This window comes from Tunturiibacter empetritectus (assembly GCF_014201375.1).
Taxonomy (GTDB): Bacteria; Acidobacteriota; Terriglobia; order Terriglobales; family Acidobacteriaceae; genus Edaphobacter; species Edaphobacter lichenicola_D.
The window spans coordinates 1-57,671 of record NZ_JACHDZ010000006.1; the positions used below are offsets into that span (position 1 = coordinate 1).

General features: G+C 60.5%; 51 protein-coding genes and 4 tRNA genes (1 of these 55 running past the window's edge). 32 read left to right on the plus strand and 23 right to left on the minus strand.

What is annotated here, in order from left to right; all coding sequences use genetic code 11:
* The 6 genes from HDF10_RS16180 to HDF10_RS16205 all read right to left on the minus strand — a co-directional run.
* On the minus strand, positions 1-91 hold a 91-nt coding region (locus tag HDF10_RS16180), incomplete at its 3' end, for a GTP-binding protein (protein WP_183769003.1).
* Between the two features lie 101 nt (positions 92-192).
* The gene (locus HDF10_RS16185; RefSeq protein ID WP_311732790.1) at positions 193-513 is read right to left on the minus strand and encodes a hypothetical protein; all 321 of its coding nucleotides are present in this window, start codon (positions 511-513) and stop codon (positions 193-195) included.
* A gap of 43 nt (positions 514-556) precedes the next feature.
* Positions 557-631: transfer RNA gene (locus tag HDF10_RS16190), tRNA-Gly, on the minus strand.
* Positions 632-667: 36 nt separating this feature from the next.
* Positions 668-742: transfer RNA gene (locus HDF10_RS16195), tRNA-Thr, on the minus strand.
* Between the two features lie 271 nt (positions 743-1,013).
* Positions 1,014-1,100 (minus strand) — tRNA-Tyr (locus tag HDF10_RS16200).
* Between the two features lie 176 nt (positions 1,101-1,276).
* Positions 1,277-1,352: transfer RNA gene (locus HDF10_RS16205), tRNA-Thr, on the minus strand.
* Between the two features lie 242 nt (positions 1,353-1,594).
* On the opposite strand from HDF10_RS16205, the gene HDF10_RS16210 reads away from it, so the two are divergent.
* The 4 genes from HDF10_RS16210 to HDF10_RS16225 all read left to right on the plus strand — a co-directional run bounded on the left by HDF10_RS16210 (position 1,595) and on the right by HDF10_RS16225 (position 5,602).
* Positions 1,595-2,425, plus strand: coding sequence for a hypothetical protein (locus HDF10_RS16210; protein ID WP_183815213.1), 831 nt, complete (start codon positions 1,595-1,597; stop codon positions 2,423-2,425).
* Between the two features lie 168 nt (positions 2,426-2,593).
* Entirely contained in the window at positions 2,594-3,595 is a 1,002-nt protein-coding gene (locus tag HDF10_RS16215) for a hypothetical protein (RefSeq protein ID WP_183815215.1), read from the plus strand.
* An 8-nt stretch (positions 3,596-3,603) separates the two neighbouring features.
* Entirely contained in the window at positions 3,604-4,290 is a 687-nt protein-coding gene (locus HDF10_RS16220; RefSeq protein WP_183815217.1) for a histidine phosphatase family protein, read from the plus strand.
* Entirely contained in the window at positions 4,283-5,602 is a 1,320-nt protein-coding gene (locus HDF10_RS16225; RefSeq protein WP_183815219.1) for a PQQ-dependent sugar dehydrogenase, read from the plus strand. Before HDF10_RS16220 ends, HDF10_RS16225 begins: the two co-directional genes overlap by 8 nt.
* 86 nt (positions 5,603-5,688) lie before the next feature.
* Here the strand turns inward: HDF10_RS16225 and HDF10_RS16230 are convergent, their stop codons facing one another.
* Both HDF10_RS16230 and HDF10_RS16235 read right to left on the minus strand, forming a co-directional pair.
* Complete coding sequence (locus HDF10_RS16230; RefSeq protein WP_183815221.1) at positions 5,689-7,185, minus strand: HD-GYP domain-containing protein; 1,497 nt, start codon at positions 7,183-7,185, stop codon at positions 5,689-5,691.
* Between the two features lie 280 nt (positions 7,186-7,465).
* Complete coding sequence (locus HDF10_RS16235) at positions 7,466-8,485, minus strand: M23 family metallopeptidase (RefSeq protein WP_260177974.1); 1,020 nt, start codon at positions 8,483-8,485, stop codon at positions 7,466-7,468.
* A 223-nt stretch (positions 8,486-8,708) separates the two neighbouring features.
* Here HDF10_RS16235 and thiL point away from each other — a divergent pair, with 223 nt between their 5' ends.
* From thiL to HDF10_RS16250, 3 genes are all read left to right on the plus strand, one after another.
* Complete coding sequence (thiL, locus tag HDF10_RS16240) at positions 8,709-9,794, plus strand: thiamine-phosphate kinase (protein WP_311732792.1); 1,086 nt, start codon at positions 8,709-8,711, stop codon at positions 9,792-9,794.
* 48 nt (positions 9,795-9,842) lie between these two features.
* Positions 9,843-10,979, plus strand: a complete 1,137-nt coding sequence (locus HDF10_RS16245) for a cystathionine gamma-lyase (protein ID WP_183815223.1) — start codon at positions 9,843-9,845, stop codon at positions 10,977-10,979.
* A gap of 202 nt (positions 10,980-11,181) precedes the next feature.
* Positions 11,182-11,781, plus strand: coding sequence for a hypothetical protein (locus HDF10_RS16250; protein ID WP_183815754.1), 600 nt, complete (start codon positions 11,182-11,184; stop codon positions 11,779-11,781).
* On the opposite strand, the gene rsmD is transcribed toward HDF10_RS16250, so the two are convergent.
* Positions 11,723-12,322: a 16S rRNA (guanine(966)-N(2))-methyltransferase RsmD gene (gene rsmD, locus HDF10_RS16255; protein ID WP_260177954.1), complete on the minus strand. Its 600-nt coding sequence runs from the start codon at positions 12,320-12,322 to the stop codon at positions 11,723-11,725. The two genes, HDF10_RS16250 and rsmD, sit on opposite strands and share 59 nt — an antisense overlap.
* Positions 12,323-12,382: 60 nt before the next feature.
* On the opposite strand from rsmD, the gene HDF10_RS16260 reads away from it, so the two are divergent.
* Together HDF10_RS16260 and rsmI are read left to right on the plus strand one after the other, a co-directional pair.
* The gene (locus HDF10_RS16260; RefSeq protein WP_183815232.1) at positions 12,383-13,489 is read left to right on the plus strand and encodes a CBS domain-containing protein; all 1,107 of its coding nucleotides are present in this window, start codon (positions 12,383-12,385) and stop codon (positions 13,487-13,489) included.
* Complete coding sequence (gene rsmI, locus HDF10_RS16265; RefSeq protein ID WP_183815233.1) at positions 13,489-14,379, plus strand: 16S rRNA (cytidine(1402)-2'-O)-methyltransferase; 891 nt, start codon at positions 13,489-13,491, stop codon at positions 14,377-14,379. Before HDF10_RS16260 ends, rsmI begins: the two co-directional genes overlap by 1 nt.
* Before the next feature lie 25 nt (positions 14,380-14,404).
* Here rsmI and HDF10_RS16270 read toward each other — a convergent pair whose 3' ends face one another.
* Positions 14,405-14,818: a hypothetical protein gene (locus HDF10_RS16270; protein ID WP_183815235.1), complete on the minus strand. Its 414-nt coding sequence runs from the start codon at positions 14,816-14,818 to the stop codon at positions 14,405-14,407.
* Between the two features lie 113 nt (positions 14,819-14,931).
* On the opposite strand from HDF10_RS16270, the gene HDF10_RS16275 reads away from it, so the two are divergent.
* The 4 genes from HDF10_RS16275 to moeB all read left to right on the plus strand — a co-directional run bounded on the left by HDF10_RS16275 (position 14,932) and on the right by moeB (position 17,972).
* Positions 14,932-15,867, plus strand: coding sequence for a PLP-dependent cysteine synthase family protein (locus HDF10_RS16275; RefSeq protein ID WP_183815237.1), 936 nt, complete (start codon positions 14,932-14,934; stop codon positions 15,865-15,867).
* A 5-nt stretch (positions 15,868-15,872) separates the two neighbouring features.
* Complete coding sequence (locus HDF10_RS16280; protein ID WP_183815239.1) at positions 15,873-16,373, plus strand: M67 family metallopeptidase; 501 nt, start codon at positions 15,873-15,875, stop codon at positions 16,371-16,373.
* Positions 16,370-16,657 carry a MoaD/ThiS family protein gene (locus tag HDF10_RS16285; protein ID WP_183815241.1) on the plus strand — a complete coding sequence of 96 codons (288 nt, stop codon included), beginning with the start codon at positions 16,370-16,372 and terminating at the stop codon, positions 16,655-16,657. The genes HDF10_RS16280 and HDF10_RS16285 overlap by 4 nt, the downstream gene beginning before the upstream one ends.
* 91 nt (positions 16,658-16,748) lie before the next feature.
* The gene (gene moeB, locus HDF10_RS16290) at positions 16,749-17,972 is read left to right on the plus strand and encodes a molybdopterin-synthase adenylyltransferase MoeB (RefSeq protein WP_183815243.1); all 1,224 of its coding nucleotides are present in this window, start codon (positions 16,749-16,751) and stop codon (positions 17,970-17,972) included.
* Positions 17,973-18,022: 50 nt separating this feature from the next.
* On the opposite strand, the gene HDF10_RS16295 is transcribed toward moeB, so the two are convergent.
* Positions 18,023-19,324 (minus strand): homoserine dehydrogenase, encoded by a 1,302-nt coding sequence (locus HDF10_RS16295; RefSeq protein WP_183815245.1) that lies wholly within the window; start codon positions 19,322-19,324, stop codon positions 18,023-18,025.
* A gap of 3 nt (positions 19,325-19,327) precedes the next feature.
* Positions 19,328-19,801: a nucleoside deaminase gene (locus HDF10_RS16300; RefSeq protein WP_183815246.1), complete on the minus strand. Its 474-nt coding sequence runs from the start codon at positions 19,799-19,801 to the stop codon at positions 19,328-19,330.
* A 59-nt stretch (positions 19,802-19,860) separates the two neighbouring features.
* Here HDF10_RS16300 and allB point away from each other — a divergent pair, with 59 nt between their 5' ends.
* The 10 genes from allB (at position 19,861) to hmgA (ending at position 29,401) form a co-directional block, all read left to right on the plus strand.
* Entirely contained in the window at positions 19,861-21,207 is a 1,347-nt protein-coding gene (gene allB, locus HDF10_RS16305) for an allantoinase AllB (protein ID WP_183815248.1), read from the plus strand.
* Positions 21,208-21,220: 13 nt separating this feature from the next.
* Positions 21,221-21,736 carry a 2-oxo-4-hydroxy-4-carboxy-5-ureidoimidazoline decarboxylase gene (gene uraD / locus HDF10_RS16310; protein WP_183815250.1) on the plus strand — a complete coding sequence of 172 codons (516 nt, stop codon included), beginning with the start codon at positions 21,221-21,223 and terminating at the stop codon, positions 21,734-21,736.
* A 2-nt stretch (positions 21,737-21,738) separates the two neighbouring features.
* Complete coding sequence (gene uraH / locus HDF10_RS16315) at positions 21,739-22,077, plus strand: hydroxyisourate hydrolase (protein ID WP_183815258.1); 339 nt, start codon at positions 21,739-21,741, stop codon at positions 22,075-22,077.
* Between the two features lie 4 nt (positions 22,078-22,081).
* Positions 22,082-22,930, plus strand: a complete 849-nt coding sequence (pucL, locus tag HDF10_RS16320) for a factor-independent urate hydroxylase (RefSeq protein ID WP_183815260.1) — start codon at positions 22,082-22,084, stop codon at positions 22,928-22,930.
* 17 nt (positions 22,931-22,947) lie between these two features.
* A complete protein-coding gene (locus HDF10_RS16325; RefSeq protein WP_183815262.1) occupies positions 22,948-24,210 on the plus strand; it encodes an allantoate amidohydrolase in 1,263 nt (420 codons plus the stop codon).
* Positions 24,203-24,937, plus strand: a complete 735-nt coding sequence (gene allE / locus HDF10_RS16330; protein WP_183815264.1) for a (S)-ureidoglycine aminohydrolase — start codon at positions 24,203-24,205, stop codon at positions 24,935-24,937. Before HDF10_RS16325 ends, allE begins: the two co-directional genes overlap by 8 nt.
* 51 nt (positions 24,938-24,988) lie before the next feature.
* Positions 24,989-25,252 carry a hypothetical protein gene (locus HDF10_RS16335; protein WP_183815267.1) on the plus strand — a complete coding sequence of 88 codons (264 nt, stop codon included), beginning with the start codon at positions 24,989-24,991 and terminating at the stop codon, positions 25,250-25,252.
* Positions 25,253-25,261: 9 nt separating this feature from the next.
* Positions 25,262-26,530, plus strand: a complete 1,269-nt coding sequence (locus HDF10_RS16340; RefSeq protein WP_183815756.1) for a M20 family metallo-hydrolase — start codon at positions 25,262-25,264, stop codon at positions 26,528-26,530.
* A 13-nt stretch (positions 26,531-26,543) separates the two neighbouring features.
* Positions 26,544-27,980: an NAD-dependent succinate-semialdehyde dehydrogenase gene (locus HDF10_RS16345; protein ID WP_183815269.1), complete on the plus strand. Its 1,437-nt coding sequence runs from the start codon at positions 26,544-26,546 to the stop codon at positions 27,978-27,980.
* A gap of 122 nt (positions 27,981-28,102) precedes the next feature.
* A complete protein-coding gene (hmgA, locus tag HDF10_RS16350; protein ID WP_183815271.1) occupies positions 28,103-29,401 on the plus strand; it encodes a homogentisate 1,2-dioxygenase in 1,299 nt (432 codons plus the stop codon).
* Between the two features lie 124 nt (positions 29,402-29,525).
* On the opposite strand, the gene HDF10_RS16355 is transcribed toward hmgA, so the two are convergent.
* The 5 genes from HDF10_RS16355 to HDF10_RS16375 all read right to left on the minus strand — a co-directional run bounded on the left by HDF10_RS16355 (position 29,526) and on the right by HDF10_RS16375 (position 40,620).
* Entirely contained in the window at positions 29,526-32,489 is a 2,964-nt protein-coding gene (locus HDF10_RS16355; RefSeq protein ID WP_260177955.1) for a TonB-dependent receptor, read from the minus strand.
* A gap of 43 nt (positions 32,490-32,532) precedes the next feature.
* Positions 32,533-33,714: a DUF5666 domain-containing protein gene (locus HDF10_RS16360; RefSeq protein WP_221271815.1), complete on the minus strand. Its 1,182-nt coding sequence runs from the start codon at positions 33,712-33,714 to the stop codon at positions 32,533-32,535.
* A 260-nt stretch (positions 33,715-33,974) separates the two neighbouring features.
* Complete coding sequence (treZ, locus tag HDF10_RS16365; RefSeq protein WP_183815275.1) at positions 33,975-35,726, minus strand: malto-oligosyltrehalose trehalohydrolase; 1,752 nt, start codon at positions 35,724-35,726, stop codon at positions 33,975-33,977.
* A complete protein-coding gene (treY, locus tag HDF10_RS16370; protein ID WP_311732794.1) occupies positions 35,726-38,419 on the minus strand; it encodes a malto-oligosyltrehalose synthase in 2,694 nt (897 codons plus the stop codon). The genes treZ and treY overlap by 1 nt, the downstream gene beginning before the upstream one ends.
* 194 nt (positions 38,420-38,613) lie before the next feature.
* Positions 38,614-40,620 (minus strand): glycoside hydrolase family 15 protein, encoded by a 2,007-nt coding sequence (locus HDF10_RS16375; protein WP_221271817.1) that lies wholly within the window; start codon positions 40,618-40,620, stop codon positions 38,614-38,616.
* Positions 40,621-40,891: 271 nt separating this feature from the next.
* On the opposite strand from HDF10_RS16375, the gene HDF10_RS16380 reads away from it, so the two are divergent.
* Complete coding sequence (locus HDF10_RS16380; RefSeq protein ID WP_183815277.1) at positions 40,892-42,124, plus strand: hypothetical protein; 1,233 nt, start codon at positions 40,892-40,894, stop codon at positions 42,122-42,124.
* Between the two features lie 77 nt (positions 42,125-42,201).
* Complete coding sequence (locus HDF10_RS16385) at positions 42,202-42,948, plus strand: hypothetical protein (protein ID WP_183815279.1); 747 nt, start codon at positions 42,202-42,204, stop codon at positions 42,946-42,948.
* Here the strand turns inward: HDF10_RS16385 and HDF10_RS16390 are convergent.
* A complete protein-coding gene (locus HDF10_RS16390) occupies positions 42,945-43,082 on the minus strand; it encodes a hypothetical protein (protein ID WP_183815281.1) in 138 nt (45 codons plus the stop codon). The two genes, HDF10_RS16385 and HDF10_RS16390, sit on opposite strands and share 4 nt — an antisense overlap.
* 88 nt (positions 43,083-43,170) lie before the next feature.
* Between HDF10_RS16390 and HDF10_RS16395 the strand changes: the two genes are divergently transcribed.
* Positions 43,171-44,964: a S53 family peptidase gene (locus HDF10_RS16395; RefSeq protein WP_183815283.1), complete on the plus strand. Its 1,794-nt coding sequence runs from the start codon at positions 43,171-43,173 to the stop codon at positions 44,962-44,964.
* 192 nt (positions 44,965-45,156) lie between these two features.
* Here the strand turns inward: HDF10_RS16395 and HDF10_RS16400 are convergent, their stop codons facing one another.
* Both HDF10_RS16400 and HDF10_RS16405 read right to left on the minus strand, forming a co-directional pair.
* Entirely contained in the window at positions 45,157-45,543 is a 387-nt protein-coding gene (locus HDF10_RS16400) for a nuclear transport factor 2 family protein (RefSeq protein ID WP_221271820.1), read from the minus strand.
* Positions 45,544-45,744: 201 nt separating this feature from the next.
* Complete coding sequence (locus tag HDF10_RS16405; protein WP_183815285.1) at positions 45,745-46,860, minus strand: hypothetical protein; 1,116 nt, start codon at positions 46,858-46,860, stop codon at positions 45,745-45,747.
* 529 nt (positions 46,861-47,389) lie between these two features.
* Between HDF10_RS16405 and HDF10_RS16410 the strand changes: the two genes are divergently transcribed.
* A complete protein-coding gene (locus HDF10_RS16410; protein ID WP_183815287.1) occupies positions 47,390-48,277 on the plus strand; it encodes a hypothetical protein in 888 nt (295 codons plus the stop codon).
* A gap of 273 nt (positions 48,278-48,550) precedes the next feature.
* On the opposite strand, the gene HDF10_RS16415 is transcribed toward HDF10_RS16410, so the two are convergent.
* On the minus strand, positions 48,551-48,865 hold the full coding sequence (locus HDF10_RS16415) for a carboxymuconolactone decarboxylase family protein (protein WP_183815289.1): 315 nt from the start codon (positions 48,863-48,865) through the stop codon (positions 48,551-48,553).
* 473 nt (positions 48,866-49,338) lie between these two features.
* On the opposite strand from HDF10_RS16415, the gene HDF10_RS16420 reads away from it, so the two are divergent.
* From HDF10_RS16420 to HDF10_RS16435, 4 genes are read left to right on the plus strand one after another with little or no spacing between them, the layout of a single operon-like run.
* On the plus strand, positions 49,339-51,690 hold the full coding sequence (locus tag HDF10_RS16420; protein ID WP_183815291.1) for a xanthine dehydrogenase family protein molybdopterin-binding subunit: 2,352 nt from the start codon (positions 49,339-49,341) through the stop codon (positions 51,688-51,690).
* A complete protein-coding gene (locus HDF10_RS16425; protein WP_183815293.1) occupies positions 51,687-51,917 on the plus strand; it encodes a hypothetical protein in 231 nt (76 codons plus the stop codon). The genes HDF10_RS16420 and HDF10_RS16425 overlap by 4 nt, the downstream gene beginning before the upstream one ends.
* Positions 51,914-52,384 carry a (2Fe-2S)-binding protein gene (locus HDF10_RS16430; RefSeq protein WP_183815295.1) on the plus strand — a complete coding sequence of 157 codons (471 nt, stop codon included), beginning with the start codon at positions 51,914-51,916 and terminating at the stop codon, positions 52,382-52,384. The genes HDF10_RS16425 and HDF10_RS16430 overlap by 4 nt, the downstream gene beginning before the upstream one ends.
* Positions 52,384-53,241: an FAD binding domain-containing protein gene (locus HDF10_RS16435; RefSeq protein ID WP_183815297.1), complete on the plus strand. Its 858-nt coding sequence runs from the start codon at positions 52,384-52,386 to the stop codon at positions 53,239-53,241. Before HDF10_RS16430 ends, HDF10_RS16435 begins: the two co-directional genes overlap by 1 nt.
* 18 nt (positions 53,242-53,259) lie before the next feature.
* Here the strand turns inward: HDF10_RS16435 and HDF10_RS16440 are convergent, their stop codons facing one another.
* Both HDF10_RS16440 and HDF10_RS16445 read right to left on the minus strand, forming a co-directional pair.
* Complete coding sequence (locus HDF10_RS16440) at positions 53,260-53,817, minus strand: nucleotidyltransferase family protein (RefSeq protein WP_183815299.1); 558 nt, start codon at positions 53,815-53,817, stop codon at positions 53,260-53,262.
* Positions 53,814-54,938, minus strand: a complete 1,125-nt coding sequence (locus tag HDF10_RS16445) for an XdhC family protein (RefSeq protein ID WP_183815301.1) — start codon at positions 54,936-54,938, stop codon at positions 53,814-53,816. The genes HDF10_RS16440 and HDF10_RS16445 overlap by 4 nt, the downstream gene beginning before the upstream one ends.
* 428 nt (positions 54,939-55,366) lie before the next feature.
* Here HDF10_RS16445 and HDF10_RS16450 point away from each other — a divergent pair, with 428 nt between their 5' ends.
* A protein-coding gene (locus HDF10_RS16450) for an MBG domain-containing protein (RefSeq protein ID WP_183815303.1) crosses the window boundary here: on the plus strand, positions 55,367-57,671 show its start. Its footprint extends 2,933 nt past the window's final position; 2,305 of the gene's 5,238 nt are visible here — the first part of the coding sequence; the start codon lies at positions 55,367-55,369; the stop codon falls past the right edge of the window.

A 57,671-nucleotide genomic window follows, 5' to 3' on the forward strand; every position in this document is an offset into this window, starting at 1 on the left:
CCGCCGTCAGCGTCGTCTTGCCATGATCGATGTGCCCGATCGTCCCGATGTTTACGTGCGGCTTTGACCGGTCAAACTTTTCCTTGCCCATGACTGCTCGTCTCCTCGTGTTAGCCGGCGCGTGCACCGGGGTTCAGGTGAATACTTCAAACGAAAGCGAAAAACTAAACTTGAGAACCGGGCGGGTTTGTCTCAGTAGTACGCGTACAACTTGAAGAACTTCTCTCGCAGCTCCGGGGCGACTTGCTCCAGGCTGGCGAGATACAGTTCGCGAATCTGGCCCTGGTCGGAGTTGCCCAGCTTGTTGTACTCGGCCTGCGTGGCCGCTCCCAGGTTTCCCTTGCCCAGAATCGTCTCGAAGTCGCGTATGCGCAGCTTCGACCGCTCCAGTGACTTCAGGAAGTCCGCGACGCGACCGGAAGAGAAGGAGGCTTCCACTGCTGCCTTCACTGCGTTGAAGGTCTCCGGATCGGAGACGGTTAGTACGGGTTGCTGATACAGACTGCTCAACACACTCTCCTGCGATCCCTGTTGCCTGACCGCGTCTATCAATCTTTGGAGCGGGAGACGGGAATCGGACCCGCGACCAACAGCTTGGAAGGCTGTGACTCTACCACTGAGTTACTCCCGCTTGCCTGCAGGGACCGAACCCTTTACTTCAAAAATCTGGAGCTGACGGAGAGGCTTGAACTCTCGACCTCTCCCTTACCAAGGGAGTGCTCTACCACTGAGCTACGCCAGCGTTGTACAAAACACGCAAAACAATCTGCTAAAACTCTTTACCAAACAATCTTACCGCGAACGCAGCCGTCCGAGTATGACACGAAAGGCAAAAAAACCTAACAGGATCCAGGTCAGCTGTTGATACTTGCCCGGCTCCATTGTCTGCCAGACCGCTATCGCCAACAACCCCAGCACAGCCAGCGCAATCCACATTCTTCCGCTGCTTGCCGGACTCAGATCCACAACACTCACCAGTTACAGCAACCTTCCACAACCGCAGTACAAAATTATGGTGCACAGGGGAGGATTCGAACCTCCGTAACTCGAAGAGTGGCAGATTTACAGTCTGCTGCCATTAACCACTCGGCCACCTGTGCACATCCTGCTTTGAACTCCAGCGCGCAGCCCTCATCTCAATCTCTCAAGTTCGCACCTCGATTCTAAACCGCGAATCGGGCGCGTACTCACCCTTGAAGAATGAAGAGGAGGCCTGCAAAGCCAGAACGGCAAGCAGTACAACCAAATCCGTCTTTCTTTTCCCGCTGCTTGAAACTGGAGCTGGCGAAGGGACTTGAACCCCCGACCCTCTGATTACAAATCAGATGCTCTACCAGCTGAGCTACGCCAGCCCAAACAGCAATTTGCCCTCTGTAAGCTCAGCCGCCCAACGCGCAGCAGTGCCCGCGCAGAGTGCGCCGCAGACCTAACTTTAGCATAGCGGACACATGGGAGCAATGGGTTACAGCCTGCGGATCTCCTCCGCTTACCGAGCCGTCGCCGAATGCGTCCAAAGTTCGCCTCCGTGCTAGGCTAGGCCAGCATTTTCAGTTTCAGCCTGTTGGAAATTCCGGAACCCAGGTCGATCAAATTCATGCGCTTTCTGCTTCTTCTCTCTCTTCTGTTCAGCACGTTGCCGGTAGTGGCGCAGAGCACAGGCGATGCCCCCCAATTGATCGAGGGTCCCCAAACAGCCTCCCAGACAACCTCGCCAAAGTCCGCCGTCATGAACAACGATTCGGTGGTCAAAATGGTCAAGGCCGGCCTAGGAGACGAGCTGATCGTTCAAACCATCAACACTCAGCCCGGAAAGTACAACACAGACGCTGACTCCCTCGTGACCCTCAAAACAGCAGGGCTCTCGGACCGCGTCATCGCCGCCATGATGAACAAGAGTCGCCGGCAACTCACCAACGTGCCGGAGACGGAACGACCCATCGTCCTCTCCGACGTCAACGAGATCGGCGTCTACTACAAGGATCGCTCAGGAAAGTGGACCGCGATCGACCCTGAGATCGTCCACATCAAGTCAGGCGGATTCATCAAATCAACCGTGACCAACGGCATCATCAAGCAGGATCGCAACGGCCGCGTCAATGGCCGCGAATCCGCACTCGCGCTCAAGCGCCCGATCGAAGTTCTGCTCTACACGCCAGAGGGAGTCTCAGCCAGCGAGTACACCTTCGTTCGCTTTCGCCTCAACTCCAGCAACCGTGAGTTCCGCATCCTCACCGGCGGAGTCTTCCACTCAAGCGGCGGGGCAGATCGCGACGAGGTACCCTTCAAGCCGGTGCGAACCGCTCCGCGCACCTACGAGTTCACCGTGGGAGACAGCGTCGCAGGCGGCGAGTTCGGCATTCTGCCACCCGGCACAGGCAACGTCACCAACGGCGGAAAGATCTACACCTTCGCCATCGTGGAATAAACGTGGAATAACTTTTCAATAACCTCACAACTCCTCTTCAATCCCACGCGGCAAGGAGCCACCACCGAAGCCCACGCCCCAAGATGGGCTATGCTTATTGCTTGAGGCGCTGCAGTTCGTGAATCGTACTGACCATGCTGACACTTTGCCCAACCGGCCATGTCCCTGATGCATAAGCGCACACGCTACTCTCTGTTGCTGATGCTGTCGTTGATGGCTGCGCTGGTCGTAGCCCTGGTGCTGCGAAAGGCCGCTCCGCCAGAGGTCGCGCGCCTGCTTCCTGAGTCCGACGCGATCGTCTATGCCAACCTGAAGCCGCTGCGGGCTGCGACCCACTTCGATCGCTCGCCGGTAAATCGCACCCCTGAGTATCAGCAGTTCATCGACGCCACAGGCATCGTCCCCGAGCGCGATCTCGACTCAGTAGCCTTCGCCCTGCACCGTATGGATGACCCCAACGGCCCGAACGGCCCGGTCGGATACTCCGAGGTCTTCGAAGGCCGTTTTGATGGAGAGCGCCTGGCACACTATCTCGCCTCGATCGCTACGGCGAAGGAGACCTACGCCGACCACGACATCTTCACCATCCGCGTAGGCGACGAGAGCAACACGCGACCTTTGCGCATCACGCAGCTTGGTTACGACACCATCGCCGCTTCCAACATGCCGACGGCCGAGCAGATTCACTCCATCCTCGATCGCCATCGCGCCGCTGCGTCGCCGTTTTCAGGCTCGTCGCTCTTGTCGGCACGCTACCGCGACGTGCCCGCATTTTCAAGCGCGTGGGGCATCGGCCACATCGGCCTCCCCTTCTCCGAGCGCGGCACAATTAGCATCTTCGGCCTGCAACTACCCATGTCGGAGGACACGACCTTCGTCGCCAGCCTGCGCTATCTCGGAACCCTGCATCTGCGCATCGAGCAGATTGCTCCGAACGACGCCGACGCGGCCCGTGCCACCGAGACTCTCACCTCGCTGCTCTCGCTCATGAAGACCGTGCAGCAGGCACAGGCGCAGATGCAGCCTCACCCCGCCACCGATGCGGCATTTCGCGAGCTGACCGACTCCACGAAGATCGAACAACACAAAGATCGCGCTGTCTTGACGGCGAACATCTCGCTTGAACTCGTCAAACAACTCGCAGCGCCCAACCCCGATCTTCAGCCATAACGACCAAGATGACAGAGACGACTGACGTGCAGCAGCCAACCACGATTCTGCTCATTCGCCACGGCCAGAGCGTCGCGAATGCAGGCGGCATCCCACCCGACCACATCACCAATCCCCTGACGGAGCTCGGCCAGGCCCAGGCAAAGGCCTTCGCCGACAGCTTCCCCTGCGAACCGACACTGTTTCTCCTCTCACCCTATCTCCGCGCCCAGCAGACCTCGGTTCCGCTTCGACAGCGCTACCCCGAGGTGACGTCTGAAGAGTGGCCGATTCAGGAGTTCCATTATCTAAACCCTGCGCGACGCAACCGTACCAGCGAAGAGCAGCAGATGCCGCACATTCTGGAGTTCTGGGAGCGAGACGACCCCTCCTACTCCGATGGCCCCGGAGCCGAGTCGTTCAGTGGCTTCCTCAGCCGCGCCCGCGACGCCCTCAAACGGCTCGCCCAATTGAAATCAGAGGGATGCATCGCCGTCTTCACTCACGGCCTCTTCATGCAGGCCATCCGCCTTCTCTTACTCTTCCCCCATGCAACCGATCGGCAGCTGATGTCAAACTTTCGGCGCTTCCACTTCGGCAACTTCATCGAGAACCTCGAGGTAGTCGAGCTCGAAGTGGCCAACGGTCAACTCCGAATGGTCGGGCAGCAGCATCTAACCGCTTTCACGCTCCAAGGAGAAACGTCTCATGAATAGCTCTACTCCTTCCGTCCTTCGAGTCCTGGCTCTGGCGTCCCTGGTCTCTGCGCTGCCGGCTTCTGTGTTCGCACAGTCCGGCACCGTCATCACCGGGCCGTCCGCCTTCACCGACTACACGCAGGAGCACCCCGGCGTCCGCCGCAAGATCACACTGGCCGACCTGCCCGAGCCCAAGCCGGACGAGTCCGTCGACAACGGCCCCAGCGTCGTCCCCCGGCCCGAGGGTGCATGGCCCATCGCGCCCGCCGGCTTCAAGGTGGAGATGTACGCGCAGGGATTTAAAGAGCCTCGGCTGATGCGAACCGCTCCCAACGGCGATATCTTCCTCGCCGACTCCCACGACGACAAGATCATGGTCCTGCGCGGCGTGGGCCCTGACGGCAAGGCAGCGACCGTCTCCACCTTCGCCTCCGGCCTCGATCTTCCTTTCGGCATCGCCTTCTATCCCAGCGGCCCCAACCCCAAGTGGGTCTACGTCGGCAACACCAAGACGGTGGTCCGCTTCCCCTACAAGTCCGGCGACCTGGTTGCAACCGGAAAGCCTGAGACCATCGTCGCCCAGCTCCCCGGCTTCGCCCAGCTCCGGGGCGGCGGACACTGGACCCGCGACATCGTCTTCTCTCCCGACGGCACCAAGATGCTCGTCTCGGTTGGCTCCGCCTCCAACGCGGACGATCCTGACACTCATCCCAATGAGTTTCATCGCGCCGACGTACTTGAGTTCACCCCGGAAGGAAAGTTCATCAAGGTCTATGCCAGCGGTCTTCGCAACTGCGTCGGCGAGGCTATTAACCCAACCACCGGCCAGCTCTGGTGCTCCACCAACGAGCGGGACCGCCTCGGCGACAACCTCGTTCCCGACTACATCACCAGCGTCAAGGAAGACGGCTTCTACGGGTGGCCCTGGTACTACATGGGCGGCCATCAGGACCCGCGCCTCGTGGGCACGCACCCGGAGCTGAAGGACAAGGTCATCACGCCCGACGTCATCCTGCAGCCGCACTTCGCCTCTCTCGAGATGGTCTTCTACACCGGCAAGCAGTTTCCCTCCGCCTATGACGGCGACGGCTTCGCAGCCGAGCACGGCTCCTGGAACCGCGCCCACCGCTCCGGCTACGAGGTCATCCGCATCCCCATGCACGACGGCCACGCGACCGGAGAGTACGAAGACTTCCTGACCGGATTCGTCACCTCGGATGGCAAGGTCTGGGGCCGGCCCGTCGGGGTCACCGAGGCGAAGGACGGTTCCCTCTTCGTAACCGACGATGGCTCGAAGACCATCTGGCACGTCAGCTACACCGGCAAATAAAACCGTCTCGACATAGAGCCGCAAAATAAAAGAACGGCCGAGATCTTCGGCCGTTCTTGTTTTGTAGGCATCTCTGAGCTGTTGTGTCAGAGAGCACTTTCAAAAGCTGCATTTTTGAAGCCCCTGTTTTTGAAGGGATAACCCAGCGTCGCGTTCGCAACCTGGGGCGACTGGACAGAAGCAATTTCCCGCCTGCTCGAAACCACCGAAACCAGCGCTTCGAAGCAGTCTGCATCGAGCTGAACAGGAATGAGCTTCGACATGATCGACAGTGTCTCGTCGAGCTCGATACCCGCTCGATAGGGACGATCCTCCGAGAGCGCCGCGTACACGTCGGCAACAGCAACGATGCGAGACTCAACCGAGAGATCCGGCCCTTTCAGATGATCGGGATAGCCCGAGCCGTCGAGCTTTTCATGATGCTCACCTGCAATGACCGCCATCTCGCAGAAGGGTGCAACCCGCTCCAGAATCCGTCGTGTAATTCGCGGATGCTCGTACACTGCCTTCCATTCTTCGGCGCTTAGCTGGCTCTTTTTGTCGAGAATCGCATTGGCGACGCCCAGTTTGCCGATGTCATGCAGTAAAGCCGCCCTGCGAACCAATTGTGCGCGGTCTGCAGCAAGTCCCATCGCCTGCGCAATGCCGAACGCAGCGTCCGCAACTCCCTGAGAGTGGCGAAAGGTGAAGTGGGACTTCGCATCCACCACATCCGCAAACGCCTCGCAGATGCGATCGATCTGGCTGGACTCCAACTGGTGCCGCCTGCCCGAGTCGAGGTCGAGAACGGCCTGCCGCGTATCCTGCTCTGCATCCGCGGGGGAGCAGTTATTCCAGAGCGCCCCGCGGCGATGCAGCGATCGTGCGATGCGGACCAGCTGCGGATCGAACCAGGTGCCGCTACGCTCATCCAGGGTATCGATCGCACTCTGTGTCCCGGCTGCGGCAGAGACAAGATCCAAATGCTGCGCAATAGCGCAGATGCGAGCCAACAGGGGAATCTGCTCTCCCTTCAGGCTGTCCGGATAGCCGCTTCCGTCCCATCGTTCGTCCACACTGCGGACAGCCTCGGCAGCAATAGGACCCATGCCGAGTTCGTTCAAGATGCTGGCTCCCCGGTCGTAGCGAGGTGACAGTTTCTCGAGACTCTGGTAACGCGTGATTCCGTTCTTGAAGGATCTGGCGGCCCGGACAACGCGACCCGCGTCGGGAAGAACCTGACTCCAAAGAAGCTTCAGGGTCGATAGACTCGGCTTGTGCGGTCTGCTCCAGTCTTCAAGATTCACCGCGGCCCTCGCCGCGCGATCGTCTCCGGCAAGAATCTGGCTCATGCGGCTGGCGCTGCGGCTGCAACCGATATCTTTCAGAAGCAGTGCAAAGTAGAGGCTGCTGGTCTGGTCCGAGGGAAGCTTTACCTCTTCGGCGATGCGCATGCCCAGCAGGCAGCTGCGAAGCGCATGGCCATGTACCGCGCCCTCGGTCAGGTCAAGCGCATAGGAGAGCGCCGAAATAATATCCGACAGGGAGATGGATCCGTCAAAGCCCTGCACATTACGTCGAAAAGCCGCTGAGGTCTGCGCCATGTATGTCTCGTTCTCTCGTGAAGCCAGAATGGAATTAAGATCTTTTTCCAGGGCTGACAGACGCGATCTATTGCAGGACTTCAATGTTCATGGTGAATATATCGGCGGCAAACCAGGGTGGGTATTACCCAAATGGTGCACAACAGGATTGAACCCAGGCGTTCTCCCGTTAAGGGAATGGACCTTTGAATGCCCATTCATCTCGTCCGTTTCAGAAGCGCAAAAAAAGGCAGAGCCGACAACCTGCATCAGCTCTGCCGTTCCTTGAAATCGCTCGAAACTACTGGCCCTTCGCTATCTCCGTACCCAGGTCCGCCAGCGTCGTCCGCAGATATTTGTGCGGATTCACCGGCGTACTCCTGATGCGAACCTCGTAGTGCAGATGCGAGCCGGTCGTGCGTCCGCTGTGGCCGACGTAGCCAATTACCTGGCCGCGCACCACCGTCTGCCCCGCGATGCAGGCGAAGCCCGACATATGCCCATAGACCGTCTCCACCCCATGCCCATGGTCGATCACGACCTCGCGCCCGTAGCCGTTGGACATCTCTGCCTGCATGACGATGCCGTCTCCGGTCGCACGGATCGGTATACCATTCGGGGCGCCGATGTCGATACCCGTATGGAACTCGCCTTCGCCGTTCCCCAGCACCGGGTCCTCGCGCTGGCCAAAGCTGCTGGTGATCGGCCCCATGATCGGCCAGAGCGTCGGGACATACGACGCAACCTCAAGACTGCCGACTCCCAGCAGATCGGTAGAGACGTATCCCGGACCATTGAGACTCGAGATGGCCCGGGTCGCCGTGCCGCTCATCGCCGAGCTACGAAGCGAATAAAACGCATCGATCGACTTGTAGTAAGCCTGCTCCGAGTTATCCGAAGAATCCGTGCCATCGGTCAATGGCATCTTGGCAATTGCCTCCGCCACTCCCGACGACTTGCCGTGAGGCTTGCTGGTGAGCTTGCCCATGGGCGATGCCAGCTTGCTCGCCGTCAGACCGTACAGAACCGAAACCTCGCTCGCCAGAGAGCCCAACGAAGCCGCCTGAATATCTTTTTCATGCGCTGCCTTCTCGAGGTGCGCATAGTCCTTCTGGAGCGAGTTGTGGTCCTGCCGCAGCTGGTTGAACCGGGCAGTCTTGATCAGCATCCGGGAGTAGGACCCAGCCAATCCGGTGATCGTAAACATGCCGATGATCGCTGCGGCCACAAAGATATACGCGTAGTGCAGAGGAACCGGCACCTTACTTAGGTTGCCCTCTTCATCGCGGCTGACCAGCATGATGTAGTGACGTTTTTTCAGCTTCAATCGGAATCCCTGGCCCAGATTTGACCGCGAAGCGAAACCGCGGCTCGAAGAAATTACAATCAAAAAATCACACCAGGCAAATCGAATTCATCAATCGCCATTCCTGATTGCAGATCTCTCTTGAGCGTCCTCTAAGAGGGTACCAAAGCAGTTACCCGCCGTGCAAACGAGCATAGACCAGATCTTCCCCCTGTAACTACCACAAAAGAGTCACATTGTGCTTTCCGTTTATGCTGCCATCAGCATGAAAAAACCATCCACACCTCTCGGAGAGCTGGACCTGATCGAGCAGATCCGCCACGACTTCGCCACCAGTAACAGCGCGGTCAAGCTCGGCATCGGCGACGATTGCGCGATCCTGCGCCCTCCCCCCGGATGCGAAGTACTGGTGACCACGGACTTTACCCTCGAGGGCCGACACTTCCGCCGCGACTCCCATCCGCCGGAGTCGATAGGCCATCGATGCCTCGCTCGCGGACTGAGCGATCTCGCCGCTATGGGCGCGACCCCACTCGCGGCCTTCCTCTCCCTCGCGCTTCCCTCCACCATGCTCACCAAATCCGCCGGCCGCGCTTGGACCAAGGGCTTCTTCAACGGTCTGCGTGCGCTCGCCGAGCTGCACAGCGTTCCCCTCGCAGGAGGGGACACCTCAGAGTCCCCCGGCGGCAGAAGTGCCCTGATCCTCGCCGACATCGTTCTGATCGGCTCTGCGCCAAAGGGCAAGGCGCTGCGCCGTTCTGGAGCCTCACCCGGAGACGCACTCTACGTAACGGGCCAACTCGGCGGCGCCGCTGCAGAGTTGGCCATCATGCTGAAGCGAAGACGACGGCCCCCCACCAATAAGACCACCGAAGATCATCCCCACATGTTTCCCGAGCCACGTCTGGACGTAGGCGAAGCCCTCCAGCGTCGTGGACTCGCCACAGCCTGCCTCGATATCAGCGACGGGCTCTCGACCGACCTGGCTCACCTCTGCCGCGCCTCAGGAGTGAATGCAGAGATCGAACAGGAAGCACTCCCGATCCATCCCCTCGCCGGAAAGCTGGATGCCCCGGCTGCCCTGCACACAGCGCTGCACGGGGGCGAAGACTACGAGCTACTATTCGGCGCGCCATCCTCAATCAGAATGCCAACCTCCCTCGCAGGAGTGCCACTCACTCGAATCGGCATCCTAAAAGCACGACGCACCGGTCACCCCCTGATGACTATGCTCGCTCCAGACGGCAGCCGAATAGAGTTGAAACCCGGCGGTTGGGAACACTTCTCCAGACCCGTCCGAACGCCCAAAAAGCCACCACGCTGAGCCTGCTACCATCAATCGGTTCGATCCGAATCCGCACCTCAAAAATCTATGCGCGACTCCACCAAGATCATCCGTTCCACACTGAGCCATACCGTCCCCGGCGAGCCGCTGCACGCTGGGCCAGTATTCGCCGCCCCGTACCACACGCCGGGCGACCCGTCGGACACCCCCTACACCTACGCACGCTCACACAATCCAACCTGGACCGCACTCGAAAGAGCCATCGGTCAGATGGAGTCCGGGCAACTCGCTACAGGCGAGAGCTACCAGGCCACCGCGCTGGTCTTCGCCTCCGGCATGGCAGCCTGTGCCGCGGTCTTTGGAGCGGTCCTGCGACCCGGAGACATCGTCGTTCTTCCTTCAAACGCCTACTACACTGCCCGCGCCCTGCTGCAGGAGTACTTCGCTCCCGTGGGCATCACGCTGCGTATGGCGCCCACCGCTGGAAACGCGCAGGCTGAACTACTCGAGGGCGCGCGACTGCTCTGGCTGGAGTCGCCTAGCAATCCCGGCATGGAGATCTGCGACATCGCCCTGCTCAGCGAAGCAGCGCATCGTGCAGGCGCTCTGGTCGCGGTAGACAACACCACGCCCACACCGCTGGGCCAACTTCCGCTCGCACTAGGCGCAGACTTTTCCGTCGCCTCGGATACGAAATCGATGACCGGGCACAGTGATCTCCTGCTGGGCCACGTCGCGGTACGCGACCTCGAGCTCCGTGCAAAGCTCGACCAATGGCGCACCCTCACCGGAGCCGCCCTCGGCCCAATGGAGGCCTGGCTCGCGCTTCGTTCTATCGCAACGCTTCCCCTGCGCCTCGAGCGCTCCTGCGAAAACGCGCAACGCATCGCCGAATTTCTCACATCGAGAAAAGAAGTAACCAGCGTCTTCTACCCCGGCTTGCCGTCGCATCCCGGCCACGCGATCGCGAAGAGACAGATGCGCTACTTCGGCCCGGTGTTGAGCTTCGTATTGCGAGACAAAAGATCCGCCGACACATTTCTCTCCAAGTCCGCCCTGCTCACCGAAGCAACCAGCTTCGGCGGCGTAACGACAACCGCGGAGCGCCGGGCGAAGTGGGGCGGCGACGCAATCCCTGACGGCTTCATCCGTATGAGCGCCGGCTGCGAGGCCATCGAGGACCTCGTCGAAGATATGACCCAAGCCTTGGACGCTGTGCAGTGAGGATTTTTTGGAGAGAAAAAATATGGCTGTGGTGAAAGTGCGTTTTTGCAGGGGTTTTGCGAATTTCGGGGTGTTTTTGGATGGTAAATCGTGGTGAATTTGTGGTGAGATGCGTGGCTGACGTGGTGTTTTGGACTTCACTTTTTCGGACTCGAAAAATACGACAACTTTTTAATATTTATTTTTCGGGGGCCGGGACGTGATGCAAGGTAGCGATGTGTTTGCTCAGACCTGGACCGCTGAGATCCTGAAGACCGCGCCGTTGATCGCGCCCGCGCGGCAGTTTGTCTATCCCAGGCAGATCGCAGGCGAAGAAGACGCGTTGGCCCGAGGTGCGTCGCAGCTGATGGTTCGTCCAGCCAATGGAGGAGCATTTCTCGCAACGTGCGCCCTGGGCTTCACCGACTCCACGATGCCGACCGGAGTCTTTGCCTGTCCCAATCCGCGGGAGATGTGCGCGCTGGCCGGCGGCTACGCGTACCTCGTCGATACCACTCAACCGGAGTACTGCACGCACATCGAGATGAAGCCGGTGGTCGAAGCACGCCCTCTCGTAGCGCAGGGACTTCTGTTATTCGTCGGCTTTCACTCGATGATCGCCTGGGGTGCGAGCGGACAAGCGTGGGAGACGGCGCGACTCAGCTGGGAGGGCGTTCGCATCACCGGCATAGAAGGCAACACGCTGCACGGCATGGGATGGAACCTTCTGACCGATCGCGAGGTTGCCTTCGAAGTAGACCTGCTTACCGGTCATCATCAGGGCGGGGGGTTCGCTCAGCCGCCGCAGCGACAAAAAAGCTGAGCGCTGCATCGCCCTGCTTCAATAGACGAGTGTGTTCGAGCACACTATAGCGCGAAGCAAGCTTCGACTTACTCCCGTGTTCGGCGATCACCAAAGCATCCGCGGCAAGAATCGCACGACCACGCACGCTTCCGAAAAAATTGAGCGTGCCGGAGTATTCGTCCTCAGCCTCGTACGGCGGATCAAGATAGACGATATCCACCGGCTGCGGCAGTTTGCCAAGCCGTTGCAGCATCGCTCCCACACCGCGATCCTCCAGTGTGAATCCGCGACCAATCTTCAACGCGGCAAGATTCTGTCGCAGCGAAGCAAGCGCCGGCTCAGCGTTCTCCGCAAACCAGACGTGCTCCGCGCCACGGCTTATCGCCTCAATCCCCACCGCGCCAGTACCAGCGTAGAGATCGACAAACCGGCAACCCTCCAGCCGCGGCGCAAGGATGTTGAAGAGCGTCTCCCTCAGGCGGTCACTGGTCGGACGAGTTTCGAGACCACGCGGAGCGGCGAGCTGACGAGATCGGTAAGTACCTGCAATGACGCGCATCTTTCCATGGTAAGCCGCCAGCAAGCGAATCCGGTAACGGCAGCGCATACAATTGGGGACATGCGTGGGTGGTCTTTTCCGATCGGCAGATTTCTCGGCGTGGATGTTCGCATTCACACCTTCTTCCTCCTTATCCTTGGGTTGTCGATCAGCTACGCCTCCATGACGGGTGCCACCGGGAGCCGAGGATTCGCTCTCTGGCTTCTCCTCCTGCTCGCTGTCGTCGTTCGGGAAGTAGCCCGCGCCATCGGTGCAGCCTGGTTCGAGCTCGACGTTCGCAGCGTGCTCCTGCTGCCCGTCGGCGGCCTGATGAGCTACGCCAGCACCGAAGCAACCGAGAAGGCCTCCACCCCGGAGATGCAAAAGCGCATGGCCGTCATCGGGCCAACGGCGAACATCGGATTCGGCCTACTGCTGGCCGCGCTGACGCTCGTGATCGCCCCCGAGGTCAGCATCCTCGAGCGGCCTTGGATGTCGCCCCTGCACCTGCTGAGGGCCGCTGTCTGGATGAACATCCTGCTCGGCGTCGTGAACCTGCTGCCAGCCTCGCCGCTCGATGGAGGCCGCGTCTTTCGCGGCGAGTTCGCCAAGACCAAAGGCGTCATGAAGAGTTCACGAGCCGCAGCAGGTCTGGGCCAGTTCATCGCCATCGCCCTCATCGTAGCAGGCCTCCTCGTCCCGAACATGTGGCTGGTCATGATCGGCGCGTTCCTCATGATCGGCGCGCACATGGAAGATCAGGGCCTGCTCCTGCAAACCGACGTCGACGCAGTGCGGATGCGCGATGTAATGCTCACCCAGTTCAGCATGCTGTCGGCCTCCGACACGCTCGAAGACGCACTCCAACGCTCCGTCCATACCCTGCAGGATGTCTTTCCCGTCGTGCGTGGATCGAATCTCGTCGGCGCCGTCTCACGGCAGAGCATCGTCGACGCCCTGCAAAGCGACGGCAACGGCTACGTGCAGGGTGTAATGACGCGCTCCTTCCAGACCGCACAGCCCGACGACTCGCTCGTCAAGACGCTGCGCCGCATCATGGCCGGCCAGGGCGCGCAGATGGTTCCCGTCCTCGAAGGCGACCGCATCGTCGGCATCATCACGCCGCAGAATCTAGCCCTCTCCATGGGCATGCTGAACCAACGCCGCAAGCTGCGGCAACCGGAATAATGGCGAGCCACGACCACGACGACCGGCCGCTGGCGCCGGGGCTCTACCTCGTAGCCACCCCCATCGGCAACCTCGAAGACATCACGCTCCGGGCGCTGCGAGTCCTGCGTCAAGCGGACCGCATCGCCTGCGAAGACACACGCCAAACGCAAAAACTCCTTAACCACTTCGAGATCCGCACCCCCACCGTCAGCTATCACATGCACAATGAGGGCTCGCGCGCCGAAGAACTCATCGCCGAGCTGAAGACCGGTGCCCGCATCGCAGTCGTCAGCGACGCCGGAACCCCCGGCATAGCCGATCCCGGCGGCCAGATCGTCGCCGCTGCCCTCGACGCCGGAGTCGATGTCTTCCCCATCCCAGGCGCAAACGCCGCAGTCAGCGGCCTGATCGCAAGCGGCCTCTCCACCGAGCGCTTCACCTTCCACGGCTTCCTCCCCGCTAAGGCTGGCCAGCGCAAGACAGCGCTCGAAGACCTCATACGAGGCGAGGTAACCCACGTCTTCTACGAAGCCCCGCACCGCATCCTCGACACCCTCGCCGACATCGACGCCGTCTTCGGCCCAGAGCAGCACATCGTCATCGCACGCGAACTGACCAAGCTGCATGAAGAGTTTTTGCGAGGAACAGTCGCCGATCTGCGATCCCAACTAGCCGCGCGCGCCAGCGTCCGCGGAGAGATAGTGCTGATGCTCGCGCCAACCTCAATCGAGAGCACCTCCGACGACAAGAAAGACAAGAAAACCACCCTCGCCGCCGAGGTCTCAGCAATAATGAAGTCAGAAGGAATCAGCGAGATGGACGCTCTGAAGCGAGTCGCCCGCGAACGCGGCATCGGCAAGAGCGAAGCCTATCGCGAGCTGCAGCGCGAGCAGAACCGGCGACGCTAAGCCTCGTCACCACCCAGGCTATTCCCTAATCTCGCCCCTTGACCCGATCATAGTGATACACGTTGCTGGTCGTCCCCAGCGCCTGGTTATAAAGGATCGTCGCACCAATCGCTTCGTTGAGCTCTTCGGTGAACTCATGGATCGACCGCAGATGATCAGCCGACGCCGGAATCTCCAGCTTGCTCGTCTTGAGAAACTTCTGATATCCCCGGTCGAGCACACGCGCGATCTCGCCATTCAGCAGCCATCCTGGCCGAGCCAGTATCTCGACCGTGCCGTCCGGAGCCGTGGCAATCTCAGCCGCACAACCGTATTTCCTTACCTGGACAGCATTTGGCGTTCGCTTTGCACCCTCCTGAGCAGGGGCAACATCGAATCTCTGGCCTCCAAGGAGACCAAGAACGTCATTGAAGCTTCGTTGTGGGATCTTTTTCGCCATAAGTGCAATACGTTAGACTCGATTAACTGTCGCACATTCGCGGAACTCCTTCAATCGCAGCGCTCCGGAACGCGTCAAATGCGTCAAATGAATATCTTAAAGATGGGAGCTGCATGATCGCCACCCTCAAACCGTTTGGAACCAGCATCGTCGAACGCGTCGGTCACACTCCGCTGGTCAGGCTCGAGCGCCTCAGCGCCCATTTGCCCGGAGTCCAGATTCTGGGCAAAGCCGAATGGGCGAACCCCGGCGGCTCGGTGAAAGATCGCGCAGCCTCTGCCATCGTCGCCGACGCACAGCGCAGAGGCCTCCTCAGCGACAGTCGCGGCCTGCTCGACGCCACCAGCGGCAACACCGGTATCGCGTATGCCATGCTGGGCGCTGCGTTGGGCTTTCGGGTCACGCTCTGCATGCCGTCGAACGTCTCGCCCGAGCGCAAGCGCTACCTCGCCGCGTACGGAGCAGAAGTCCTCTGGACCGATCCCGCCAACGGCTCCGACGGCGCAATCCGCAAAGCGCGAGAGCTGGCCGCAGCCGAACCCGATAAGTACTACTACGCCGACCAGTACTCCAACGACGAGAACTGGAAGGCGCACTACCGCACCACCGCGAACGAGATCTGGGAGCAGACTGAGGGCCAGGTGACCCACTTCGTCGCGGGCCTCGGAACCAGCGGCACCTTTATGGGCACCACCCGCCGCCTCAAGGAGCTGAACCCGTCAATCCGATGCATCTCCATGCAGCCGGACTCGCCCTTCAACGGACTCGAAGGCCTCAAGCACATGGCAACCGCAATCGTCCCGCGCATCTACGATCCCGCACTCGCAGACGCCAACATCGACATGCCCACCGAAACCGCCTACGAGATGGTAAAAAATCTGGCCCGCAACCAGGGCCTGCTCGTCGGAATCTCCTCTGCTGCCGCCGTTGCGGCCTCTCTCCAGATTGCCGAGCAGGAAGCCACCGCCGGTCGCGAGGCAGTCATCGTCACCATCCTCTGCGACTCGGCTGAGAAATACATGAGCGAACGCTTCTGGCAGGAGGGCTAACCCAGATGCTTCGCATCCACTACGCTGACTACGAAGCCCTGCGAGCCCACGGTGAAGAGACCTATCCGAACGAGTGCTGCGGCGTCCTACTCGGAAAGAACATCGCTGGCGAGGACGACGGCGTCACGGTCAATCACGTCCAGCAGATCGTCCGCGCCGGCAACACCCGCACCGACTCCGCGCACAACCGCTATCAGATCGCCCCGCAAGAGCTAGTCAAGATCCAGCGGCAGGCGCGCGGCCTCGGCCTGGATATCGTCGGCTTCTACCACTCGCATCCCGACCATCCCGCCCAGTGGTCGAAGACCGACTTCGCCGAAGCCCACTGGCTCGGCTGCTCCTACCTCATCACCAGTGTCGAACAGGGCAAAGCTGTCCTGACCAACTCCTTTCTGCTCAGCGGATCAGGAGAGGACGACAAAAACTTCGAGGACCAAGCCATTCAAATCGACATCGCCGCCAACGTCGCCGAAGCAGCAGCACCCAACCAGAAAGGTCAGGCATGAACATTCACATCCCTACCCCGCTGCGAGCCTACACCGGCGGACTCGAGACCGTCAGCGTAGCGGGAACAACCGTCAGCAGCGTGTTTCAACAACTGACAGTCCAATACCCAGAACTCAAGCCACACCTCTTCACCCCGGAGGGTAAGCTCCGTTCGTTCGTCAACGTCTACCTCAACGACGACGACATCCGCTACCTTCCAAATAAGGAAGAGACCCCGGCAGCCGACACAGACGAACTCACGATCATTCCCTCCATCGCCGGCGGAACAAGCTGTCGACTCTAAAATTTTCCTATTTGTAACCGTCTAAGTTCTAAGACGGTTTTACGAGATGAAGATTTTTTGACGCCCTCCACGAGAGACAGAGGAAAAGACAATGCCAACAGCCCTAGAAGAGACCGTAGAACTCCCGAAGCTCTCCAATGACGAGATCGCCCGTTACTCCCGGCACCTCATCCTCCCCGAAGTTGGAATGGAGGGGCAGCAGAAGCTGAAAGCCGCCAAGGTCCTCTGCGTCGGCACCGGCGGTCTTGGCGCGCCCCTCGCGCTCTATCTCGCAGCCGCGGGCGTAGGCACCATCGGCCTCGTCGACTTCGACACCGTCGACGCCAGCAACCTGCAGCGTCAGATCATCCACTCCACCGCGACCGTCGGCAAGCTCAAGGTCGACTCCGCCGAGATCATGCTCAAGGGCCTCAACCCCACCGTCAAAGTCATCAAGCACAACACTATGCTCACCAGCGCCAACGCGCTCGAGATCCTTAAAGACTACGACGTCATCGCCGACGGCACCGACAACTTCCAGACCCGCTACCTCGTCAACGACGCCTGCGTTCTACTGGGTAAGCCCAACGCCTACGGTTCCATCTTCCGCTTCGAGGGCCAGGCCAGCGTCTTCGGCACCAAGGAAGGCCCCTGCTACCGCTGCCTCTACCCCGAGCCACCACCGCCCGGCCTCGTCCCCTCCTGCGCAGAGGGCGGCGTCCTCGGCATTCTTCCCGGCCTCGTCGGAGTTATCCAGGCGACCGAAACCATCAAGCTGATCCTCGGCATCGGCGACCCGCTCATCGGTCGTCTCCTCCTCGTAGACGCCCTCGGCATGAGCTTCCGCACCCTCAAGCTGCGCAAAAATCCCGAGTGCCCCGTCTGCGGACCAAACCCCACCGTGACCGAGCTCATCGACTACGACCAGTTCTGCGGCATCACCCCGCCGAGCGAAGTCGGCCCCCTCGAAATCGCGCGCGACAAGGCAGTCAGCGATCTCCCTGTCGTCGACGGCATTCCGCAAATCTCTGTACAAGAGCTGAAGCGCAAGCTCGACGCCAAGGAAGACGTCTTCGTCCTCGACGTCCGCGAGCCGCACGAGTACAAGATCGTAAACCTCGGCGCGCCGCTGATTCCGGTCGGAGAGATCGCCCTTCGCACTGCCGAACTCGCCGACAAGAAGGACCGCGAGATCGTCGTCCATTGCAAGTCCGGCGCACGCAGCCAGAAAGCGGCCCTCGCCCTCAAGCAGGCTGGATTCACCAACGTGTCGAACCTAACTGGCGGCATCCTCGCCTGGGCAGACAAGATCGATCCTTCCCTGCCCAAGTACTAACCCACACTTAGCAACAAAAGAAGCGGCGCACTCACCCTGCGCCGCTTTTTTTATTCTGCTTTATCTTCCACTTCAAGCATCTGCAAGCACAGCGGCTTCTCCAGCATGCAATCCATGCGAGCGACCGAAGCCAAAGCCCGCTCAATCGTCGAACTCAGGCAAGGCTCCGTCGTCACCACAAACGGAAGCCGATGCTTCGGATATCCTCGCCGCTGCAGCAGCGAATCGATATTAGCGCCCACCTTCGAGAGAGCCCCCGAAATCGCCGAGACAATTCCCGGCTTGTCGTCGACGACAAAGCGCAGATAGTGCGGAGCTAGAAAGTCTCCTGTCACCTCGCGTCTTCGCACCGGCAGCTGCACCGTCCTGCAATCCTGCGCAACAGCCAGCAGATCCGACACCACAGCAACCGCTGTAGGCTCGCCGCCGGCACCATGTCCCGAGAAAACAACATCCCCGCCAAACCTTCCGCTCACCACCACCATATTCTGCGTGCCATGCGACCACGCCATCGGCGAGGCCAGCGGAACCAGCATTGGCGCAACCCGTGCATGCATCAGCTTTCCGTCAAGCTCTGCACGTGACACCTGGCGAATGGTGCAGTTCAACTCCTTCGCGTAAGAAAAATCGATCGCCTCAATCGCCGAGATCGTCTGTATCGCAACCGCATCCGGGTCCAACTCAGCGTGCATCGCAATGCGCGACAGAATGCAAAGCTTCGCCCGCGCGTCGTAGCCGTCTACATCGGCAGAGGGATCGGACTCCGCATAGCCAAGCTGCTGCGCATCCTCCAGCACGGTCGCGTAGTCGGCCCCAGCCTCCATCCGGCTCAGAATGTAGTTGCAGGTGCCGTTCACAATGCCGCTGAGTCTCGTCACCTGGTCGCCGCACAACCCCTGCAACATCCCCGGAATCACCGGCACCCCACCCGCAACAGCCGCTCCATGCAACAGATGGAGGTTATGCTGCGCAGCAATCTTCGCGAGTCCCGTACCTCGATACGCGATGAGTTGTTTATTCGCCGTGACCACAGACTTGCCCGCTACGAGTGCCTTACGCAACCACCCTTCCACCGGGTTCAGGCCGCCCATCAACTCAACCACAACATCAACATCCGACCGCAGAATCACATCGATGTTATCGGTCCACACCACCGAAGCTGACACGGCCTTCGCAGCTTCAGAGCTACGCTTCCGATCCACATTGCGGTTGAAGATATGCGTCAGCTGCACGTCCGGAAACCTCGACGCAGCCAGCACCCGCGCCACCGAACCACCAACCGTGCCAAACCCGAGCAGCGCAACCTTCACCGCTTTATTTGCCCCCACACTCTTCTTCCGCTTCGTCGTCATCTCTCAATAGTCGATTCTGCCAGCGCGATCACGCCAGGCCTCAAAACTCGAAATCGCCTGCTCCGGCAGAAGATTTACAATCGGAATCTTTCTCTGATCGAGCGACAGCTTCATCTCCTCGTAGAGAAAAGCATCGTCAAAACCAGCCGCGGCAGCGTCGGCGGCACAGTTCCCATAAAAAATGGCCTCGCACCGCGCCCAGTAGATCGCAGCGAGACACATCGGACAAGGCTCACAGCTGGTATAGATATGGCATCCCGCCAGTTGAAACGTCCCAAGCATCTGGCAGGCATTGCGGATTGCTACAATCTCGCCATGCGCCGTCGGGTCGTTGATCGCTGTGACCAGGTTCGCGCCAGTGGCAACGATCTCGCCGTCGCGTACAATCACCGCGCCAAACGGCCCTCCGCGACCGGAGGTGACGTTCTCCGTAGCCAGCGCGATCGCTCTCTGCATGAAGACTGGGTTGCCCTGCATTCGACTCGGTATCCTTAGGTCACACTCTGCGCAGCGGAAGTAAACGGAATAATCAAATTATGGCACATGCCTTTCTCTCAAAACGCGTCGTCACCCCACAGGGCACGCAACCCGGCGCGCTCCTCGTAGAGGATGGAACCATACGCGCTATCTGCCGCCCGTCAGAGATCCCCGCAGACGCCATCCTTCACGACTTCGGCAATGATGCTCTCCTCCCCGGCCTCGTCGACACCCACGTCCACATCAACCAGCCGGGGCGCACCGAATGGGAGGGCTTCCGCACCGCCACCCGCGCCGCAGCAGCCGGAGGCTACACCACGCTCATCGACATGCCGCTCAACTGTCTCCCCGAGACCACCACCGTAGCCGCCCTCGAAGAAAAGCGCGAGGCCGCAAGCGGCGAGTGCTTCGTAGACTGGGCAGCGTGGGGAGGAGCAGTCGCAGACAATCAGCAACACATCCTCCCCCTCGCACAAGCTGGAGTTCTCGGCTTCAAATGTTTTCTCATCTACCCCGGCTGCGACGGCTTCACCATGATCGACCAGCAACAACTGGAAGCCGCGCTCCCATCCATTGCCCAGTCCGGCCTCCCGTTACTCGTACACGCAGAGTTAGCTGGCCCCATCGACGCCGCGACCCAATCACTGCGCCATGCAGACTGGCGACAGTACCAAACCTACCTGGCGTCTCGCCCCGACGAAGCCGAACTCCAGGCCATTCGCCTGATGATCCGTCTCTGCCGCCAATACAGCTTCCGCCTGCACATCGTTCACCTCTCCACCGCGCTCGCTCTAGTCGAGTTGAAGTCCGCCCGCAAAGAAGGCCTCCCCATCACGGTCGAGACCTGCCCGCACTATCTGCACTTCGCCGCAGAAGAGATCGCCGATGGCAACACCCTTCTCAAGTGCGCGCCTCCCATTCGCAGCAAGGAAAATCAGCGTGGCCTCTGGCGCGGACTCCACGACGGAACCATCGACATGATCGTCACCGACCACTCCCCCTGCCCGCCCGGCATGAAGCGCACCGACACCGGCCGTTTCGATCAAGCCTGGGGCGGCATCGCCAGCCTCTCCCTGGCACTCTCGATCATCCACACCGACTGCGGGAATCGCGGCGATACGCTCGACGACATTACACGTTGGATGAGTAGCGCACCCGCAGCCCTCGCCGGCCTCGCTCGCCAGGCAGGCGTACTCCAGTCTGGCCGTGACGCCAACTTCGTCCGCTTCGACACCGAAGCAACCTTCACCGTCACACCCGACAAGCTGCATTACCGCCACGCCATCTCGCCGTACCTCAACGAAACCCTGCGCGGCCTAGTAAAAGCCACCTATCTACGCGGAGAACCGGTGTATCAGGAAGGCATCTTCGCCTCGACTCCCAAGGGCCGAGAGGTCAAGTTATAGTAGGCACACGCGCATGAACAAAGTTCTCGCCCGATGGAACTCGCTCGACCACGCCACCGCAGCCCGCGAGGCACTCCCCTGCTGCGGCTCCCATGCGTGGGCGGCCACGCTGGCCTCCGCGCGCCCCATCGCGGACGAACCTTCCCTCATCAAAACCTCCGCCGCCATCTGGCTCAATCTTCCAGAGCAGGCATGGCAGGAAGCGTTCGACAGCCATCCCCGCATTGGCCAGAAGCACGCACAAACCCACGCAACCGAAGAGTCTCTCCGCTGGTCCGCGCAGGAGCAACGTGCAGCCCTCTCCGAAGAACACGCCGCCAAACTCGCCCTCGACGCCGCGAACCGCCTCTACGAGCAGCGCTTCGGCAGAATCTTCATCGTCTGCGCAGCTGGCAAAACACCCACCGAGATCCTCACCATTCTGCAAGCACGAATGCAAAACGACGCCCCAACCGAGCTACGCGAAGCAGCCGAACAACAACGTCAGATCACGCAGCTTCGCCTTCATCGCTGGCTGGAGTCAGAGTAACCATGGGCATCTCCACACACATTCTCGACACAGCGCTGGGACGGCCAGCCACAGGCGTTCCCATCACACTCGCTCGCCTGACAGATGGGCAATGGTCGCTGCTTAGCGAAGCAAACACCGACGCCGACGGTCGCTGCAAACATCTCCTTCCGTTAACCGAAGCACTGCAGCCAGGCACCTATCGCGTTCACTTCGAAACCATCGCTTACTACAACCAGCATCAGCTAATCGGCCTATATCCATATATAGAAATCGTCTTTACAGTCACCGAAGGCGAGCAGCACTACCATATCCCGCTACTCCTGACTGCGAACGGCTACACCACCTACCGAGGAAGCTGACCCGATGATTGAGCTGGCTGAAAATCGTTACGGAAAATCCCGCGTTCGCCTGATGAAGGTGACCCGTCACGCTCATGGCCACGACCTGCGCGAATGGACCGTTCAAGTCTTACTGAAGGGCGACTTCGCGACCGCCCACCTGGACGGAGACAACAGCAAGATCCTCCCGACGGACACGATGAAGAACACCGTCTACTCTGTCGCGCGAACTTCAAAGGCAACCGCCATGGAGGACTACGCCAAAGAGCTGGTCGACTACCTCCTGACAAGAAATCCGCAGGTCTCTTCAGCCGCTGTCCGCATCGAAAGCACCATGTGGAAGCGCCTCACCGTAGACGGCGAACCACATCCCACCTCCTTCATGCGTGGCAGCAACGAGCTTCAAACCACCAGCGTCGAACGTACGCAGGGCGCGAGCTTTCACGTCCTCTCTGGTCTCGACAACCTCGTCCTGCTCAAGACCGCGAACTCCGGCTTCGAAGGCTACATCAAGGACTCCCTCACCACCCTGCCCGAGACCAAAGACCGTCTCTTCGGAACCGCCGTCAGCGCCGAGTGGCGCTACACCTCACCCGATCTGGACTTCGACGCAGTACGCACAAAGCTTCGCGAGACAATGCTGCGCACCTTCGCCAACCACAACAGCAAATCCGTACAGCAGACTCTCTACGCCATGGCAGAGAGCGCCCTCGAGGCCGTCCCGCAAATCGACGAGATCGAGATCACCATGCCCAACAAGCACTGCCTCCTCGTCGATCTCTCCCGCTTCCACCAGGACAATCCCAACGAGATCTTCGTCCCCACCGACGAACCCCACGGATACATCGAGGCACGCGTCCGCCGCAAATCTTGAAGCAGAATAAAGTAACTATGCCAGGCACAAATAAAGATTGCGCCACCTGCATCATCGCCCGCTGCCGCGAGATCGCCACCCACACCGAGGTGCCCGGCGAGATCACCCGCCGCTTCCTCACCCCTCCCATGCACGCAGTCCACGCGCTGCTGCACCAGTGGATGGAAGCTGCCGGAATGACCGTGCACACGGACGCCATCGGCAACCTGCGCGGGCTGTGGCTCTCCCCCGTCGCTAACGCCCCCCGTCTGGTCATCGGCTCTCACCTCGACACCGTACCCAACGCCGGAGCCTTCGACGGCATCCTCGGAGTTGTGATGGGCATCACCATCGTCGAAGAATTACGAGAACGCCAACCGCCCTTCTCCATCGAAGTCATCGGCTTCTCCGAAGAGGAGGGCGTCCGCTTCAGCAAAGCCTTCCTCGGCAGCCTCGCCGTTGCAGGAAAACTAGATCCAGAGACACTGCAGCGCACCGATCAAGATGGCGTAAGCATCGCAGAAGCCATATACAACTACGGCCTCGATCCCGCAAACCTTCCCGCGGCAGTCTTATCCCGCGACGCCTTCGCTTATCTCGAGTTCCATATCGAACAGGGGCCCATACTCGAGAGCGAGGGAATATCGCTCGGCATAGTCGAGGCACTCGTAGGACAGACCCGCATGCAGCTCCTGTTCGAAGGCCACGCAAACCACGCCGGAACCACGCCCATGCACCTGCGACACGACGCCATGGCCGCCGCCGCCGAATTTGTCGTAGCCGTCGAAGCCTACGCCACTGCTCACGAAGGGCTCGTCGCTACCGTCGGCAAGCTGGAGGCCTCACCCGGCGTTGGAAATGTCATCGCCGGCAGAGTGAAAACCTCACTAGACATTCGCCACGCAGACGACAACACCCGCCGCGCTGCAGTCGACGCTCTAACGCAAATCGCAAAGACCGCAGCCACCAGACGCGGCGTAACCCTCACCCTCCGCACCGAGATGGAACAATCCGCCGTCCCACTCGATCCGCACCTTACCACCCTGCTGCACCGCGCCGCTGCGCAAGCCGGCTATCCGAGCCGCAGAATGACCAGCGGAGCCGGCCACGATGCGATGATCCTCGCTCCAACCATTCCCTCCACCATGCTCTTCCTCCGCAGCCCCGGAGGCCTCAGCCACCACCCCGACGAAGCCGTGCTCCCACAGGACGTAGAGGCCGCACTCGCAACCGCAATGGAATTCCTCGCGCTCCTGAGCCCTGAGTTGAGCGATGATAAAACCAAGGACAGCCATGCATAAGCTGGGACAAACCCGCAGCACCAATCAACGCGATCACCTCCTCCACACGCCGGACACCTTCGTCCGCACCGTGCTCCCCGGCATGGAACTAGCCACCGCCGTCGTCCACATCTCCCCCGCTGCAGGCGCGGCCTTCACCCAGTACACCGCAGAGCTGGAACCCGGCGGCAAACTCGGCCCCACTTCCAACCAGCGATTCCTCTACATCCTCGAGGGCGCAGCCGATCTCGCAACCGACACCACATTTCAAACGCTGACCCCCGGCAGCTTCGCCTACATCCCCGAAGACGCCGCCCACACACTCACCGCCCGACAAGCCACACGGCTCGCCATCATCGAAAAGCCCTACGAAGCAATCGCCTCCGTCCCTCCACCAGAGGTCCTCGTAGGCCACGAAGAAAAAACGCTCTCCGTCCCACTCAACGATGACCCCGACCTCCAGGTTCGCAGCCTTCTTCCCGGCTCGCCATCGTTCGACTTCGCCGTCAACACCATGACCTATCAGCCCGGCGCCGCGCTCAGCATGGTCGAGGTCCACATCATGGAGCATGGCCTGCTCATGCTCGAAGGTGGCGGCATCTATCGCCTCGGCGACGGTTGGTATCCAGTCACCGCAGGCGACTTCATCTGGATGGGCCCCTTCTGTCCACAGTGGTTCGGAGCCATTGGTAAGCGTCCCGCAAAGTACCTCATCTACAAAGACTGGAACCGTCACCCACTGGTCTAGTTCAAGAGTTGCGCTAGAGGGGAACGGAACCGATCAACTTTCGGAGGCACAGTGGCGACGAAACGAAGAAGCTTGAATCTCGAGATCATAGGAAGCAATCTATCTGAAGCGATTGAAGAGCTTAAAAAACTCCACGACCGCAGTTTCAACGGAGAACTCAACTCAGATCAACTGCAGGTCGGACTTTTGCACGCCTATCATCATCTGAACTTCGCATGGAATATTCGGCACGTATCAACGTCACAGTATGCCAAGCTTACTCAGGCTCAATTCAAACGCTGGGGCAAGTACCCGTCAGAGATTGAGGATCTTTAGGTCGTGAAAATGCAAATCCAAGCCGACGAAGCACTTCTACTTTCTGAACTCGCAACCCTCGCCACCTTCACCCACGCCGAGCCCGTCAGCGAAGGCACCGCAGTCACCCGCATCGTCTTCTCCCCGGACGACCTCCACGCCCGCGCCTGGCTCAAACAGCTAGCCACCGCCGAAGGCTTCGAAGTCCGCGCCGACGCCGTAGGCAACCTCTTCATCCGCTGGTCAGGCACGGATCCCAGCCTACCCGCCGTCGCCACAGGCTCCCACATCGACGCCATCCCTCACGCCGGAATGTACGACGGCACCGTCGGCGTCCTCGGCGGCCTCGAGGCCATGCGCGCACTCAAACGCAGCGGCCTCCAGCCTCGCCGCTCCATCGAACTCGTCATGTTCACCTCCGAAGAGCCAACCCGCTTCGGCATCGGCTGTCTCGGCAGCCGCCTGATGTCCGGAACCCTCGATCCCAAACAAGCCGACGCCCTCCGTGAAGCCAACGAGCCAGCCGACACCGCAAAGACCCTCGTAGAAGTCCGCACCGCCGCAGGCTTCACCGGCGACCTGGACTCCGTCAGGCTCGCACCTAACCACTACCACGCCTGGCTCGAACTCCACATCGAGCAAGGCCCTCTGCTCGAACGCGAAGGCATACCCCTCGGCATCGTCACCAGCATCGCCGCCCCCGCAGGCTATCGTTTCACCATCAGTGGACTCGGCGGCCACGCTGGAGCACTCCTCATGCCCGACCGCAAAGACGCACTCTGCGCCGCGGCCGAGCTCATCCTCTCGATCGAAAGACACACCCTCGCCACACGCGCCATCGACACCGTAGCCACCGTCGGCACCTGCGACGTCCATCCCGGCGCAGTCAACAGCGTCCCCAGCCGCGTCGTCCTCCAACTCGACATCCGCGACACCGACCCCGCCCGCCGCGAGTCCGTCATGCAAGCCGTCCGTAGCGACATCGAAGAGCTTCGACAACGCCGCAGCGTCATCATCACCGAGCAGCTCATCAACGCCGACGCCCCCGCACAGTCTTCACCACACATCGTCGAGCTCATCGAAGAGGTCTGCGCCGCCCAAGGCATCTCTCCCAAAAAGATGGTCAGTCGCGCCTATCACGACACGCTCTTCATGGCCCGCATCGCCCCCATCGCCATGCTCTTCATCCCCTGCCGCAACGGCGTAAGTCATAGACCGGACGAATACGCCACCCCAGCGGATACCACTCTCGGGGTACAGGTGCTTGCCTCCGTTCTTGCTAAACTGGCGTCAGAGTAACTCCGTATCCAGCATGGCCATCGAGTCCATCAATCCCGCCACTGGCAAGCTGTTGCGCAGCTTCGATCCGCTCACCGACGAAGCCGCGCGCCAGAAGATCGCCCTGGCCGCCGACGCTTTTCGCACCTACTCTCTCGTGCCGCTCGAACACCGCGGCCTCTGGATGCGCAAGCTCGCCTCCATCCTCGAACACGAGATCGACGACCTCTCCATCCTCATTACTCAGGAGATGGGCAAGCCACTCGTCGCCGCCCGCTTCGAGATCCTCAAATGCGCCGACGCCTGCCGCTACTACGCCGAGCACGCCGCACGCATCCTCGCACCCGAGTCCATCCCCACCGAAGACAACTACAGCTACGTGCGGTGGGATCCAATCGGCATCGTCTTGGCCGTCATGCCGTGGAACTTCCCCTTCTGGCAGGTCTTCCGTTTCCTCGCACCAGCGCTTATGGCCGGCAACGTCGCTCTCCTCAAGCACGCCAACAACGTCCCGCAGTCCGCGCTCGCCATCGAATCCCTCGTTCGCCGCGCAGGCTTTCCCCGCGGCACCTTCCAAAGCCTCCTTCTCGAAATCCATCAAGTCGAAACCATCCTCGGCGACGAGCGCATCGCCGCAGTCACGGTCACCGGCAGCGAGACCGCAGGCCGAGCCATCGGCGCACAGGCAGGCTGGCTCATCAAAAAATCCGTCCTCGAACTCGGCGGCAGCGATCCCTTTATCGTCATGCCCTCCGCCGACCTCGACGCCGCCATCGAAACCGCAGTCCGCGCCCGCTGCGTCAACTCCGGACAATCCTGCATCGCTGCCAAACGCTTCCTCGTCGCGGACGAGATCTACGACGTCTTCGAATCCCGCTTCGTCGCAGGCATGGAGGCCATGCACGTAGGCGACCCCATGAAAGACGGCACCGACATCGGCCCGCTCGCCACCGTCCGCGCCGTCGAACTACTCGAACAACAGGTGCAAGCTGCCACCAAGGCCGGAGCCCGCATCCTCACCGGCGGCGAACGCATGCTCGGCACCGGCAACTACTTCGAACCCACCGTCCTCACCGGCGTCCCACGCACCTCCCCCGTCTACCGCGAAGAGCTCTTCGGCCCCGTCGCCATGCTCTTCCGCGTCCAGGACATCAACGAGGCCATCGAGATCGCCAACGACACCCCCTTCGGCCTCAGTGCCTCCGCATGGACGCGCGACCCCGCCGAACAACAACGCTTCATCACCGAGCTGCAGTGCGGTGGCGTCTTCCTCAACGCCATGGTCGCCAGCGATCCGCGCCTGCCCTTCGGCGGCATCAAACGCTCCGGCTACGGCCGCGAACTCTCCGCCGCCGGCATGCGCGAGTTCCTCAACGCAAAGACCGTCGTCATCTCCTCCGCAACCACCCTCAGCGAACCCACCTCCAAACCATACCTAGTCTCCACCGCCGACCCCTCCCCAACCCGCTAGCATCTTTCCTCGCCCAACACGAGACACCTGTTTTCGGCTAAGCTTCTGTGTCGTCGAGAAGCCGTCTCCGCTCGTCGTGAAGCCCTCGTCGACCAGACATATTTTTACCCAAGAGGATCATCATGCCCGATCTCAAGTACTCCAGCGGCTTCGGAAATGAGTTTGCCACCGAGGCCCACCCCGGCGCCCTCCCCGTCGGCCAGAACGCCCCACAAAAGGCCCCACTCGGCCTCTACACCGAGCAGCTCAGCGGCAGCCCCTTCACCGCGCCGCGCCTGCTCAACCGCCGCACCTGGACCTACCGCATCCGCCCCTCCGTCATGCACAAACCCTACGAGCGCATCGCCAACGGCATGGTCCGCTCCACTCCCTTCAACGAAGTCGAAACCACGCCCAGCCAACTCCGCTGGGACCCGTTACCACTACCCACCACTCCGGGAGGAGTGGATTTCATCGACGGCCTCACCACCCTCGCCGGCAACGGCGACCTCACCATGCACTCCGGCGTCGCCATCCACATCTACGCCGCAACCAAAAGCATGACCGACCGCTTCTTCTACACCGCCGACGGCGAGTTGCTCTTCGTCCCCCAGCTCGGCCGCCTCGTGATCCACACCGAACTCGGCATCCTCGACCTCACCCCCGGCGAAGTCGCCCTCATCCCCCGCGGCATCAAGTTCCGCGTCGAGCTTCTCGACCCGCAAGCCCGAGGCTACCTCCTCGAAAACTACGGCGCCAGCTTTCGCCTGCCCGAGCTAGGCGCAATCGGCGCCAACGGCCTGGCCAACAGCCGCGACTTCCTCACCCCGCACGCCGCCTACGACGATCGCGACAACGCAAAGTTCCAGGTAGTCGCAAAGTTCCAGGGCAATCTCTGGGCCACCGACTTCGACCACTCCCCCCTCGACGTCGTTGCCTGGCACGGCAACTACGCCCCCTGCAAGTACGACCTCGCCCGCTTCAACTGCATCAACTCCGTCAGCTTCGACCACCCCGACCCCTCCATCTACACCGTCCTCACCTCGCCCAGCGAGATCCCCGGCACCGCCAACGTAGACTTCGCCATCTTCCCCCCGCGCTGGATCGTCGCCGAGCACACCTTCCGCCCACCCTGGTTCCATCGCAACTTTATGAACGAGTTCATGGGCCTGGTCACAGGCGAGTATGACGCCAAGGCCGAAGGCTTCGTCCCCGGCGGAGCCAGCCTGCACAACTGCATGAGCGGCCACGGACCTGACGCCGAAACCTTCGACCGCGCCAGCAAGGCCGACCTCAAGCCCGTCAAACTCGAAGGCACGCTAGCCTTCATGTTCGAGACGCGCTTCGTCTGCCGACCCACAAAGTTCGCGATGGACACGGCAGCCCGCCAGCACGAGTACTACACCTGCTGGCAGACCCTGAAGAAGAACTTCAAGCCATAGCAGGCCAAAAGCACTGGTCCTCCCACCGACCAACGGGAGGACCAGCGTACTTCACTCACACATAAAAGGTATACGCGTCACGAAGTGACCGCCTCCCGCGCAGGGAGCCCGTCCGGCAGGACATCTAAAAGTTAAAAGTAGCCTGCAAAGTAATCCGCCGCGAAGCCGTAGCCGAGCTGAACGGTCCAGCCGCCAGCGTAGTGAACTGACCAAATCGCGGAGAACTCAAGCTACTCGTGGGCGTCCCGTACGGAATAACGTTGAACAGATTGAAGGCCTGCGCGCCAAGCGTAAACGTATACCTATGGCCTGAACTCGCCCCCTGAGGACCGAACCCGCCACGCACCCCACCCGGCCCACCAGCACGAGGACCACCACCAAGTCCTCCACCGCCGGATCCTCCGGGACCACCGCCTGGGCCGCTACCTCCGCTCGTAGCCGAAGCCGCGCCACGAGACTTCTCGCCAAATCCAAACGTCCGTGAAGCGCGAAGGTTGAACGTAAAGTTCGCCGGACCATAACAGTAGTTGATCGGCACAGGAGTCAGGCTGCCAGTCTGCGTAGAGCTGAAGTCCGTGGAAGACCTGCAATCTCCGCTAGCCCCATTCTCGAAAAACGGTCGTTGGTTATAGATCGACGAGCCCGTAGGATCAAGCCCGGTCGTCAGGTTATACGGCGTCCCCGACTGCGCAATGATGAACGGGCTCGCAGAGAAACTATAAGGAAGCTGCCAGCTCCCACCCACAACCGCAAAGCTCTTATGGGCAAACGACGCCCGCCCGTAGTCCACCTTCGTGTCCGTGTTGCTGGTTGGAAAGAATCCCGCTCCCGAAGTATTCGCGTTCGCGAGATTCAGCGAATAAAACCCAAACAGCGTCAACTTCTTCAATCGCGCATTTCCATTGATCAACAACTGATTTTCTTTGTAGACACCACCCGACTGAAACTGCTGATCAAAGCCCGTATCGACAATAAAGTTCCTGCTCAGATACTGATGATCGCCACGCGCATAAAGGTAGTTCACCGACATCGTAGCTGCGCGCCCAAGCTGCTGATCGATCCCAACCGCCTCCTGCATCGTGTACGAGCTGCGTATCCCCTGCCCGAGTCCATACGTCGTAATCTTGTTCGAGACCGAAGCGCCACAGTCAGCAGGATTCTCCGGCGTACACGCCACCCCGGGATTGATCACCGTCGAGGTCACCTGATTGACGCCATTCTCCTGCAGCGTCGTCAGATAATTCGCCAGCGTAAAGCGATCGTAAAAGATTCCGAATCCGCCTCGCACCACCGTCGTGGGCGACTTCCCGCCGCCTCGCGGAATCCCGTAAGCAAACGACGCCCGCGGCGCAAAATCATGCCCGCTACTAATCACGTTCTGCGCCTCCAGCCGAACCCCATAGGTAATCGTCAGGTTCCCCTTCGGCTTCCAGTCATCCTCCGCATAGAACCCCACATCGGTCACGCGACCATCCACCTCCAGCTTATTGATCGAGGTCGCAGCATACTGCCCCGGCAGCCCGCACTGATACGACGAGATGCTCGCATTCGACGGATCGCACGGCTTGGTCACCGCGGTATTACAGTTGCTCGGCCGCTTGATGCTCGGGTTCGGGTCAGTGCACGGGTCCAGCAGATAAGAGTAAGTAAACGTCCCATTCGATCCCGCATTCGACGACAGTGATTCGTTCGTCGTGCGCACCCGCACTCCAAACCGAATGAAGTTCTTCGCCAGCGCAATCGAGCTGTAGTTCTGCACCTCAAGATGCGTGCTCGTACTTCTCTGCGTCCCCCCGCTCGATCCACCCGAGGTAAAGATTCCCTGCACCGACAGAGTAGGATCTGTACCCACCGGGTCCTGCGTCGAGTAGTCGCGCTGATACTCAAACCGCGTCTCGTTGATCACCCGAGGACTCAGAATCTGCGTATCGCTGATCTGAACCGTATTCTCCGTCGTCTCAATGTTATATCCCGCTGTTGGAAGATTCGTATTCCCGATGCCGTTGTTCTGCTGCCCATTCACGTTGTACTGGTACCGCACCGTCAGCGTGTTCTTCTCTCCCAGAGCAAAATCAATGCGCGGACTCACATCACTACGCGTCTGCGGATGCGACACCGCACGCGCCGACTCCGGATAAGAAGAAAAATACGAGCAGCTTGAAATCGTCTTGATCCCCGGATCACAAGGCGTCGTTGCATCCGCTGAAGTAGCGTAGAATCCACTCGGATTGACGATATTGTTGTCCTGAATCGTCCGGTGCGACCCTCCTACCGTAAACGAAGAGAACCGATTGATAGGCCCACTCACGCTCCCCAGAATGAAGGTCGTGTAATACGGCGGCTGCGTGTTCGACGCCCCCAGAAACGGATTCGACGTGTTGAAGGCATTATCCCCACCCTGCACACTCAGGCTACCGTGATATTTGTCCGTGCCCGGCTTCGTGAAGACCTCAACCCGCCCATAGCCAAGCTTGTCGTACTGTGCCGAAAACGGGTTCTGGTTGATGCGAATCTCGCGAATTGAAGACTTGGGAGGCAGCTGTCCACCGGTAAAGCCATCGACATAAATCTGTCCGCCATTCGGCCCCGCAGCAGGCCCCGCCAACGCCGTCAACTCCGAAGAAAGTTCATCCGGATCATCCGAAAGCGCCTCCAGATCCTTCCCCTTGATGACCGTGCTGCTGGCATTGCTGTCGGGATCCACGCTCACTTGCGCCCCCTGCGCATTCACGTTCACCTGCTGCTTCTGCTCCTCGATCGCCATCTTCGCATCCAGCGCCAGATTCTGCCCCGCAGCAATCCTCACCCCCAGCTTCACGTACGACGCGAACCCCGACATCGTTACCGTCATCGAGTAAGCCCCCGCCGGAACTCCGCTCAGCACATAGCTTCCGTCGCTCTGCGACTGCGTAATCAAAGCCTTGCCCGAGACAGGAGTCAGCGTCACCGTCGCACCTGGAATCACTGCGCTCTCAGGATCCGCCACCACCCCATGCACCGTTGCGCCCGTCTGCTGAGCGCTCGTCACCACGGGCATCCATGCAACCAACAAAAGCAGAACAAACTTCAACCCTGCGCGAAATGACATTACTTCTCCTAAAAAGTTTCCCATCGTTGCCGTTCGCGTCAAACTACTGGGCGCTGCCATCAGAGCCGCCGAGGCTCCACGGAGACAGCGTCAACGCCGGCCCACCGCCAGGCGTCGCTGCCAGAATCGGCTCCACCCCCGAGAGCAGAGTCACACAAGTTACATGGCCATTGGGATCCGGCTGCGAAGCAACGATCATCACAGCATCTCCCGTCTTCAAGTCAGCAACCGTCTGATTCGGCAGCCGGCTCACCAACTGAGAGAGATCGGCTCCGGCAGAGCGCCCCTCAGCCCGTTCTCCCCCACCACCGCTCGCCTGCCCTCCACCCTGACCACCACCGCCTGCACCAGCGGCCCCGCCCTTGGCCCGCGCAGCAAACCGCGTGGCAGCCTCTGGCGGCAGAGCCTTCAGGCTGGAGTTATCCGTGATCTTCACCGTCACCGTCTTCTTGGTCGCAAGGTCTTTCAACGTCAGCGTTCCGCCAGCAGCGTCGATAGTTCCAATCAGCCCCGCCAGATTTTTGAACGACCCACTCACCACCTCTTCCGCCTGCATCGACGACCCATCGTCTGACTTCGCCCCGCGCACCCGCAGCTGATCGCCCACCTGTATCTGCGCCAGCGTCCCCGGCTTCGCATCTTCAAACTTCACAGAGTCGCCCGCATACCGCCGAAACTTCGTCGCACTCGACGTATTCACCGTCAGCTTCTTCGCGCCAACCGACAACACAATCGAGCCCGCCCCGGCATCCACCGCGTTCACAATCCCGCCCGTCCCACGCTTCTGCCAGTCGCCCTGCTCGGCCTCATGCTTCTGCGCAATCTCCGACGACTTCATCAGAATCACGCGCGAAGCCGTAAGCCCCACTCCACCGTCGCCAGCCTTGCCGCTCACCAGCACGCGGTCTCCTGCTGCAATATTAGCCAGCGTAATCGTCTGCGCCGTCTTCAAATCGGTGCTGCCCGGCGCCAGTTGCAGAATGCGCGCCCCATCGGCCACACTCACCACAACCTCCTGCCCCGCATCGGTGGTCAGCGTCAGGCTGTTCCCTGCCATCGCCTTCACCGTGCCAATCTGCCGCGCAACTGCAGGAGCAGCGGCCGGTGTTTGCGCGAAAGCAAAGCGGTCTCCGCCAGAAGGTGCGGCGATCGAAACAATTACGCCAGAAACGATCAAACCCACACCCAATACAGTGGCCCGGAAAACCCCGAAATCCTTCAACATGGTCCTCTCCCTCAAATGAAGTACCGCACCCTCTCGTCGGTCGCCTGAAATTTACTCCTTCAGGTCGCCATCCACTAAGGAAGACGAGACGGCAGCGTAAAAGTTTCCTGGGAAAAGCCTTGTCTGGATGAAGCTGAAACCCGAGCCAATCGACTCCGCCTGCGCTCCCATGCTACCCGTTTTACAGCTCGCCGCCCACAAAACCCACCCGGCTGTCACTCTCTCGTAACGCGCCCCACATCGGCCAATCGCGCCAGAATCTACCGCATCACCTCATTCGAAAGGATCGCCGCGCTATCCCCTGGCAACTCCACAGAACCATCCTTCACCACAACCTCAGCCTTCGAAGCCAGCAACAACTGCATCCTCCTCGAATGAGGAAGCTCCACCCTCTCCGCTCCAAGATTGCACATCACCGTCACCACCCCACGCTCGAAGATCAGCCACCGTCGCCTCTCGTCGAAGCTCGCCCTCACGTGTCCCACCGCACCATCGTTCAACGCCACAGACCCGCGCCGCAACTGAATCAGCCTGCGATACCAATCCAGCATCTCCTCATGGCGACCCTCATGGACCTCCTCCCAATTCAACTTCGAACGCAGAAACGTCTCGACCTTCTCCGGATCAGGAATATCCTCCGGCTTCCATCCAAACGCCGCGAACTCGCTCCGCCGCCCATTTTTAACCGCCTTCGCCATCTCCGGATCCTCATGGTCCGCGAAGTATAGAAACGGTGTCGATGCGGCATACTCCTCACCCTGAAAGATCATCGGAACAAACGGTGCCGTCATCACAATCGCCGCCGCCACCTTCGCGCGGTCGAACCCCACCGTCTGATCGACCCTATCGCCAACCGCACGATTCCCCACCTGGTCGTGGTTCTGGATATATCCCAGAAAAAGATGCGGCGACAGATCATCCGCCGGCCGCCCATGCGAGCGCCGCCGATACTGCGAATAACTCCCATCCTGCACAAAGTTCTTCGTCAAAGCCTTCGCCAGCTTTTCCAACGTGCCGAAGTCCGAGTAATACCCCTTTCCCTCTTCCTCCAACGTAAGCACCGTAAACAACGAATGATGAAAGTCATCGCTCCACTGCGCATCCATTCCATACCCACCACTCTGCGCAGGAGTGACAACCCTGGGATCGTTCAAATCGCTCTCGGCGATCAGCACCAGCCTTCGTCCCAGCTTCGCCGACAACGCCTTCACCTCAGACGAAAGCTGCTCCATAAAATGAACCGCCGACCGATCCACATACTCATGCACCGCATCCAGTCGAAGTCCATCGATGTGATACTCCCTCATCCACATCAACGCGTTGTCGCAGAAGAATCTCCGTACCTCATCGCTTCCCTCGCCCTCGAAGTTAATCGCCCCGCCCCACGGAGTATGGTGCCTCTCCGTGATGTAAGGCCCATACTTGCCCGAGTAGTTCCCCACCGGTCCGAAGTGGTTATAGACCACATCCAGCAGCGCCGCGAGCCCGCGCGCATGGCACGCAGCCACCAGCCGCTTCAACCCATCCGGCCCACCGTACTGTTCAGTCACCGCAAACAACGCCGCCCCGTCATACCCCCACCCGTGCCCGCCCGGAAACGCAGCCACCGGCATCAACTCCACATGAGTAATGCCAAGCTCCACCAGATATCCCAGCTTCTCAATCGCCGAATCGAAGGTCCCCTGCGGCGTAAACGTTCCCACATGCAGCTCATAGATCACAGCATGCGAAAGCGCAGGCGCACTCCAGGCTCTGTCGTTCCACTGGAAAGCCCCATGGTCATACAGCCGCGACAACCCATGCACTCCATTCGGCTGCCACTCCGACCGCGGATCAGGCCACGCCTTCGGATCATCTCCAATCACAAATCCATAATCCGTCCCCGGCCTCGCCGGCTCCACCGAAGCACGCCACCATCCATGCTCGTCGGGCCCATTCAGCGGATACGTAACATCGCCAACCTTCACGCCAACCTTCGACGCGACAGGCGCCCAAACCGTAAACTCATGCATCAGCGGTCTCCCCCAACCTCTTCGCGCGCCAGCAGCGCCACCGGAAAATCCTTCAACAGTCCCCTGACTTCGACCTCGCCACCCTCAACCATCACTCCCGTCAGACGATTCCTCCATCGTCCCTCCGGCAACGTCACCACGGTATCCCTCCACGCACCGCCCAGCTTCATCCACAACCTCGGCACCACCGTCACCACATCCTCGCCTCGCAGATACGCAATCACGTGGTCATGCTTCACTCCATCCACCATCAACGGAACATAGTCAGCCTCCGCGCCAAACGACGCCGGCCGCTCGCGCCGCAGTCGAAGCGCCTTATGAATCGTCCACATCTTCGGCAGCCCCTCCTCGGCTCTGGCCATCACCTGCGCCGCCGCATCGCCGCCGTTCATCTGCTTCAACTCCTGCAGCAGTCGCTGCCGCAGCGAGTAGTCCACCGGCCGCCGATTATCCGGATCGACCAGACTCAAATCCCACAGCTCCGTCCCCTGGTAAAGATCCGGCACACCTGGCGCCGTGTACTTCAACAGCGTCTGTGCCAGCGAGTTCACCCGGCCCGCCTCCAGAATCCTCTCCACAAACTGCTGCAGCTCCCTCTGAAACGGCGCATAGCTATACGTGAACTCAATAAATAAATTCAGCGCATCTTCAAACTCCTTGTTATTCGCGACCCACGTCGTCTGCTGCTTCGCCTCCCGCATCGCCTTCAACATGTAAGCCTGCGCACGATCCATCGGCAGCGGCCAGGCCCCAATCAAAGTCTGGTAGTAGAAGTACTCCGTATTCCGATCCGGCAACGGCTCCACCCCCGGCTTGCGCGCGCGAAACGCACTATTCATCCGCGACCACCGCTGTATCGCCGCGCCAAACTTTCCCGAAATCTCCGACAGCACCGCCATCCGCGCCCTCACATCATCGCTGCGCTTGGTGTCGTGCGTCGAAAGCGTAGTCATCGTGCAAGGATGCGTCTCCTGCATCTTCCTGCAATACGAATGAAACTCCTCAATGCTCAGCCCATTGCGCCCTGGATCGCTACCCACCTCATTCATTCCCGTCAATCGGTTGTAGCAATAAAACGCCGTGTCCTCCACGCCCTTCGCCATCACCGGCCCGGTGAACTGCTGGAACCGCAGCAAAAACTCGCTCTCCAGGCGCCCCTTCACCTCCATCGTCAACACATCGCGAAGAAAGTCGAACAACCCCCCGTCGATATCCTGCCGTGTCTCCTTCGCGCACTCCGCAGCCTGCGTAATGTACTCGCGATCTTCCTCCGTAATTTCCTCACGCTCCGGCACCACATACGTCCGATAGATCGCGAAGCAAGCCGCTACCTCGCGAATTGCACGCCTCACCTCCGCCCTCGTGTAGTCGCGTTCATCGCGGTTCGCCTCGCAGATCTCCACGAAGATCGACGTCAGCCGATTCACATCGCTCCCCAGCGCCTCTTGCGACACGTTGATCTTCTTCTCATGCGCAATCGCATGAAAGTCCGTAGGCTGCCCCGTAAAATCCGCATACAGCGTGGACAGCTCCATCATGCCCTCGGGCGCCACCAGCACTCCCGCCGCAACATTCAGAAAGTCGTATCCACTCGTACCCTCAATCGGCCAGTCCTCGCGCAAAAACTCACCCGGCTCAAGAATCTTCTCCCCGATCACCCACGCATCCGGAGCGCGCTCCCTTAGCCGTTTGAAGTACTCCTTCGGATCGCGCAGTCCATCCGGATGATCCACCCGCACGCCATCCAGGACTCCTCGCCGCAGCCAATCCAGCACCAGCGCATGCGTCTCTTCGAACACATACTCCCGCTCCACCCTCAGCCCGATCAGCGTATTCACATCAAAGAATCGCCGATAGCTCAACTGCTGATCCGCCGTCTTCCAATAAGCCAGGCGATAGTTCTGCTGATTCAAAAAATCATCCAGAGCATCCAGGTTCTCATTCAACTCCGTCGCCGACCGGTCCATCGCCTCTAAGATTGCCGGCTCCTCCGCGCACAGCCGATCCAGCAGTGTAAACAGCACCACCTTGTCGCGATGCCGGGCCAGAATCGTTCGCCGATCCACATATTCCGGCGCCGGCAGCCGTCCAAACGAAGCCGCAAGAAAACTCAGCGTATCCGACTTCGCATACTCCGCCGCCCGCGTCAGAATCACCGGCAGCGACTGCGGCGACACCGGCAGCGACTGCCCCGAACACTCCACCTGAAACTTCACGCCCCGCCGCACCACCTTGATCCCGCCCGTCTGCAGCACCCGCCCATACTGATCCCCAAGGATCGGCACCAGCACCTTGTCCCTGAGCCTCTCCTCCTGCGGCTGCCAGTCGATATCAAAGAACGAAGCATACCGGCTCGACGTTCCATTCTCGAGCACATCCCACCAGAAGCGATTCTCCTTGCCCAGCGACATATGGTTCGGCACGATGTCCAGCACCTGCCCCAACCCCGCCTCGCCCAACTTCTTGCAGAACCAGTCATGCGCCGCCGCACCACCGAGCTCTGCATTCACCTTCTGATGATCGACCACGTCGTATCCATGCATACTCCCCGGCGCAGCCTGCAGATAAGGAGAGCAATAAACATGCGAGATCCCAAGCTCATGCAGATAGCCGGCGATCTTCGCCGCATCGTCGAAGGTAAAGTCTTTATGCAGTTGCAGTCTGTAAGTAGAACCTGGAATTCGTAGCATCATCAACCAATCGAAAGTTAGCGTTCAGGAAGCAAGGCAGTAAATTTCACGCAGATGTTCCGCACAAAACAATCCAGGTAACTCGTTAGAGACGCATTTACTACCGTTGGTTGCATTCCACCACCGGCAACACAATCCAGAAACTGCGGTGCAGGCATATAGCGATGAAACCATCCGCTGGCACTATGCGAAAGCCACTAAGCCTTTCGACGCGACTTAGGTTTTGCCGCAACATTCTGATCGGGCGACCACAGGCCCGACATCGCAAAAGCAGCATGGATCAACGCAATATGCGATAGAGCCTGGGGAAAGTTCCCCACCATCCGCTTCTCAATAGGATCGTACTCCTCCGACAGCAGCCCGGCATCGTTGCGCAGCGCGAGCAGCCGCTCAAACATCGCCTTCGCATCGGCCTTCCGTCCAATCAGCCACAGATTTGTCACCAGCCAGAAGCTGCAAGCCAGAAACGCACCCTCCCCCCCAGCAAGTCCATCCTTGGTCTTCTTCGTGTCGTATCGCTCCACAAAGCCATCCTTCATCAGCCGCCGCTCGATCGCCTCCACCGTGCCAAGTATCCGCGGATCATCCATCGGCAGAAATCCCACCAGCCCAATCCGCAGACACGACGCATCCAGCTGCTTCGACCCATACGACTGCACAAAGCTGTTCAGCTTCTTATCGAACCCTTTCCTCAGAATCTCCCTATGCAGCATCTCGCGGTTTTTCTTCCACCGCTTCACATCGCCCTTCCCGTCGAACTGCTCATGATGCCTGATCGCCCGATCCAGCGCCACCCAAGCCATCACCTTCGAGTGCGTAAAGTGTTGCGCACCACCACGTGTCTCCCATATCCCCTCATCCGGATTCGGCCACACCTTACACAGATGATCGATTAACGCCGCCTGCACCGAACTAGCCGACACGCGTATCTCCTCCTCGGCCTGCGGAATTCTCGATAGCGCCGAAGACACTTCGCCAAACACATCCAGCTGAAACTGATCCACCGCCGCGTTCCCAATCCGCACAGGCTTCGAACCCTCATAGCCCGGCAACCAGTTCGCCACCCACTCCACCAGCTGTCTCTCCCCGCAGATCCCATAGATCGTCTGCACCTGGTCCGGAGCCCCGGCAATAGCTCGCAGCAACCATCTCCGCCACTCTACCGCCTCGTCCATATAACTGGCCTGCATCAAAATCAGCAGCGTAAACGAAGTGTCGCGCAGCCAGCAGTAGCGATAGTCCCAATTGCGCGACCCGCCAATCCTCTCCGGCAGCGACGTCGTCACCGCCGCCACAATCCCACCCGATGGCCGATACGTCATCGCCTTCAGTGTAATCAGCGAGCGTTCCACCGCCTCGGTATATGGTCCCTTATACGCATTCCTCCGGCTCCACTTCGTCCAGAATCTCTGCGTCTCCCCGAGCGCCTTATCGACAGAAAGCTCACGCGGCAACTTCTCGAGAGACGAAGAGTTGGTCAGCGTAAAACTCATCGTCTCCCCCTTCCGCACCGTGAACTCACTCCGCGTCGTCATCCCCTCCCCACGCAACCGCGCCTTCGTCCTCAGCGTAACCATGTCCGAGCCCGCGATCGCCCGCACTCCATCCTCAATGCGCGTCACCCACGGCACCGTCCTTCCGTAGTCAAAACGAATCGCCAGATCCATCTGCATGGACACCCTGCCGCGAACCCCACGCACGATCCTCACCACATGCGAGTGCTTCTCTCGCGGAGGCATAAAGTCGATCAGGCACACCTCTCCCTCTCGCGTCTCAAACGTGGTCTGCACGATCAGCGTGTGCCCCTCGTACTCCCGCCTGATCGCCTTCACCTTGCCCTTCGGAGCAATCTGCCAGAAGCCGTGATCCCGCGTCCCCAACAGCGCCGCAAAGCACGCAGCAGCAGGAAATGACGGCCAGCAAAGCCAATCGATGGACCCCTCCTTCGACACCAGCGCCGCAGTCTCGCAGTCTCCGATCATGCTGTAGTCTTCAATCCTTGAACCGTGTAGTCCCGCTCCATGAAGTCTCGCTCCATCAAGCGATGCGTGGAGCGCCCCGCGTGGCGACGCCTCATCGACCGCCCCGTGCACCGACCCGGCGACTTTCTTCTTCCCAGCGTCTCTCTTCTTCCGCTCCGCCACAAAACCTCCCGACTCCGGCGTATTCACCCCGCCAGCAACCACATACACCACAACACGCATCTCTCTACCAACGGCTAACGACAGGTAAGATGCACAAAACAATAAATTCAGATCAGGCAAGGAAGTATGCCTGCGAGATCTCCCCGAGGCAACTCACGAGGCAAACTGAAGACAGCGAAAGACAGCGAAAAATCTCTCCCGACCGCCCCCCCGCTCTCGCGCGCTATCAGAATCGGCAGTACACTCACGGCAGCAACACTTCCTCAAACGACAACCAGCTATTCGCAACCTGAGCCACCGCCAACCGAACCGAGAAAGTCCACATCGCACGATGGCCTCCGCAGAGACAAATATCGACCTCACCTCCAACGCCATGCCTGCAACCACAGCGACGACGACAGCGACCACCGCAACACCCGCAACCGCCAGCCTGCTCGTCAGCCTCGTTCCCCTCTCGCAGGAGGCCTTCGAAGCCACCCTCTCAAACCTCGCCCTCGCCTTTCCCAACGACACCGTCCTCGTCGCTACCCCCGACACCGCGCCTCAACTCTCCTCCGGCAGCCCCCTTCGCCTCATCCCCTACACCCCCACCGCCGTCTCTGCGACCCCCTGGGTTCTCACCGCAGCCGACTATCTCAACACCTACAAGCTTGCGCAGGAAAACCGCGTCACCAGCTGCCTTCTTCTCGGCGCCGAATGCCAGTCGCTGCAACCTGAAACCATCCGCGCCCTCGCCAGCTCCACCCTCGCCAACGACCTCTCCGTCGCGCACTACGAGCTCGGCCCCCGCGAAGGTCTCGTCAACTCAGCCATTCTTTACCCCGTCACCCGCGCCCTCTTCGGCACGCGACCCCGCTTCCCCCTCGCCATCGACCTCGGCCTCTCCCTCCGCATGGCCGGCCGTCTCGCCGCCACCGCCCAGCGTTTTACCGCCTCCTCGCAGGACGACTCCTTCCTCTGGCCGCTCGCCGAAGCAGCCACCGCCAACTTCACCATCGCCGAAGTCGAAGTCACCCCGCGCACCATCCCTCAACCCGTAAAACGCGATCTCAACAGCCTCCTCGCCCTCATCGCCGGCTCCCTCTTCGCCGACGTCGACGCCAAAGCCTCCTTCTGGCAGCGCGCCCGCGGCACCCAGCCCGCCCAGCCCCTTCCCCAAACCGCCCACGTCGCAGAGCCGCCGGACACCGCCCCCATGCTCGACGCCTTCCGTCTCGCCTACACCAACCTCCACGAGATCTGGTCCCTCGTCCTGCCGCCCAACTCGCTCCTCGGACTCAAGAAGCTCTCCATGCTCCAGCCCGAAAGCTTCCGCATGCCCGACAACCTATGGGCTCGCATCGTCTACGACTTCATCCTCGCCTACCGCCTCCGCACCATCAACCGCGGTCACCTTCTCGGCGCGCTCACCCCGCTCTATCTCGCCTGGGTCGCCTCTCACCTCACGCTGATCAGCACAGGCACGCCCCCAGAAAAACACATCCAGGATCTAGCCGCAGCCTTTGAAACCGACAAACCCTATCTCGTATCGCGCTGGCGCTGGCCCGACCGCTTCAACCCATAGAAAGAGCACTTCAACAAAAGGCTCTAAGGAACGAACGGGAAATCAACAAAGACCAGCACCCGTAAGGAGACCCTCTCATGTGGCAACAAGTCGAACAGGCACTTCGCCAATCCGCTCAACAGGTCCTCTATAAACTGGCCAGCTTTCTCCCAGCCCTCATCGCCCTTCTTCTCGCCCTCGTCATCATGACCGCCATCGGCATGGGCCTCGCCGCGCTCCTTCGCCGCTCCCTCACCGCCGCCAAGTTCGACGAGCGCCTCGCCCGCAACTCTTCGGCCACCATCTCCGACTGGTCCCCCGCCCACAGCCCGACCGCCCTGCTCGCCCGCGTCGTCTTCTGGGGATGCGTCGCCATCGGCTGCTTCATCGGCATCTCCGCCTTCGACGCCGCCTTCCCCGGCGAATCCCAAATCTCCATCTTCGTTCTTCCCTACCTCACCCACTCCATCGGAGCCGTCCTCCTCCTCATCGCCGGCACCCTCATCGCGCGCTTCCTCGAGCGCTCCGTCCTCATCGGAGCCGTCAACGCCAAGCTCCAGTACGCCCGCTTCCTCTCTCTCGGCATCAAGTGGCTCGTCCTGGTCCTCACCGCCGCCATGGTCCTCGACCACCTCCAGATCGGCGGCGCCGTCGTCGAACTGGCCTTCGGAATCCTCTTCGGCGGCATCGTCCTCACCCTCGCTCTCGCCGTCGGCCTCGGCTCCCGCGACATCGTCAGCCGCTCCCTCGAGCGCAGCGCCGATCTCCGCTCCAACCTAGACCCCATCCCCGGCGACCCCGACTTCAAAGCCACCACCACCTCCGAACCCCTACGCCACTTCTAGCCGCCGTTGCGGTTGCCTTTGTCGTTGCCGTGCTCTTCGCCATCACCCTGAACGGAATGAAGCATCCCACGCACTCCGTTGCCACCCTCACGAAGAGCAACGCATCCAGCTTCCCTCCGAACCGGCACGGGCATACTATAGGTCTTCGTAAATCTCGATAATCACTCGCCATCCAATCCGACCCCTCACATAAATTCATCCCCAAATTTAGAGGACCCTTCAATGGCAACGAAAAAAACCTCCACCCCCCACATCGCAGCCTCCCCCCGAACCACCCTCCCCGGCAGCGAAAAAAAACTCTTCCGCCCCTCCACAGCCGAGCCTGCCACCGAAAAGCCCGCTCCCTCCAGCGGCAAGATCACCGTCTCAGTCATAGTCCGCCGCAAGGCCCCCCTCAAGGCCGCCAACCGCCTCGGCAAGCAGCGCCTCACCCGCGCCCAATACAAGCAAAGCCACGCCGCCGACCCCGCCGCAGTAAAACTCGTTCGCGCCTTCGCCAAAGAGTTCAGCCTCACAGTCGTGCCCGACCCCCTCAGCCTCGAGTGCCGCACCATCAAGCTCTCCGGCACCATGGCCGCCATGCAAAAAGCCTTTGGCGTCACCCTCACCCACACCACCTACGATGGTGGAACCTACCGAGTCCGCCAGGGCAGCATCACCCTCCCCGACGAACTCGTCGGCCCCGTCGAAGCCGTCCTCGGACTCGACAACCGTCCCCAGGCCCAGCCCCACTTCCGCATCGCAGGCCAACACGGCGACCTCGCCGCAAACGCCGCCCAGGCCGGAGGCTTCGCCCATCCCCACACCGTCACACCCCACGCCGCCGCCACCAACATCGCCTACACTCCACCCCAGGTCGCCGCGCTCTACCAGTTCCCCCCGAACGCCTCCGCCGCAGGCCAGACCATCGGCCTCATCGAGCTGGGCGGCGGCTACAAGACCGCCGACCTCACCGCCTACTTCAAAACCCTCAACCAGAAGGCGCCCAAAGTCACCACCGTCTCCGTGGACGGCGGCAAAAACAGCCCCAGCACCGTCAACAGCGCCGACGGCGAGGTCATGCTCGACATCGAAGTCGCCGCCGCCGTCGCCCCCGGTGCCAACATCGTCGTCTACTTCGCCCCCAACACCGACCAGGGCTTCATCGACGCCGTCGCCACCGCCGTCCACGACACCACCAACAAGCCCAGCGTCATCTCCATCAGCTGGGGCGGCCCCGAATCCAGCTGGACCACCCAATCCCTCAACTCCCTCGACGCCGCCTGCCAGTCCGCCGCCGCCCTCGGCATCACCATCACCGTCGCCGCCGGAGACAACGGCTCCACCGACAACGTCACCGACGGCCAGAACCACGTCGACTTCCCCGCCTCCAGCCCCCACGTCCTCGCCTGCGGAGGAACCAAGCTCCTCGGCACCGGCTCCACCATCTCCTCCGAGGTCGTCTGGAACGAGCTCGCCAACAACGAAGGCGCAACCGGCGGCGGCGTCAGCAACTTCTTTCCCCTACCCTCATGGCAAGCCAACGCAGGTGTCCCCGCCCCCACCACGCCAGGCGGAGGCCGTGGCGTCCCAGACGTCGCCGGCAACGCCGACCCCTCCACCGGCTACACCATCCGCGTCGACGGCCAGACCCTCCCCATCGGCGGCACCAGCGCCGTAGCCCCACTCTGGGCCGGCCTCATCGCCCTGGCCAACGCGCAGAACGGAACCTCCGCAGGCTTCCTCCAACCCGCCCTCTACGCCGCCAAAGGCAAAGCCGCCTTCAACGACATCACCTCCGGCACCAACTACCAGGGCACACCCACAGGCTTCACTGCAGGCCCCGGCTGGGACGCCTGCACCGGCCTCGGCTCGCCCATCGGCACAAAAGTCATCACCGTCGTAAACCCATCCACCGGCGCATCAAAAGGCGGAAAAAACAAGGGCAGCAAGAAAAAACCCGTCCGCACGCGCCCCGCACGCAAGCCTCACGCCGTAACCAACCGCCGCAAAGCGGCCGCCGGCAAACGCCGATAGTCTTGGAAGCTGTCCAGAAACTTCCCGTTGGTCGCGAGGGAAGATGACTCCGACCAACGGGAGGACCGGGCGAAGCCGGTATACAAGTCACGAAGTGACCGCCCTCCGCGCAGGAGGCCCGTCCGGCAGGACAGTCTCTTCTTGTTGTCAACCCGAAGGGAATCTGCGGTTGCCTTGCCCTTCGGATTATTGCTACATGTTGTAGAAGAACTCTTCGTAGACCACCTTGCCGTCCGCGACCTTGTACACCGCAACCTCTTCCATCACGAAGCGCCGGCTCTGCGGTTTGAACGTAACATCCAGTTTGAAGGTGCACGCAAAGTGCGACCCCGCAACCAGAGGTCCCTCGACCGTGCAGGAGTGAACCTCATGGTTCGTCGCCCACCACTCGCCCTTCGCCTTCACCGCCGCCAGCCCCTTTGACTCGCGCTCCCCTCCCGGAGGCGCGCCAGCCTCCATGCTCACAATATCGTCGGAGTACAAGCTCGCCGTTGCCTCCTCAAACTTTCCCTCCCGGCAAAGGCTAACCAGCTTATCCGCTAACTCCTGTGTCGTCATAACCTGTGTCTGCGTCGTCATAATGCTTCTCCTTTTTCTAAACTACCGTTCGTCAAACCCGCCAGCATAACCCAGCGGGCCGCATCGCGGGCTTGATCCCATCAGACCGATGCCCTAGTACCCGTAAGACGCAAGGCCCCTCAAAAAGGCCACCCGGAATCCTACAGAATCGTACAGAATCATTCAGACCCCAGGCGGTCTCTCTCCATCCCGCACAACCAGCTATTCGCTTGGATACAACGCCGAGCAAGCCTCCTTCAGCTTCTCCACAGCCGAATCGTCGGCGGTGCTCGTCGTCACAAACGCAAGTCCATGCGGACTCTGCATCCCGCTCACAATCGGCGTCAACAGCCCAAACGCCAGGTCCAGCTGGCCCACAAATCCAGGCGCCGCGCTGCTGCCCGCAACCCCAGCCGAGTAAGCTATCCCAGGAACAAACACCTTCTTGCTGATCTTGTACGTAATGTCCTTCGCAGTATCGCTCACCAGCAGAAACCCATCGGCATCCGGCGTAAACAGCGTGTCATCCACCTGCGGCTGGCCATACGGCGAGCTCAACGGAACCTGCAGCACACGCTGCTGGGGCAACCCCGGATCGCTCACAATCACCAGCTCCGAGTCACCCTGGCTATCCAGCACCAGGTTCCCGCCCGGCGCCGTCGTCATCGAATCCGGATCCTGCAGATTCAACGTCACCGTCTTCCCCGTCAGAATGTCCGTCGCCGCCGCCGTTCCCTCAAGCACCGGCGTCACCACCACCGTACTGCCCACCAGCGTCGCTTGCACAATCGCCGGCTCACTGTTCGGATTGTGCGAAGGATTCGATGCGCTCAGATAAGCCTTCCCGTTGCGAAACGCAATATCGTCGTAGCCCCCGCCAGCCTGCGACGGTGCCGCAAACGAGTACAGCGTCTTCTGCCTCGTCACCGGATCGAACACCACCAGATTCGGATTCGCATCTTCGTTCTGCATCACCCACAGCTTATGCGTATAGGGATTCACCTTCATCCCGTCGTTATGCCCCTTGACCGTAAAGCTGTAGACCTTCTGCCCCGCGCGCGTATACTCCACCACCATATTCGACTTGCCATCGGCGCCCGCCGGGTCGTTGCCATCGCCGTAAGCAATGTAAACATGGTCCTGGTAGACCGCAAGCGAGTCCGGTTTGGTGTACTGCCCCACCACACCGGTGGCGAAAACGCTAAGCGTATAACCATCTGCGGCCAAAGGAGCATTAGCCTGGCCAAACGCCGGGGCAGCGCCAAGCAGCATGGCAATGGACGCAACGGACACAACCAAAGCGTTGCGCGAGATCATCGGAGACAATACGGTAGACATGGTGAAACCTCCTGAATCAATTGGGCGGAAGAGTTGGGAACAGAAGACTGCGTCGAAGAGTTGGGGAACATAAATTTTGAACCGAAGAGTTGCGGAGACGAAACAGCCACTTCAGGCGATACTCCTCCGATGGATGCAAAGCAGTATTACCGCCAGATGAATTCTTCGTGACCCATGTAGTCCTTTCAAAAACTGTGCAAATCTCCCCGGGCCTTCGCCGTTGCCGTTGCGTTTGCCGTTCTTGTTGTCATCCCCGAAGGGGATCTGCGGTCGCTTTCGCAGTTGTCGTTGCTTTTGCTGTTGTCGTTGCCTTTGCTGTTGTCGTTGCCTTTGCTGTTGCCGTTGTCTGTTCTTCGCCGTCATCCTGACCCAGAGCGAAGTCGAAGGGAAGGATTCCGATACATTCCACCCACCCATACCATTCGAGCCTTCCAACCCAGACACTCCAACCGTTGCCGCTCTTTCCCCAAAACAGAAATCGTCACTTCGACCGCACCCACGCAAGTCACATGCGTAAACTAACCCCACCATGAAGCCCCCAGCCCTCACCCTCCTGCTTCTCCTCTCCACCCTCGCCGCAGCGCAGCGCGCACCCCTCATCGGCATCTTCGAATCCACCGCCTTAGGCAACGGAAACAACCAGGGCCAACCCGGTGTCCGCGTCCTCTTCCACCAATCCGGCCGACTATGGCGCTCCTACAACGCACTCTGCCAGGATGAAGCCTGCCTCAAAACCGTCCCCTTCATCTTCCCATCGACCACCGCATGGAACCTCATCAAAGACGGCAGGCCCGTAGCCATGGTCATCGCAAACACTCCCACCGCCTACCGCTTCTACTCCGAGATCGGCGTCCAGGCCATCACCAACCCAGCCGCCGTAGCCCACCTGGAGCCTCGCCCCACACCCGACCAGCCCGACCCACTCCACACCATCCTCGCCACCACCCTCCCCACCCTCAAAGACCCGGACAACTGGCGCCCCGCCGCCTTCTTCCCCCTCGACCTCACCGCCGTCCGGCAAGCCTTCCACAAACTCTACCCCCACCCCAAGAACTGCACGCAAACCACCACCAACGCACCATCGAACTACCACGACTCCACCATCACCGACGACCAGATCGCCCCCGTCTCCTCCTACGTCTCAAACAAAAACTGGCGCATCCTCGAGGTCACCCTCAACGGCTACCTCTGCGACGGCCCACCCGACGACGCCTGGGTCAACCACTGGTTCGCCATCTCTCCCACCGGACAGGTTCAGCACCTGGGCCGCCTCCTGCACTTCGCCGGCGCCGCCGACTTCGCCAACCAGGGCCACTCCGAAGTTCTCTTCCAGATCGAAGGCGGCAACCAAACCGGCTACACCCTCTTCTACGACAGCTTCACCCACCAAACCCAAGCCCCCGTCACCCACCACTAACCCACCGAAAGCCGTTGTCCGTTGTCCCTGTCGTTTGCCGTTGCAGTTGCATTTGCATTTGCCTCTAAATACCCCAAGGCTTCAGCCCTGGGTCTCTAAAGGCAAAAAAGAAAAGGGGCTTTAGCCCCTGGAGAATGCTCTCCTCTCTCAGCCGAGCTCTCGGCTGCCGCTTGTTCCTCCTCCCCAAACGCAAAGCCCCGTCATCTCGACCGGAGCTGTTCAAAGCGAAGCGGGCCACGGTTTCATCGTGGCCCGCTCCTCACACAAAGAGCACTAACCCTTCTCGCCACCCATCAAATGAGTAGCATGCGTAATAGCCGCCCCGGCACGAAGCGCAGCAGCCACCAAAGCCGTCTCAGCCAGCTCCTCCGGAGTAGCCCCCGCAGTCACCGCCCCCGCTCGATGCAACTCCAGGCAATACGGACACTGCGTCGTCAACGCCACCGCCACCGCAATCAACTCCTTGTACTTCTTGGGGACCACCCCATCCTTCATCGCCGCCTTATCGAACGCCCAGAAAGCCTTCGTCGCCTCCGAAGCGCCCTCTGCCAGCGCGCTCAACTTCTTCAAATTCGCCATGTCATACATCGCATCTCTCCCATTCCGTGTGAGATATCTCACGACCGTAGTCTGGCCCACCACTGTCACGCGACTCCCAGCCAGTTTCGGCCCCCATCCCAACCTCGTCAACCGCAAGACACCCAAAGACAGAAACCCAAAGCACCCCGAAGATCTGTCAAACCCCCAAATCGCGAAACCCCGCGCCAATCCAGCGAAATCACGTGGCGTATCAGTTCCTCCCCACCTTCTATAATGGATACAGCGACGAAAAGCAGAACGTCTACCACCGAGGCCGACCCAACACCGCACGCAACCTATTGAAAACAAGTATTTTGCGCGCAACCCATTTGGCTTGAATAGCTTGCAGCGGCACACTCACTGCAAGCCCATCAAACCAAGGGACTTACTCCCAAAATACCCCGAGGGGGGAGGGGGGTACCAGGCCCCCAACGATTCCTCACAATCCGCGAAACTTCGTCTATCCTTATGCAACACCGCTCATGACCAGCCAGCCTCAGATCGTTGGCAACTCCCCCATTCGTAAGGAAGGAATAGCCAAGGTCCTCGGTCGCGCCCGCTACGTCGACGACATCACCCTCCCCGGAATGTGGTTCGGAGCCACCGTCCGCAGCTCCATCCCTCGCGGCCGCATCACCTCCATCGCCTTCGACCCCTCCATCCCCTGGCACGAGTACACCATCGTCTCCGCCGCCGACATCCCCGGCGAAAACTGCATCGTCCACCTCACCAAAGACCACCCCTGCCTCGCCGTCACCCACGTCAATCACTGCGAAGAGCCCATCCTCCTCCTCGCCCACCCCAACCGCTCCGCACTCCCCGCCGCCGTAGCCGCGGTCCACATCACCTACGAAGAACTCCCCGCCATCTACTCGATAGAGGACTCTGAAAAAAAAGAGCAGATCATCTGGGGCGAAGGAGAGAGTGCCAACACCTTCAAGACCTACCTCATGCAGAAGGACCAGAAGCCGATCCCCGACGAGATCTGGCAGACCGCCGACTACATCGTCGAAGGCGAGTACCGCACCGGAGCCCAGGAGCAGCTCTACATCGAGAACAACGGAGTCATCGCCGAGTACGACGCGGTGAAGGGAGTGACGGTACAAGGCTCGATGCAGTGCCCGTACTATCTCGTTCACGCCCTCGAACTGGTCTTCAACCTTCCCGCCGAGAAGTGCCGCGTCATCCAGACCGAGACCGGGGGAGCCTTCGGCGGCAAGGAGGACTTCCCCTCCGTCATCGGCAGCCACGCCGCCCTCCTCGCCATGAAGTCAGGCCACCCCGTCAAGCTCTGCTACGACCGCGCCGAAGACATGGCCGCCACCACCAAACGCCACCCCAGCCGCACCCGCCACCGCACCGCCGTCAGCAAGGACGGCAAGCTCCTCGCTGGCGAGATAGACTTCGCCATCGACGGCGGAGCCTACGCCACCCTCTCCCCCGTAGTCCTCTCCCGCGGCACCATCCACGCCCCCGGCCCCTACCACTGGCCCCACCTCACCGTCCGCGCCAAAGCAATGACAACAAATATTCCGCCCCACGGGGCCTTCCGCGGCTTCGGCGCGCCGCAAAGCATCTTCGCCCTCGAACGCCACATGGACAAGATCGCAAAGGTCGTCGGACTCACACCCGAAGAGTTCCGCCGCCGCAACTTCCTCGCCACTGGCGGCCACACCGCAACCGGACAGCTCCTCAAAGATCCCGTCGATATGCAGCACCTGCTCACCCGAGCACTCGAAGAGTCCAACTACCACGCCAAGCGCGAGCAGTTCGACCGCGACAATCCAACCAGCACCATCAAGCGCGGCATAGGCTTCGCCACCTTCTTCCACGGCGCAGGCTTCACCGGCTCCGGCGAGCGCCGCCTCAACTCCCTCGTCGAGATCGAACTCACCCCCGAAGGCCAACCCCGCCTTCTCGTCTCCTCCACCGAGTTCGGTCAGGGCACCAACACCATCCTCTGCCAGATCGCCGCCCAGACCCTCCACCTCCCCTACGACCAGATCCTCATCGCCCAACCCGATACCGGGCACGTCCCTAACTCCGGCCCCACCGTAGCCAGCCGCACCGCCATGGTCGTCGGCAAACTCGTCCAGCGCGCCGCGCAATCCCTCCTCGCCACACTCGCTCCTCTTTTGTCATCACGCAGTGCAGCGGAGGGACCTGCTGTTGCCTCCGAACTGCCTCACGACTACACCCCCGAAGACTTCCGTCACGCGGCGCTCCACTATCTCGCCGAGCACGGCTCCCTCAAAACTGAGGCCCGCTACCAGTCCCCCGGCGACATCTTCTGGGACGACGAGACCTACAGCGGCGAAGCCTATCCCGCCTACGCCTGGGCCGTCTACGTCGCCGAAGTTGCCGTCGACACCACCACCTACTCGGCAAGCGTGACCAACTTCTACGCCCTGCAGGAAGTAGGAAAGGTCCTTCACCCAATCCTCGCCGCCGGGCAGATCGAAGGCGGAGTTGCCCAGGGCATCGGCTATGCACTCTACGAAAAATGCACCTGGAACAACGGCCATCTTGCCAACAATCAGATGACGAACTACATCATGCCCACCAGCGCCGATGTGCCGCCCATCCACGTCACCTTCGAAGAGATTCCAAGTCCCCACGGAGCCTTCGGCGCCAAAGGCATCGGCGAACTCCCAATGGACGGGCCCGCACCCGCCATTCTCAACGCCATCGAGCACGCCACCGGCATCGCCTTCACCGAAATCCCTCTCCTCCCGGAAGACATCTTCGAGCGCATGACCCGCACTCCCGAAGCAGGCAGCGAATCTCTCGATACCGCAGTTGCCGGCCCAATTTTTAGCGAGGCCACCGCATGAGCGATATGGGGCTCAATATCATATTCGAGATTTACTTCCTAGCCTGTACCACCTATCTGTTCCTGTCGCCGAAGGATCGACAGTTAGCGCGTCTGCGCAAAGCGCGCCCCGACTGGAATGAAGATTTTGTACGTCAATTCTTCATTGTTTCCCGGTTAGCCATGGTCGGCGCAACCGTGTTCTTCACATATCGTCTGCTCCAAAGTCTCCGAGGCCGCGTGCGATGACCCAGATTCACTTCACTGTCAACGGCGAATCAAAAGCTTTAGAAGCTCCGCCCATGAAGCGCCTCCTCGACGTTCTTCGCGAAGACCTTCACCTTACAGGAGCAAAGGAAGGCTGCGGAGAGGGAGAATGTGGCTCCTGCTCAGTTCTGATGAACGGCGATCTGGTCAACTCCTGCCTCGTACCCATCCTGCAAGCCGAAGGGGCACAGATTACCACCATCGAAGGCGTCGCAATCACCGAACAGCTTCATCCCATCCAGCAATGCTTTCTCGAGAACGGAGGAGCACAATGCGGCATCTGCACTCCTGGCATGATCCTCGCCACGCATCACCTACTCAAAAAATATAAGGACCCATCTCTGTTACAAATTCAGGAAGGCCTCTCCGGCAATCTCTGCCGCTGCACTGGCTACATTCGTATCTTCAACGCTGTGCAGGCCGCAGCGTTGGCCGGAGTCGCTGAATAATGCGCTCCAACATCACCCAATACGAGCTCGTCGCCCCAAAATCGCTCGACGCTATTCTTCAGATCTTGGCCGACTCGCCCGATCGATACACGCCCATCGCCGGCGGCACCGAGTTGATGGTAGCGTTAGGCGCCGGGCGTCTTCAGCAAAAAAAACTTATCTCTCTCTGGAACCTTGGAGAGCTTCGCTTCTTTGAAGTCACTCCTGACGCAGTCCACATCGGTGCTGGCGCTACCTTCACGGATATTCGCAATCACCCCGTCATCACCAGTGAACTCTCTCTCCTCTCTCAGGCTGCAAGCTGGACCGGCTCTATTGCGAACCAGAACCGTGGCACACTCGGCGGTAATATCGTCAATGGCAGCCCCGCCGCCGACTCGCCGCCCGCCCTCCTCGCCTACGACGCCACCGTGACTCTGGTCTCCACTCGCGGCAGCCGCACAATTCCCTACCGCAGCTTCCACCTTAGCTACAAAAAAACTGTTCTCGCCCCAGACGAGCTCCTCCACAGCATCACTCTCCCACGTAATTTAATTGGTTACAAAACCTACATCCGCAAGGTAGGGACTCGAAACGCACAGGCCATCTCGAAGGTCGCTATCGCAGCAATCGCCCGCACCAAGCACGGCGCGATCGAAAGCATCCGCATCGGAGCCGCCAGCCTGCGCGAGACTCCTGCCCGCCTCATCGCCACCGAACAGTCTCTCCTCAACCAAACCGTAACGCCTGCCACTATCGCCGCCGCCCGCAGCGCATTACTGAGCGAGACCCTTCCCATCGATGACATCCGCAGCACAGCAAAATACCGCGCTGCAGTTGCCGCCAACCTCCTCGAAGAATTCCTGCACACCCTCTAACACATCCGGAGAGAACCTCTACCCAAACAACGCACGCGCACGTTCCAGATCTTCAATCGTATCCACATCCAACTCTCCGCCGGCCAATGCGACACAAGGCGCCGATCGCAACAGATCCTTTGCGCCGGCATCGCCCCGCAATTTCATCAGATCGTCAAAGGACGAAGCCGGGAAATAAGCTGGAACTCCTCTCCGCCCGGCATACGCTGACCCTGTAACCTCTCCCGAGGCCGACAAAGTTCGCAAGTGCGTAGGCGTTACAGCCGGCATATCACAAGTCATCAACACACAGCCGTCCACATCGCGCAGAGCCCCCACACCGACTCGCACGGAAGCACCCATCCCCTCGTTCCAGCTTTCATTTATCAAAACCTCGGCGTCCCCCAACTCACACGCCGCCTCGATCGATTCTGCCGAAGCCCCCAACACCACGATCACCGGAGAGAATCCAACCTCATGAGCAACCCTCACCGAACGTTCCAACAGATTTTCCGCTCCAACCTTTCCCAGTTGCTTCGGCTCCCCCAGCCGCCTCGAAGCTCCAGCCGCGAGAATCACCGCGCCAATTCGTCTCACGCAACGTCCACCGCACATTGTTTTTGCAGATACCGCGCCGCGCCACCCTCCCCCAGGTGTCTCTCAACCTCCTGCGGCGTCAACCTGCGCGAAGCCCCCAGCTTCCCCATGCAGCACGCTTGCACCTCTGCGATAACCGCCAGAGCGATGGCCTCAGGCCCGTCCCCACCAAGGTCCAATCCCACCGGCGCATAGATCCGGTCACAGCACGCACCGACAGTCCACCCCAACATCGCTGCCGCCTCACTTACCAACAACGAACTCCGGTGCCGCGCCCCCAGCAGACCCAGGTACCTGGGATGCAACGGCAACACCGCCGCCAGCAGTTCCCTGTCCTGCTCATAACTATGTGTCATCAGCACCACTGCATCGTCCTGACGAATCGACCGAACTTCACTCGACGCAGCAGATGCCGCGACTACCCGCTCTGCCTCGGGAAACCGATCCGCGCGAGCCATCTGCGCCCGTCCATCCAGCACTGAGACGCTCCAACCCAGAAGCGCCGCCATGCTCACTACCGGCTTCGCATCATCGCCCGCGCCCAGAACGAACAACCGCTGTGGAGTTGCGATCCGTTCCACAAAAACTTCCGAGTCTGGGTTGTCAATCCCGCCCTTCAGCAGCACGCCAGCTCTCGCCTCGACAAGTTCAAGCTCTGTCAGCCCTTCGCTGGCAAACGTAAATTCCCCGTTGGCAGCCAACACCGCACGTTCCAATCGCCTCCCTACACGTGGCTGCCAGGTCAGCACCATTACCTCGTCCCCTACAAGCGCCCCCTCCAGTGCCGTGAGTACGGCTCGGCACTCAGGAGTTTCGACAGGTTCGATCAGCAGATCGACAACGCCTCCGCACCCTAACCCAAACGGCATCTCCGCCGTATCGTCAAACATCGTCGAGTACCGTTCCAATACAGCGCCGTCCCGAATCAGCCACGCTGCCTTGCGCACGACCTCGGCCTCAAGGCACCCTCCGCTGATCGTCCCGGCGTATTCTCCTTGCTTGCTCAGCAGCAGGCGGGCTCCAGGCCGTCGATAACTCGATCCCTCGGTCCGCACAAGCGTCACCAGAGCAACTGCTCCTCCCTGACGCCACAGCCGAACGATCTGCCGACCTTCTCTCATGCCAGAAGTCCTCTTTCCCTCTACTCTTACTCCCATTCTCCACGCCGCCAGTCTCATCTGTCCATCAAAACGGCAGGCCCAGAGCCCCGGATCACTCCCAGAATGAGCGCTCAAATCGTAAGAATCGCTCCTGTATTTAGGGGTGAACCTTCGCGAAGAAACCGGTGTGTCTTCCGGAGAGACCGTCTCCCTGCTCGCACTCCCGCCGGAGCCTTGCTCTAATCTCACCAAAAACTCAACCGTCCTGAGGCGTCTGCAACTGCCACTTTATAGGTAGTTCCCCCAAACCCTCTATATGCAATACTTTTGGCGCAGGAGACCGGATATCGACCTTCATCGGAGCGGCCACAACTCCGAAGAGCCGTTTTACCTGCTATTTACGCCGTCCGTTCTGATTCACTGCAGCGCGAACCTAGGAGCTTCACCCCATGCATCTCAGCCGTCTCTCTGGTGTCCAGACTCTCTCTGCACTGGTGGTTCTTGTCGCATACGCCATCACTCCGTCTCTAGCGCACGCCCAGGTCCTGACCTTGGTGCAGAGCGGAACTCGATATGCCGGAACCATCACACCGGGGTTCAACGGGGATTTCGGACCGGCGACAACGGTCAGTCTCAACACTCCGTCCTATATCGTCTTCGATTCAAACGGCAATCAATATCTCTCGGATACCCTGAACAACTGCGTTCGCAAGATCGACACCACAGGTTCGATGAGCACGCTGGTCGGACTCGCGGTCTCAGGTAAAGGCGACACCTGTTCCACGGCGTCTAACAGCACCCCGACCCCCGCCCAGGGTCTCTACCAGCCCACGGGCCTCGCCGTAGACAGCGCCAACAATCTCTACATCGCAGATAGCAGTCACAACTGCATCCGCAAACTCGCCTCCGGAGCCTCAGGTGTCGCCTCTCTCACCACCGTCTCCGGCACTTGCGGCTCCGCAGTCTCCGCCACTCCAAACCCCAACGGTCTCGTCCTAGACACCAGCAATAACCTCTACATCGCGATTCAGGACACTGAAGTCCCGGCCACTCTCAGCAACTATCAGGTACTGCTTCAGGCTCCCTCCTCCAGTCTCTGCGTGGTCGCTGGCGCACCCTCCGCACTCGTTCCTACAACCTGCGCGGGCATTGCCGGCAGCGTCGTTCTGAACGCTCCCTCTGGTCTCGCTATTAGCGGAGCAGGAGATCTCTTCATCGCAGATACAGGCAACAACTGCGTTCGTCAGGTCGTCGGTCTCGCAACCTTCCAAACAGCCGTTGGCCAGTGTTCCAATGACAATTCGGGCACGATCGCCACTGGCCTGGACAGACCCTACGGTTTAGCCTTCTCACCCACGCAGTCGCTCTACGTTACCGAGACCAGTCCCGACGTCGTCGTCAGTTACGTCCTTGGCTCAGGCAGCACCACCATTGTCGCGGGTCTACCTAATGGTGCCTCCGGCTCCTACAGCCCGGTTCAGGACGGAACCTCCGCCCTCAACTTCCCTCTTAACGGTCCCCGCGGAATGGCCGTCGACAACCTTGGCAACTTCTCTCTGGCCGACTCTGCCAACAGCATCCTGCGCAAACTAAGCAGCAACATCATCTTTCCCGCTACCCCAGTCGGCAGTCTTAGCGCTGGCCTCCCGGTCACCTTCGCCGTCAACCAAAAGGTGAACCTCACCGTTACGTCGGGGCCAGACTTCAACATCACCACAAATACCTGCACAGGCCTCCATACCCCCGCCGCGCCGGGCACGCCGCCTGTCACCTGCCAGGTCTTTGTGCGCTTCACACCTACTCTTCTAGGTCTGCGCAGCGCCCCCATCAAGCTCGTTGACTCGATCTCCGGGAACAGCATCTCCCAGGGCCTCGAGGGCACGGCAACCGGCTCGCTCGGTGTCTTCACCCCCGGTATCGTCAAGACCGTCGTCAGCGCTCTCACCGCGCCCTCTGCCGTTACGGTTGACCCCGCGGGCAACGCGTACATCCTCGAGACAGGCGCAACCCCCGGCACCGGCAATCTTCTTTTCCTTCCGGTTAGCGGAGGAATTCCATTCCCCATCATTCCGGGAGGCTCCGGTCTACTCACCTCCTCGGCCATCGCGATCGACTCCACAGGCAACTACTTCATCACCGACGCAGTCCACGGCACGGTCGCCCGCTTCGGGGTGGACGGCAGCCTGAACACCAGCTATGTCACCGGACTTAACACTCCCACATCCATCTACGTCGATGGCTTTGACAACCTCTTCATCGCCCAGGCCGGCTCAGCCCACAACGTGATCGAGGTCTTTGCGGGCGGGGGCAGTCGCACTATCGCAGGAAGTGGCAACAATACCTCCGCCGATGGCGTCCTTGCCACCACCGCCAGCTTCGTCTCACCGGGCGGACTTATCCTCGACACCACCGGCATCCTGTACATCGCCGACACTGGCGGCCACCTCGTCTACGCCGTTGATAAGTTTGGCATCATTCATCAGGTCGCCGGCAATGGAACCGCGACGACCACCGTTCCCGGACAAGCCACCGGCACCGCTATCCTCGCTCCCTCTTCCCTCGCCTTCGATGCAGCCGGAGACCTCTACATCGCCGATGCCATCGCCAATCTCGTTTACACCGTCTTCGTCTCTACCACCAGCAACGGCAGCAACATCTCGACCACTCTCGGTACCGGCACCGCAGGAAACACAGGCGACGGCGGCTTCGCCAACCTCGCTCAGATCAATAATCCCGTCAGTATCGCCGTCGAAG

What these genes read in the sequence shown, in the direction of transcription:
- HDF10_RS16210 (WP_183815213.1), top strand. Translation starts at nt 1,595, where the DNA reads ATGCGCTTTCTGCTTCTTCTCTCTCTTCTGTTCAGCACGTTGCCGGTA.
- HDF10_RS16215 (WP_183815215.1), top strand. Translation starts at nt 2,594, where the DNA reads ATGCATAAGCGCACACGCTACTCTCTGTTGCTGATGCTGTCGTTGATG.
- HDF10_RS16220 (WP_183815217.1), top strand. Translation starts at nt 3,604, where the DNA reads ATGACAGAGACGACTGACGTGCAGCAGCCAACCACGATTCTGCTCATT.
- HDF10_RS16225 (WP_183815219.1), top strand. Translation starts at nt 4,283, where the DNA reads ATGAATAGCTCTACTCCTTCCGTCCTTCGAGTCCTGGCTCTGGCGTCC.
- HDF10_RS16230 (WP_183815221.1), bottom strand. Translation starts at nt 7,185, where the DNA reads ATGGCGCAGACCTCAGCGGCTTTTCGACGTAATGTGCAGGGCTTTGAC.
- HDF10_RS16245 (WP_183815223.1), top strand. Translation starts at nt 9,843, where the DNA reads ATGCGCGACTCCACCAAGATCATCCGTTCCACACTGAGCCATACCGTC.
- HDF10_RS16250 (WP_183815754.1), top strand. Translation starts at nt 11,182, where the DNA reads ATGCAAGGTAGCGATGTGTTTGCTCAGACCTGGACCGCTGAGATCCTG.
- rsmD (WP_260177954.1), bottom strand. Translation starts at nt 12,322, where the DNA reads ATGCGCGTCATTGCAGGTACTTACCGATCTCGTCAGCTCGCCGCTCCG.
- HDF10_RS16260 (WP_183815232.1), top strand. Translation starts at nt 12,383, where the DNA reads ATGCGTGGGTGGTCTTTTCCGATCGGCAGATTTCTCGGCGTGGATGTT.
- rsmI (WP_183815233.1), top strand. Translation starts at nt 13,489, where the DNA reads ATGGCGAGCCACGACCACGACGACCGGCCGCTGGCGCCGGGGCTCTAC.
- HDF10_RS16270 (WP_183815235.1), bottom strand. Translation starts at nt 14,818, where the DNA reads ATGGCGAAAAAGATCCCACAACGAAGCTTCAATGACGTTCTTGGTCTC.
- HDF10_RS16275 (WP_183815237.1), top strand. Translation starts at nt 14,932, where the DNA reads ATGATCGCCACCCTCAAACCGTTTGGAACCAGCATCGTCGAACGCGTC.
- HDF10_RS16280 (WP_183815239.1), top strand. Translation starts at nt 15,873, where the DNA reads ATGCTTCGCATCCACTACGCTGACTACGAAGCCCTGCGAGCCCACGGT.
- HDF10_RS16285 (WP_183815241.1), top strand. Translation starts at nt 16,370, where the DNA reads ATGAACATTCACATCCCTACCCCGCTGCGAGCCTACACCGGCGGACTC.
- moeB (WP_183815243.1), top strand. Translation starts at nt 16,749, where the DNA reads ATGCCAACAGCCCTAGAAGAGACCGTAGAACTCCCGAAGCTCTCCAAT.
- HDF10_RS16295 (WP_183815245.1), bottom strand. Translation starts at nt 19,324, where the DNA reads ATGACGACGAAGCGGAAGAAGAGTGTGGGGGCAAATAAAGCGGTGAAG.
- HDF10_RS16300 (WP_183815246.1), bottom strand. Translation starts at nt 19,801, where the DNA reads ATGCAGGGCAACCCAGTCTTCATGCAGAGAGCGATCGCGCTGGCTACG.
- allB (WP_183815248.1), top strand. Translation starts at nt 19,861, where the DNA reads ATGGCACATGCCTTTCTCTCAAAACGCGTCGTCACCCCACAGGGCACG.
- uraD (WP_183815250.1), top strand. Translation starts at nt 21,221, where the DNA reads ATGAACAAAGTTCTCGCCCGATGGAACTCGCTCGACCACGCCACCGCA.
- uraH (WP_183815258.1), top strand. Translation starts at nt 21,739, where the DNA reads ATGGGCATCTCCACACACATTCTCGACACAGCGCTGGGACGGCCAGCC.
- pucL (WP_183815260.1), top strand. Translation starts at nt 22,082, where the DNA reads ATGATTGAGCTGGCTGAAAATCGTTACGGAAAATCCCGCGTTCGCCTG.
- HDF10_RS16325 (WP_183815262.1), top strand. Translation starts at nt 22,948, where the DNA reads ATGCCAGGCACAAATAAAGATTGCGCCACCTGCATCATCGCCCGCTGC.
- allE (WP_183815264.1), top strand. Translation starts at nt 24,203, where the DNA reads ATGCATAAGCTGGGACAAACCCGCAGCACCAATCAACGCGATCACCTC.
- HDF10_RS16340 (WP_183815756.1), top strand. Translation starts at nt 25,262, where the DNA reads ATGCAAATCCAAGCCGACGAAGCACTTCTACTTTCTGAACTCGCAACC.
- HDF10_RS16345 (WP_183815269.1), top strand. Translation starts at nt 26,544, where the DNA reads ATGGCCATCGAGTCCATCAATCCCGCCACTGGCAAGCTGTTGCGCAGC.
- hmgA (WP_183815271.1), top strand. Translation starts at nt 28,103, where the DNA reads ATGCCCGATCTCAAGTACTCCAGCGGCTTCGGAAATGAGTTTGCCACC.
- HDF10_RS16355 (WP_260177955.1), bottom strand. Translation starts at nt 32,489, where the DNA reads ATGTCATTTCGCGCAGGGTTGAAGTTTGTTCTGCTTTTGTTGGTTGCA.
- HDF10_RS16360 (WP_221271815.1), bottom strand. Translation starts at nt 33,714, where the DNA reads ATGTTGAAGGATTTCGGGGTTTTCCGGGCCACTGTATTGGGTGTGGGT.
- treZ (WP_183815275.1), bottom strand. Translation starts at nt 35,726, where the DNA reads ATGCATGAGTTTACGGTTTGGGCGCCTGTCGCGTCGAAGGTTGGCGTG.
- treY (WP_311732794.1), bottom strand. Translation starts at nt 38,419, where the DNA reads ATGATGCTACGAATTCCAGGTTCTACTTACAGACTGCAACTGCATAAA.
- HDF10_RS16375 (WP_221271817.1), bottom strand. Translation starts at nt 40,620, where the DNA reads ATGCGTGTTGTGGTGTATGTGGTTGCTGGCGGGGTGAATACGCCGGAG.
- HDF10_RS16380 (WP_183815277.1), top strand. Translation starts at nt 40,892, where the DNA reads ATGGCCTCCGCAGAGACAAATATCGACCTCACCTCCAACGCCATGCCT.
- HDF10_RS16385 (WP_183815279.1), top strand. Translation starts at nt 42,202, where the DNA reads ATGTGGCAACAAGTCGAACAGGCACTTCGCCAATCCGCTCAACAGGTC.
- HDF10_RS16390 (WP_183815281.1), bottom strand. Translation starts at nt 43,082, where the DNA reads ATGCCCGTGCCGGTTCGGAGGGAAGCTGGATGCGTTGCTCTTCGTGAG.
- HDF10_RS16395 (WP_183815283.1), top strand. Translation starts at nt 43,171, where the DNA reads ATGGCAACGAAAAAAACCTCCACCCCCCACATCGCAGCCTCCCCCCGA.
- HDF10_RS16400 (WP_221271820.1), bottom strand. Translation starts at nt 45,543, where the DNA reads ATGACGACGCAGACACAGGTTATGACGACACAGGAGTTAGCGGATAAG.
- HDF10_RS16405 (WP_183815285.1), bottom strand. Translation starts at nt 46,860, where the DNA reads ATGTCTACCGTATTGTCTCCGATGATCTCGCGCAACGCTTTGGTTGTG.
- HDF10_RS16410 (WP_183815287.1), top strand. Translation starts at nt 47,390, where the DNA reads ATGAAGCCCCCAGCCCTCACCCTCCTGCTTCTCCTCTCCACCCTCGCC.
- HDF10_RS16415 (WP_183815289.1), bottom strand. Translation starts at nt 48,865, where the DNA reads ATGTATGACATGGCGAATTTGAAGAAGTTGAGCGCGCTGGCAGAGGGC.
- HDF10_RS16420 (WP_183815291.1), top strand. Translation starts at nt 49,339, where the DNA reads ATGACCAGCCAGCCTCAGATCGTTGGCAACTCCCCCATTCGTAAGGAA.
- HDF10_RS16425 (WP_183815293.1), top strand. Translation starts at nt 51,687, where the DNA reads ATGAGCGATATGGGGCTCAATATCATATTCGAGATTTACTTCCTAGCC.
- HDF10_RS16430 (WP_183815295.1), top strand. Translation starts at nt 51,914, where the DNA reads ATGACCCAGATTCACTTCACTGTCAACGGCGAATCAAAAGCTTTAGAA.
- HDF10_RS16435 (WP_183815297.1), top strand. Translation starts at nt 52,384, where the DNA reads ATGCGCTCCAACATCACCCAATACGAGCTCGTCGCCCCAAAATCGCTC.
- HDF10_RS16445 (WP_183815301.1), bottom strand. Translation starts at nt 54,938, where the DNA reads ATGAGAGAAGGTCGGCAGATCGTTCGGCTGTGGCGTCAGGGAGGAGCA.